Below are 54,647 nucleotides of genomic sequence, written 5' to 3' on the forward strand. Positions count from 1 at the left end.
CGGTACGGCCCGACCATCGCCGCCTACCGCGCCATCGGCGACGACCCGGACCGCATCGCCCAGCTGGACCGCGGCCTGGCCGACCTCGCCCGGGAGCACGACCGGGGTGGGGGCGACGGCCTCGTCATGGAGTGGGAGTTCCTGCTGGTCACCGCGACCCGCGGCACGGACGGCACGGGCGGCACGGACGCCTGAGCGCGGGCCGGGGAGCGCTGGATCCACTGCCCCCGGCCCGTGGCCTTCAGCCCTCGACGACCAGGTTGCTCGCCCTCAGCGCCTCCACCATCTCGGGCGGGGCGTCGGCCGTCGAGCCGGTCGCGTAGGGCGGCTCGGGCGCGTACTCCATGACCAGCTGGATCGACTCGGCGACCCGCGAGCCCGCGGTCACGCCGGCCAGGTGGAGCGCCAGGTCGATCCCGGCCGAGACCCCGGCCGACGTGGCGTACTTGCCGTCGACGACGATCCGCTCGTCACCGACGGGGGTCGCGCCGAACGCCTCCAGCATCTCGAGACAGATCCAGTGCGAGGTGGCCCGGCGGCCGGTGAGCAGGCCGGCCGCGGCGAGCAGCAGGGAGCCGGAGCAGACGGACGTGGTCCAGGTGGCGCCCGCGTCGATCTGACGGATCCAGTCCAGCGTGGGTCCGTCGTCGAGCAGCTCCGCGCAGCCGGGGCCGCCGGACACGAGGAGCACGTCCGCGTCGGTCACGTCGGAGTACCCGGCGTCCGCGGTGAGGGCGAGGCTGCCCATGTCGGTGCGCACGGGGCCAGGTCTGGCGGCGGTGAAGACGACCTCCGCGCCGGGGATGCGGGAGAGGACCTCGTAGGGCCCGACCGCGTCCAGCGCGGTGAAGTTGTCGTACAGCAGGACGGCGATCTTCATGCTCATCGGTTGCCTCCGTGAGGTGTGTTGGGCGAGTGCGACGGCCCGTCGGCCGGGGATGCGTCGGCTGGGGATGCGTAGGTGCCGGGTGCGTGGGCGGTGGACGTGCCCGTGGCGGGCGTCTCGGCCGTGGACGTCCCGACGGCAGGTGGCCGAACGGCAGGCGGCCCAGCGGCGGCTGCCGCGGTGGCCGGTGCGGCGCCTGTGGACGTGGACGTGACGGTGGCGGTGGCGTCTGCGGGCCCGCCGCCCGCCGGCTCCCGCACGGTGCGCGCGGCGGACGACGACGGCGTGCGCGCGGCGGACGACGGCCGGAAGCGGCGCCGGTACTCGGCGGGCGGCACGGACAGCGCGCGGACGAAGGCCCGCCGCATCGCCTCGGGGGTGCCGTATCCGCAGGTCCGGGCTATCCGCTCCACGCCGTCCTCCGTGTCCTCCAGCCGGCGGCGCGCGGTCTCCAGCCGGGCGGCGTCCACGTACCGTCCGGGTGTCACGCCGACCTCGGCGGCGAAGGCCCGCGCGAAGTGGCGCGGCGACAGGGCCGCGCGGCGGGCCAGCGCCTCGACGCTCAGGTCGTCGTCGGGGTGGTCGGCGATCCAGTTCTGCACCTCTCGCAGCGGTTGCCGCTCCGCGAGCTGCGCGGCGAGCTGGGTGCTGAACTGGGCCTGGTCGCCCGGCCGTCGGAGGAACACCACCAGGTGGCGGGCCAGCAGCAGCGCGACGTCCCGGCCGAGGTCCTCCTCGACCAGCGCGAGGGCGAGGTCGATGCCGGCGGTGACTCCGGCCGAGGTGGCGACGTTCCCGTCCCGTACGAAGATCGGCTCCGTGGCCACCTCGGTGTCCGGGAAGCGGCGCGCGAGGGCGTCGCAGTACGCCCAATGGGTGGTGGCCCGCCGCCCGGCCAGCAGGCCGGCCTCGGCCAGCAGGAACGCGCCGGTGCAGACGGACACGATCCGCTCCGCTCCGGCCGCCAGGTCCCGGATCCGGCGAACCACCGCCGGGTCCGGTGCGGCGGTCCCCGCGCCGCCGGGCACCACCAGCGTGTGCGGGGGCTCGACGCCGTCCAGGTCGGCGTCCGGCAGCAGGCGCAGCCCGCTCGACGTCCGCACCGGTCCGCCGCCGGGCCCGGCGGTGGACACCCGGTAGGCGTCCGGCCGCCCGGCGGCCTCACCGGCCCCGGCGAAGACCTCCAGGGGCCCGGTGACGTCCAGACTCTGGACTCCGTCGTAGAGCACGACGAGCACGCTGCGCTGTCTCATGCCTCCGAGCGTGGCAGTGGCCCGTCATGGCGGCAACGACGGGTTTCCCACCTTTCCTGCCACGCGACGCAGCACCGTGCCGCACCGTGCCGCGCGCTCCCCCGGGCGGGACTCACACCCCCGCGAGCAGCGCGACCGCGGGAGCCCCGGGCAGGACCTGCTGGTCAGCGCCAGCCGAGGGCCGGGGCGACGTGGGTGAGGACGGCGTCCAGGACGTGGGCGTTGTAGTCGACGCCCAGCTGGTTCGGGACGGTCAGCAGCAGCGTGTCGGCGGCGGCGATCGCCTCGTCCTTCGCCAGCTGTTCGGCCAGGACGTCCGGCTCGGCGGCGTAGGAGCGGCCGAAGACGGCCCGCGTCGTGGGGTCGATGTTGCCGAAGTGGTCCTCGGAGTCGGTCTCCCTGCCGAAGTAGGCCCGGTCGCGGTCGTCGACCAGCGGGAAGACCGAGCGGCTCACCGAGACGCGCGGCTCACGCGCGTGCCCGGCCTCCTTCCACGCCTCGCGGTACGCCTCGATCTGCTTGCGCTGCTGGACGTGCAGCGGCTCGCCGCTCTCGTCGTCCTTGAGCGTGGAGCTCTGGAGGTTCATGCCCAGCTCGGCGGCCCACACGGCGGTGGCGTTGGATCCGGAGCCCCACCAGATGCGCTCCCGCAGGCCCTCGGAGTGCGGCTCCAGGCGCAGCAGGCCGGGCGGGTTGGGGAACATGGGGCGCGGGTTCGGGCGGGCGAAGCCCTTGCCCTTGAGCACCTCGAGCAGGACCTCGGTGTGGTTGCGCGCCATGTCGGCGTCGTTGCCGTCCTCCGGCGGCTGATATCCGAAGTAGCGCCAGCCGTCGATCACCTGTTCCGGTGAACCGCGGCTGAGGCCGAGCTGGAGTCGGCCGCCGGATATCAGGTCGGCGGCGCCGGCGTCCTCGGCCATGTACATGGGGTTCTCGTAGCGCATGTCGATCACGCCGGTGCCGATCTCGATCCGGCTGGTGCGCGCACCGATCGCCGCGAGCAGCGGGAACGGGGAGGCGTACTGCTGGGCGAAGTGGTGCACGCGGAAGTACGCGCCGTCCACGCCCACCTCCTCGGCGGCCACGGCGAGATCGATCGCCTGGAGCAGTGCGTCGGAGGCGGTCCGGGTCCGCGAGTGCGGAGTGTCCGACCAGTGACCGAAGGAGAGGAAGCCGATCTTCTTCATATGTTCTTCAACGCCTCCGGGCCGGGTTCATTCCGTCCCGGAGCAGCGGCGATGATGGCGGGGCCGGGGCGGGAGCGGACCGCCCCGAGGAGTCGAGGGCGGGAAGGGGAGGCGGGGAGCCATGCCGGAGGAGTTCCACCCGGTGCCGGACCTGTGGGCGTATCTGCCCGGGACCTGGCGCACCGGGCGCACCGTGCGCGACCTGGCCACCGGGGACGAGGGGCGGTTCCGTGGGACGACCGTGTTCGAGCCGTCGCCCGGGCCGGAGGGCGGGCTGGTGCAGCGGGAGGACGGCGACTTCGTGTGGCAGGGCGTCTCCCGTCCGGCCGGTCGCACGCTGCGGCTGCTGCCCGGGAGGCTGCTGCCCGGGAGCGGGGCCGCCTCGGCGGACGTGCGGTTCGCCGACGGGCGGGAGTTCCACGCGCTGGACCTGTCGACGGGACGGTTCGTCGCCCCGCACCCCTGTGCCGCCGACCTGTACGAGGGCGAGTTCACGGTGCTGGACGAGGACCGGTGGCGCACGGTGTGGCGGGTGCGCGGGCCGGCCAAGGACCTGGTTCTCACCACCGAGTACGCGCGTGAGGCGGCGGGGGCCCCGCACACCCCGGAAACGGCGGAACGCCGCGAGGGCGTCGCCGGTCAGGCACGCACCGGCGGGGCGTAGGGGACGTCCAGGCGGAGGGTCCAGCGGCCGGGGCGGCCCAGGACGGTGATCGCGGAGAGCGGGCGGACGTCGACGTTCCAGTAGACGGACGGCGGCGCCTTCAGGGCGTAGATCAGCGCCGCCCGGATCACCCCGGGTTCCGCGACGGCGATGATGGCGGCCCCGTCGTCCGCGGGCCGGGTGTCGAGCCAGCCGCCGACCCGGGTGATGAAGGCGTGCAACGACTCCCCGCCGTGCGGCGCGGAGCGCGGGTCGGCCAGCCAGGCGTCGACGGCCTGCGGCTCGCGGGCCATCGCCTCGGCGAGCGTCATGCCGCGCCACCGCCCCATGTCGCAGTCGCGAAGTGCGGGCTGCACCAGCGGGACGTAGCCCAGCAGGTCTCCGGTGGCCCGGCTGCGCGGGGTGGGCGAGCAGTAGCGCAGGTCGGCGGCGGCCAGCGGCGCCAGGCCGGGGACGACGCGCTGGATCCCCTCCCAGCCCTCCCGGTCCAGTGGGCTGTCGTCGTCGAATCGCTCGGCGATCGGGCGGGTGCTGCTCGCGGCTGCAACGAAGGTGACCCGAACATGCATGCGGTGATGGTCGACCCGCGGGGAGGGCGGGTCAAGAGGGCCGACACCGGCGGGTAACACGCCCGGTAACCCCTGCGTGCGCCCAAGTGCTCAGTGGAGCTGCAGCGCCATCCAGTCGTCCGGCCGTGCGAGAGGCTCGAAGCCGAGGCGGGCGTAGACGTCGTGGGCGTCGTGGGTGGCGAGCATGATGCGGCGCAGCCCGAGGCCGCTCAGCTCCTCGCGCACCCTGGCCACCAGGGCACTGCCCAGGCCCTTGCCCCGCACCTGAGGGTCGACGTAGACGTCGCAGAGCCAGGCGAAGGTGGCCCGGTCGGTGACCGCGCGGGCGTAGGCGGCCTGCGCCCCGGTGACGACGTCGTACATCCCGAAGTTCATCGAGCCGGCCATCGCCGCGTCCTGCTTCTCCCGGGAGCGCCCGAGCGCCCAGTAGGCGTCGGTGGACAGCCAGTGGTGCACGCGGTCGGCGTCCACACGCGCCGGGTCGGCGGAGAACTCGTATCCCTGCGGCAGGGGCGGGAGGGACGGCTGGGCCGGCGGAAGCGTCATGACGGGAGGCTTCCACGGGCCGTCGCGACGCCGCAACGCGATATGCGGCGCGGGGCGCGCGGGCCCGAGGTCCGGCCCTCGCGCCCGGAACCCGCGCCCGGCCCCCGCGCCCGGAACCCGCACGCCGCTCCCGCCCGGCCCGCTGCCCCTGCCGGACGGGCGTGCCGCTCGTAGACTCGGACGAGGGGGCTCCCGGAAACGTATCGCTGGACGAGACGACGACTGGACGAGGAGGCCCGCCGATGTACGCACGTGTGGGAGACCGGCTGCTGACGCACGGCAGGGTGGTCGGAGCGGCCGACCGGACGGCAGAGGTGATCGAGGTGCTCGGCCCGGGCGGTTCCCCGCCCTACCGGGTGCGGTTCGACGACGGCAACGAGGCGATGGTCTGGCCCGGCCCGGACACCGAGGTGAAGCACCTGACCACCGGTCCGGGCGTCACCACCAGCGGCAGTCACCGCCTGTAGCGGGGCGCGAACGCGGCGGCGGGAACACCCGGCCGCCGCGACGTGCCCGCGCGCTCAGCCGCCGTAGTGGTCCTTGACCACCCGGGCCATGGCGCCGCTCGGGTCGGCCGCGACCTCCTTGGCGGAGAAGAAGACGTGTCCCCCCACCTCGGGCAGCGCCGCCGCGAGCTCGAGGTGCCGGGACAGCTCGCGCACGTTCTGCCAGGCGGCGGCCTGCTTCGGGTCGCCCGCCTTGTAGAGCGCCTCACCGAGGTACAGGGCGGTGCCGGTGCCGCGTGCGGTGTCCGCCCACCACTCGGCGAGCACCGCGTAGTCCGCGGCGCTCTGTCCGATGTGCCAGTACAGCTGCGGCACCACGTAGTCGATCCAGCCGCCGCGCACCCACTTGCGGGTGTCCGCGTACAGGTCGTCGTACGTCTGCACGCCGCCGCGGGTGTCGGAGCCGCGCCGGTCGGTGGAGGCGTTGCGCCAGACGCCGAACGGGCTGATCCCGAACCGCGTTCCCGGGCGGGCGGCGCGGATCCGCTGGGCGGTCTCCTTCACCAGCAGGTCGACGTTGTTGCGCCGCCAGGCGGCCCGGGAGGAGAACGCGGCCCCGTGCGCCTTGTAGGCGGCCGCGTCGCCGAAGGTCTGTCCCGCCACCGGGTACGGGTAGAAGTAGTCGTCGAAGTGCACGGCGTCGACCGGGTACCGCTCCACCGCGTCGAGGACGGCGTCCTGCACGAAGGCGCGAACCTCCGGCAGCCCCGGGTTGTAGTACAGCTTGCCGCCGTACGGCACCACCCAGCCCGGGTGCTTTCGCGCGGGGTGCCCGGCCACCAGGCGGGACGGCTGGGTGTGCGCGGCCACCCGGTACGGGTTGAACCAGGCGTGCAGTTCCAGCCCCCGGGCGTGCGCCTCCGTCACGGCGGTGCCCAGCGGGTCCCAGCCGGGGTTCTTGCCCTGGGTGCCGGTGAGGTAGGCGGACCAGGGCTCGTGCCGGGACGGCCAGAGGGCGTCCGCGGTGGGCCTGACCTGGAAGATCACGGTGTTCAGCCGCCGTCGCACCGCGGCATCGAGGTGGCGCAGCAGTTCGTCGCGCTGGCGGGCGGCGCTCAGCCCGGGGCGTGAGGGCCAGTCCCTGTTCCCCACGGTGGCCAGCCACATCCCGCGCATCGCCCCGGCCGGCGCCCCGCCGCCGCCACCCGCGCCCGCCGGGGCCGTCACGGCCGAGCCGCCGGCCGTCGGCGCCGCGGCGCCCGTGGCCAGCAGGGCGGGCAGCGCCGTGACGGCGGCGGTGGCGAACGTCCTGCGGGAGAGTCCTGCCATCGGATGAGACCCCTCACGTTTCGCGGCCGCCCGGCCACGGGCAGTACCGCTGGGACAGCGGTCACCCAGCATGCCCCACCCGAACGATCGATCGTCGGAGCCGCGAAGGTAACGTGCTCGATCGGAGCAGGCGCCGACCGACGGCAACCTGTCCGACCCGATGATCACGAAAGGGACGATGTGAGCGACATCGAACGCGTGGGAGTGGTGGGCTCCGGCCAGATGGGAGCCGGTATCGCCGAGGTCTGCGCCCGCGCCGGTCTGGACGTGAAGGTCGCCGAGGCCACCGGTGAGGCCCTGGAGTTCGGACGCACCCGGGTGCTCACCTCTCTCCAGCGGGCGGTGGAGCGCGGCAAGCTCACCGAGGAGGAGCGCGCGGCCACCGAGGCGCGCCTGGACTTCACCACGGACCTCGGCGAGTTCCACGACCGTGACCTCGTCATCGAGGCCGTTGTGGAGAACGAGCAGGTCAAGACGGAGATCTTCCAGGTCCTCGACCAGGTGGTCACCCGCCCGGACGCTATCCTGGCCTCCAACACCTCCTCCATCCCGGTGGTGAAGCTCGCGGTCGCCACCTCTCGGCCCGACCAGGTGGTGGGCATCCACTTCTTCAACCCGGCGCCGGTGCAGCAGCTCGTCGAGCTGATCCCCGCGCTGACCACCTCCGAGGGCACTCTCGGCCGCGCGCAGCTGTTCGCCGAGAAGGCGCTCGGCAAGCACTCCATCCGCGCCCAGGACCGCTCCGGTTTCGTGGTCAACGCGCTGCTGATCCCCTACCTCCTGTCGGCGATCCGGATGTTCGAGTCCGGCATCGCCAGCCGTGAGGACATCGACAACGGCATGGAGATGGGCTGCGCCCACCCGATGGGCCCCCTCAAGCTGGCCGACCTGATCGGCCTGGACACGGTGGCCTCGGTCGCCTACTCCATGTACGAGGAGTACAAGGAGCCCCTGTACGCCGCTCCCCCGCTGCTCCAGCGGATGGTCGACGCGGGGCGCCTGGGCCGCAAGACGGGCTCGGGCTTCTACACGTACGGCTGATCACGCAACCACGGGCCCTGAGCTGGGAGTTCAGCTCAGGGCCCATGGTCGTGCCCATCACGCGGGCGACGATCGGAGCACGGGTTCGCCAATGCCCCCGCGCTCCTCCCTGTCGACGGAGCCGCGGCGGCGGTTCAGGAGCGCGGGCCGTTCGGCGTTCCGGGAACGGGTGGAGAGCTGCTCGGACCGCTGCTTGAGGTTGTGCAGCCAGTGGTCCAGCGAGGCGTCGAGAGCCCCCTGCAGGTACTCGACGTCGGCGTCGACGGGCTCGCCGGTCCAGGATTCCTCGGTGTGGACGTGGACTCCGTCCGCGGCCTGGGTGAAGGTCCACACGTGGACCGCGGTGATGCCCTGCGCCGGCCCTCCCCAGACGATGCGGCGCTGGGGCTGCACCTGCTTCACCGTCGAGGTGATGCCTTCCAGCCCTTCGGTCGACCAGACCCACGAGGAGCCCGGGCGCAGCGCTCCGGGGGTCTGCTTGACCGAGGAGCTGACATTCGGCTGCCAGTCCGGCCAGTTCTCGACGTCGGTCTGGATGCGCCACACCTTCTCCAGCGGAGCGTGGATGACGATGTCGTCCCGGGTGATGACGGGGGCCGTCTCATCGATGCCGATCGGCGCGGGCCCTGCGTTGGCGAAGGCCAGGGGCAGCGCGGCGAGAAGTGCGGTGGTGGTGGTGAGCATGACGATTCCTTCGAGTGGCTCGGAAGATGAACACGGACAGGGCTAATGAGTGTGATTGTTCACTCACTTGCGCCGCAGCATCAGCGAATACGCACTGCACCTCTGCGGCACGCCTGGACAGGGGCGAGGGTTGAGCGCTCCACTCCGCCTGTCCGGCGATATGTGAGTAGTCAACCACTCTTACGTTGGGTCGTCAATCGCAGGGCCACTCCGGCCACTCGCCCAGGGGCAGCACGTGGCCACGTGACGCAGGTCTCGGGAACTCCGCCCGGCAGATCGACAGCTGAGGGAGGTGACCACAACCTTGCGCGCGCGCATTCGAGCGGGGGACCCACAAGCCTTCGCCGAACTCTTCGACACCTATGCGAAGACCGTCTACAACCACGCTTACCGGCTGACTGCCGACTGGGGTTCGGCCGGGACATCGTGTCGGCGACGTTCATGGAGGCATGGCGCGGCCGTCTGCGCCTCGACGCGGAGGGCGGCAGTGTGCGCCCGTGGCTGCTCGGCATCGCCACCAACCTCGTTCGCGCCGAGTCACGGAGCAACCGCCGGTACAGGGCCGCTGCCGCAGCCACCGCAGCGGCCCACGCCGCCGGCCCTGAGGGCGTGGCGGTGGTGTCCGATCACGCGGACGAAGTCGCGGGTCGCATGGACGACCGCCGGCGCCTGGCCGCCACCGCGGCCGCGCTCGCCGGCCTGCGGCGCCCCGAGCGTGAGGTGCTCAGCCTGTGCCTGTGGCAGGGCCTGGACTACGTCGCCGCGGCGAAGGCCCTGGGCGTCCCCGTCGGCACGGTCCGGTCCCGGCTCTCCCGGGCCCGCAAGAAGCTCAAGAAGCTCGCCGACGCACAACTCCTGCAAGAAATCCGGGAACCCCGGCCGGCGAACCGTCAGACAAGAGGGGACCGCACGATCGCGGCCCGGTCCGCACAGGAAGGAAACCGGTGAACATGCGCCAGCCACGTCCGGGAACGGCCCGCCACACGCCTGACGAATGGCCCGGAGGGGAACACCTGCTCTCCCGCGACGAAGCCGACCTCCCCGCAGGCCGTCATGCCTTTCACAAGGAAGCGCTCATGACCTTCATCCAGCAGGAGACCCAGGAAGCGGCGGCCCCCACGCCCGCTCCCCCTGTCACCGCACCCGCCCGCCGCCGGGTCCTGCGGCCCCTGTTCGTCCTGCCCGCCGCCGCGTGCTCGCTCGCCCTCCTGGCCGCGGGCGTCCTCACGCTCGGCAGCGGGGACACCGACGAGGCGGTGGCCGGGCCCCCGCTCACCACGGCGGTCGGCACCGGGACCAGCTCCGGCGTTCCCCAGCTCCTGGACAGGATCTCCCTGGCCGCGAACGAGGCGCCGCAGCCGAAGGTCGGCGCGGGCCAGTACGTGTACATCGAGAGCAAGGTCGGCACCACCTACGAGAAGACGGTCGGCGACAGGACGACCCTCGCCAGCGACGGCATCCACCGCCGTCAGGTCTGGAACTCCACCGACGGCGCCGAGGGCTGGCTCATCGACCCGGCCGTCACCCCGTCCGGCGGCGAGAGGCTCGACCGCACCAACGAGAAGGGGACTCAGGAACCCGCCTACCTCAACGCGCCCACCTACGACTATCTCGCCACCCTTCCGACCGACCCCGACGCCCTCCTGGAGAAGATCTACAAGGAGACGAAGGGCATGGGCAACAGCCCCGATCAGCAGGCCTTCACCACCATCGGCGACCTGCTGCACGAGTCCCTGCCCCCGGCCCGGCTGAACACCGCCCTGTACAAGGCCGCCGCGGACATCCCCGGCGTGGTGCAGGTCAAGGACGCCGTCGACGCGGCCGGCCGTCACGGCATCGCCGTCGCCCGCCTCGACGAGACCTCCGGCACCCGCACGGAATGGGTCTTCGACCCCGACACGTACACCTACCTGGGCGAGCGCACCGTTCAGGTCCGCCCCGACGGCGGCGACTCCGGTCTGATCGAGCCCGGCACGGTTCTGTACACCCAGGCCGTCATCGTCCGCCAGGCCGTCGACGCGCTGAAGGAAGTTCCCTCCTCGGGCGCGTGAGAACGGCAGAGGTGCCTCGTGACGCCCTTGGGTGTCACGAGGCACCTCCGCGACGGCCTTCGCGTCGCCCGGTACCGCTGCGGAGAGGGTGGCGTGGCGCTCCAGCACCTCACCCTGCGACGGTTCAGTGACTGTCGTCGTCCGCGGAGGGGGAGATCACGACCTTGCCCACGACGGTGCCGGACTCCGCGTGCCGCATCGCGGCGGCTGCCTGCCGCAGCGGGTAGACGCTGTCGATCCGCGCCTGGATCGTCCCGTCCCGCAGCAGTCCGAACACCTCCGTGAGGTCCTCCTCGAGGTCGGCCCGGTACTTCTGCGGGTTCCGCGCCTTGCCGGCCCACAGGTTGAAGAAGTGGGCGTTGCGCCCGTTGGGCAGGACGTTCCAGAGCGCCAGCCTGGCCACGAGCCTGAGCACCGTGAGCGTGCCGTCGCCCGACGCGTCGCGGGTGGAGGCGCTGCCGTACGAGACGAGCGTGCCGCCGCGCGCGAGCATGCGCCAGGAGTCCTTGATGCCCTTGCCTCCGACGTGGTCGAAGACCGCCGCGACCCCCTGCGGGGCCAGTTCGCGGACCCGGGCGGGCACGTCGTCCCGGTAGTCGACGGGGAGCGCCCCCAGCGCGGCGACGGCCCCCTGGTTGCGTGCCGACGCGGTGCCGATGACCCGCACTCCCCTGGCCCGGGCGAGCTGCACCAGGACGCTGCCGACGCCGCCGTTGGCGCCGTGGACGACGACGGTGTCGCCCGCACGGACCCGCGCCACGCGGAACAGCATCCGCCAGGCAGTCGCGCCGTTCGTCACCAGCGTCTCCGCCTCCGCGGCGTCGACGCCGTCCGGCACCGGTACGAGATCGGCGGCGTCCAGCAGGACGTGGTCCGCCCAGCCGCCCGTCTTGGTGAGGGCGGCGACCCGCTGCCCCACAGCCGGCCCCGGCTTCCCACTTCCGGCCGGCGCGCCGAGCTCCTCCACCACGCCGACGAGGTCGTAACCAGGGACGAAGGGAAACGCCGGCATGTCGTAGTACTTGCCCCGCCTCATCTGCTGCTCGGCGAAGCTCACACCACTGGCCTCCACGCGGACCAGGGCCTGTCCGGGCCCCGGCTGGGGACGCTCACGCAGGCGGACTTCGAGACTCTCGGGCTCTCCGACGGTAGGGAGAACGATTTCAGTGATCTGCACGGTTGCTCCGGAGGATTGTGTAGGTGCGGTTGATTGGTGGTGCGGTATGCGGCCCGTGAAAGATTGGTCAATCACTCACTCCGCGGGCCAGGGGCTCCAGACCGGAGGGCGGCGAGCGCTCGGTTCGCCCCACACCCGCGCCAGGAAGAATGGTCCATCACTCACTTATCGACTCGAACGAACACCCCCAAGGGGCACACGCTCGTGGAAGCGGTGGAGTGAAGGACCTCGCAGGTCAGTAGTGGACGATGCCCGCGGTCAGGGTGCGCGTCCAGGGGGCGTCGATGGACGAGGCGTCGAGGGAGACGATCAGGTGACACAGCATGCCGGCGGCGAAGAACCGCTGGACCTGCTCCTCGTCGCCGCCCGACGCACTGCGGACGTACTCGACCGTGCGGGCGTACCCGGTGCGTACCGCCTCTTTGATCGCGGGCTCGGAAACAGCCGCCGCCTGGGCGTGCAGCTGCACCAGGAGAAGGTCGTTGTCGCTGATCAGCTGGGCGTAGGCATCCCCCATGGAGTCGAGCACCGCCTGCGGCTCACTGCTGGTCACCTTGACCGCCCCTGCCTCCAGAGCCGCACGGACCCGGGTGAAGCAGTGCTCGACGACCGCGGTGAACAGCACCTCCTTGTTGGGGAAGAGCCGGTAGACGTACGCCTGCGAGATGCCGGCCGCCTTGGCGACCTCCGAGGTCGTCGTGCCGAAGTATCCGCGCGCCGCGAACGCTCCGATGGCGGTGCGCAGCACCGTTTCCCGGCGCTCCTCGGCGGAGGACAGCCGACGTGGTTGCTTCTGCATGTGAGTACTCAATCACTCACTAATGCTCTCGTCAAGGCGCGCCCTCGAGGGGCCCTCCATGGGTCCGGTCCGGTCCGGTCCGGTGAGAAAACGGGCGGGACGACGGGTGAATCTCGCGAGGGGGTGGGATCGGCCGTGCGAACACGGCATACATCCCCTCAGCCCCGCCCACCCGTGGGCGAGCCGCCGTGGCCCCGCCAGGGAACCGGCTGCGCACCTGGGTACCTCGCCCCTGCTGACAACAAGGACCTCCATGCAAGCCATCACTGTGCAGGACCGTGACGCGGGTCCCGCGGGGATGTCCCTGACGGACATCCCCTACCCCCACGCGGCGGAGAACGACGTCATCGTGCGGGTGCACGCCGCGGGCTTCACCCCCGGCGAGCTGGACTGGCCCGCGACGTGGACCGATCGCGCCGGCCGCGACCGGACGCCCAGCGTGCCCGGGCACGAGCTGTCCGGAGTGGTCGCGGAGCTGGGGTACGGGACCACCGGCCTGAGCATCGGGCAGCGGGTGTTCGGCCTGGCCGACTGGACCCGCGACGGCACGCTCGCCGAGTACACGGCAGTCGAGGCCCGCAATCTCGCGCCGTTGCCGGCGGACGTCGACCACACCGTGGCCGCCGCGCTCCCGATCTCCGGGCTGACCGCCTGGCAGGCCCTGTTCGACCACGGCCGCCTCACCACCGGCCAGACCGTCCTGATCCACGGAGCCGCGGGCAGCGTCGGGTCGATCGCGGTCCAGCTCGCCCGCGAGGCCGGCGCCCGCGTCGTCGGCACCGGTCGAGCCTCCCACCGGGACAGGGCACTCGCCCTCGGCGTCGACGTCTTCCTGGACCTGGAGGCCGAGAAGCTGGAGGACGCGGGCGAGGCCGACGTCGTGTTCGACGTCATCGGCGGCGACGTCCTCGACCGCTCGGCCGCCCTGGTACGCCCCGGCGGCACGCTCGTCTCCATCGCCATGCCGCCCAGGGTCCAGCCGGAAGGCGGGCGGGCGGTCTTCTTCGTCGTCGAATCCGACCGCGCCCGGCTCACCGATCTCGCCCAGCGGGTGAGGGACGGCCGGCTCGACGTGGCCGTCGGCGCCGTCAGGCCCCTCGCCGAGGCGGCCGCCGCCTTCGCGCCGGGCGGCGCGCCGTCCGGCGGCAGGACGATCATCCGCGTCACGGAGGGATGAGCAGGCGCCCTCGCGAACCGGGTCACGGGGCCTCCGAGGAGGGCACGCTGAGCGCCTTGTCGGAAGCTTGCCCCCGGGGGGCCGGGGTCACGGATCGACGAGGACTGCCAGGCAGCGGAAGTCGCCGCCGGGGCCGCCGAGTTGCGCGTACGAGCGCCAGGTGAGCGGATGGACGCCTCGCAGGACGCGGGTGTTGGGGGCGTAGCCGCCCTCGGCCCAGCGGAGGGTGCCGGCCAGTGTCCGCCCGTCGTGGAGTCTGAACTCGTGGTCCCTGGTGCGGGGGCGGCCCTCAGGCTGGGGAAGCCACAGGGCCGGCTCGTTGGTGATGAGCAGGGCGAGGCCGTTCTGATCCTCGCGGCGGCAGAAGCGTTCCAGCCGCTCGATGTCGAAAACGAAATCGCGCCGGGCCAGGTCCGGCGCCCCCTGGTGGCGGAGGTCGAACTCCTCGGGCGGGGAGCCCGCCTCACCGGCCCACCGGCGGGTGACGTACTTGAACTCCACAGCGGTCCGGGCCGTAGGTCCCAGGCACAGCAGGTCCAGGTACTCCGCCCGGAGCCCGGGGCGGCGTACCGGCACCTCCAGGCGTGCCCGCACGTCCGGAGCGACGGCGGTCAACGCCTGGGCGAAGGCGTGCTGGAGGTCGGCCTCGGAGTGGAAGACGGGCCGTGCCGCCCGTAGCTCCGCGAGGACGTCGTCCAACCGGGCCGCGCCGGCGATCACCCACTGCGGCGGAGGTGTCGGTGTGGTCAGGTGGCTCATGGAAGCCGGGTCCTCTCGTCGGGACGCACTAGGTGTCGTCTTCAGCTCGCGGAGGCCGCGGAGGCTCCTCGGCGGCGAGGTTCCAGATGCGTTCCGTGGGCACCGGCATGGCGGCAGGAACGTGGCCGGTGTCGAGGCAGGCCTCGGGGATCACGCGGTGGGCGCGGAAGAGGGCGCCCCAGAGGTGCTGTTCGTGCCAGAGCAGGGCGTGGTTCCCGTTGTCCCGGGGCTGCTCGGCCGCGCGCATCGCCTCCTTCCAGGCGGCCCACAGGGCGGCATGTTCCTCCGCGGCTCCGGGGTGGCAGGGCCAGCACGGCGGGATGCCGTACTCGCCCACCGGCTGGTACCGGGCCCGTAACCAGTCGACCCAGTCGGCGAGTTCCGACCACTGCGACAGGGTGGCACGGGCGGTCCAGGGCTCGGGCGGCGGCTTCTCCCCCGCCCCGGACACCTTGCGGGAGACGTATCCCACGACGCCGTCCTGGAGGTCCGTGAGCGCCTGCTCCAGTACCTCCATCCTGTGGTCGTGCTTGTCCGACAGCACGATGACGAGATCGGCCAGCTCGTCGAGCTGCGCCGCGAGGCCCTCGACCGTCACCTCGTCCACGCGTCCTCCCCGGATGATCGCGGGCCCCTTCCGCGTCGGCGGGCCGTCGGTGCGGCGCCGCACTGGAGTTCTAGCGAAGCGATGAGAGACAGGGGGCGTCTGTTACCCACCGGGGCACAAGGCGTGACGGACGGGACACCGGTGTGACGCGACGGAGATCGACGGCAGGCCCACCGGCGGCAGCCCGCCTCCAGCGCGAAGCCGGACCCTGCCGTTCGAGTGGTCGGGGCCGGGGGCGGCGGGCATGGCGATGAGTTCCGCGGGGACCGCGGGTCGAAGGTGGGACGACGGTTCGACGGAGGATCCCACCTGGGCGGTCCCCGCGTCCGGCCGCATCCGAGGAGGACGACATGACCGCCACCTACACCTTCGACGTCTTCGTGAGCCTGGACGGCTTCGGGGCCGCCGGCGGCGACTGGACCGGCTACTGGGGCAAGCAGGGGCCTGAGCTGCTGGAACACCGTCTCGGGCTGTACGGGGCGGAGCAGCGGATGGTGCTGGGGGCGAACACCTACCGGCTGTTCGCCCGGATGCTGGCGGAGAGCACGGAGGACTCCGACGTGCGCGACCCGTGGGTGACGAGGATGCGGAACCTGCCCCTGACGGTGGTGTCGACGACGCTGGAAGCGCCCCTCGACTGGCCGGACGCCACCGTGGCGAGCGGCGACGCGGTCGAGGTGGTGGGCCGGCTGAAGGAGGAGTCGGACGTGCCCCTGCGCTCGCACGGCAGCCTGTCGATGAACCGGTCGCTGATGGCGGCCGGGCTGGTGGACCGGCTCCAGGTGACGCTCTTCCCCGTCGTCACGGGCCGGACGGGGCTGGACCCGGTCTTCGCGGGCGCCGAGGACTTCGACCTGGAGCTGCTGGAGAGCCGGACCCTGGACGGGCGCGTCCAGGAGCTGGTCTACCGGCCCACCCTGCACTGACCTGCCCGGCTGCCGGCGTACGAGGACGGTGCCCCTTCTCGCTCCGAGCTGCGGCGGGGTCTTCCCGTGGGACGCGGACGGCCACGTCCGATTCCGCTCGACCTGGCGTGTTTCTGCCCAACTCGGTTCATCTTCTTGCGACTTGTACCGAGCCTGCGTAAAACGGACGTCTTTCGATGCTCGCCGGCGTCATGATGTGAGCCCTCGTAGGGGGAGATCACGGGGAGATCGTGGGGGGACGCATGGGGTTCACGGAGGAGCTCGGGGCGGGGGATCCGGAGCGGGTCGGGCCGTACCGGCTGGTGCGACGGCTCGGGGCCGGCGGGATGGGGCGGGTGTACCTGGCACGGTCCAAGGGCGGCAGAGCGGTGGCCGTGAAGGTGGTGCGCCCCGAGCTGGCCGAGGACCGTGAGTTCCGGCAGCGGTTCGCCCGCGAGGTCGCGGCCGCGAGGCGTGTGAACGGGGTGTTCACCGCAGGCATGGTGGACGCGGATCCGGATGCGGACCCGCCGTGGCTGGCGACCGCCTACGTGCCGGGCGTCTCGCTGGACACCGCCGTCGCCCTGCACGGGGCGTGGGAGGCCTCCCGGGTGACGACTCTGGCGGTCGGGCTGGCCGAGGCGCTGGAGGCGATCCACGCCTCGGGTCTCGTCCACCGTGATCTCAAGCCGTCGAACGTGCTGCTGGCCGCCGACGGCCCCCGGGTCATCGACTTCGGCATCTCCACGGCGGCCGAGGCGAGCGTGATCACCCGGACCGGGGTGGTGATCGGGACACCCGGATTCATGTCCCCGGAACAGCTGACCGGCGAACCCGTCACGGCCGCCGGCGATGTCTTCGCGCTGGGCGCCGTCCTCGCGTTCGCGGCCTCCGGCGCCGGGCCCTTCGGCACGGGTTCGGCGCAGGGGCTGATGTACCGGGTCGTGCACGCCGAACCGGATCTGACCGCGGTGCCGGACGCGGTGCGCGGGCTGGTCGGCAGGTGCCTGGCCAAGCAGCCGCAGGACCGGCCGGGCGTCGGCGAGCTGCTCGCCGAGCTGACGGATGCGACGGACGCGGCGGGCGAGGCGCGGACGGAGCTGTTGTTCACCGACGCGGCGTGGCTTCCGCCGGCGGTGGCCGCGACGGTGCGGCAGGTGCGGGACGGGACCGCCGCGGCCGCGGGAGCCGCCGGGCAGCACGACGCGGGGGACGCGCCGTCGCCGCCGACCCGGCAGGCGCCCACCGTCACCGCGCCGGCCCGGCCCACTCCCCCGCCCGCGTACCCGCCCACCGCGCCGCCCACCGATCCGCCCGCGTCCAGCACGCCCACCGCGCCGCCCGCGTACACGCCCACCGCCGTCGAGCCAGGGGCGGCGGACGGCGGCGCGGGCGCCGTGGGGTCCGGGGGCGGCGCGGGCGCCGTGGGGTCCGGGGGGATGCCTCCGGGGAGGCCGCCGGGCTCCTCCGGCAGGCGTCGTGCCGCGGTGATCGTCCCGCTCGTCGTGGCGGTCCTGGCGGCGGGACTGGTGGCCTGGAAGGCGGACGCCCTCTTCGGCGGGGCCTTCGGGACGGACTCCGGCGCCTCCGCCCCGCCCTCCGACACCTGGGACGACGGGCGGCCCGAGGCCGGGCCGACCCCTTCGGACACCCCGTCACCGTCCCCGTCCGACACCGCGTACGACGCCTCCTCCAGCACCGGCCCTCCCGCGGACGCCCCTTCCGATCCGTCGCCGTCGCCGTCCGAGGCGGTGACGGACCTGTCGGGGCGGTGGAACGGCAGTTACGTCTGCAACCAGGGCGTCACCGGCCTGGTCCTCACCGTCGAGCAGTACCAGGACGGCAGCGTCACGGGGGTGTTCGCGTTCTACCCGGCGCCTTCCAACCCCACGGTGCCGCGCGGGTCGTTCGCCGTGGCGGGGACCTTCGAGAGCGGGGTGCTCACACTGCGGGCGACCAACTGGATCGAGCAGCCGCCGGGTTACCTCACGGTCGAACTCCAGGCCGCGTACGACCCGTCGACCCCCGGCCATCTGGACGGGCGGGTCTACGGGGCGAACTGCACGACCTTCTCGGCGGACCGCTCCTGATCACCGATCCCGCGCGGCCGCCACCCTCACTTCCGGGGCCCGGCGCCACCCTGCTCGGCCGCCGCGACGGTGTCGCGGATGCGGCCCAGGAGGGTGCGCAGGGCGGTGCGGTCCTCGGGGGAGAGGGCGCCGGTGGCGGTGCGCAGGGCCTCGCGGTCCATCGCCTCGGCCTCCTGGTGGCAGGCGCGGCCCGCGTCGGTGAGCGCGAGCAGGTGGGCGCGGCGGTCGGTGGGGTGCGGGAGGCGGACGACCAGGCCGTCGCGTTCCAGGGCGTCGACCAGGCTGGTGGCCGTGCGGGCGGCGACGCCGAGCATGTCGCTGAGGTCGCGCATGCGCATCGGCTCGGCGGCGTGGGCGAGGAAACGCAGAGCGCGCAACTGGGCGACGGTGGTGCCCTTCTCGGACAGCCTGCTGTCGACGAAGAGCCGCAGACGGTGGGTCGTCGCGAACAGCTCGTCGATCAGCGGGTCACTGCTGCCCGGGACGTTCCTCACCTTGGTGCTCCTGTGCTCGTTGCGGTCGGCGGCTCTCGCCCCCGTTCCTATCGCACCCGCGGGGCGGGAACGTGCGCGGTGGCCCGGATCGGTCCGTGCCGACCGGAACGGGGGTGCTGAGCCTACACATACTGAGTATACTCAGCACATGCCCGTTCGCCCGCTGCGCCTCGACCAGCGCATAGTCGTCCCTGTCGTCTGTGTGGTCACCGCGTTCATGTCCATCGTGGACGGAGCCGGCACCACCGTCGCCCTGCCCTCCATCGGCCGTGACTTCGGACTCGCCACCGCGGGTCTCGACGCCGTCGTCGTGGTCTACCCCGTCTGCGTCGGCCTCGCCGTGCCCCTGTCGGCCTGGCTCGGTGACCGCTTCGGCGGGCGCCGCACCGTCCTGACGGCCTTCGCCGTCTTCACCGTCGCCTCCGGACTCTGCGGCGTGGCCGGGTCACTGGGCGAACTCGTCCTGTGGCGCGCCCTCCAGGGTTTCGCCGCCGGCATCCTGCTGCCGGTCACCGCGGCCCTGCTGTACCGCACCTTCAGCCTGTCCGAGCAGGTGAAGGTCTCCCGCTACATGATCATCCCGCAGCAGGTGGCGCCCGCCCTGGCCCCGATGGGCGCGGGCTGGCTGGTGGACAACATGACCTGGCGCTGGGTGTTCTACGCCAACCTGCCGATCGGCATCGCCGTCCTCGTCTTCGGCCTCCTCTTCCTCGAGGAGCACCGCGACCACGTCCCCGGGCGGCTGGACGTGCCCGGTCTGGTGCTGACCGCCTTCGGCACCGCCGGGCTGATGTTCGGCGTCAGCGAGGGCGCCGAGATGGGCTGGAGCAGCGTGCCGGTCGTGGCCGGCCTGGTCGGCGGCGCGGTGCTGCTGGCGGCGGCCGTGGCGGTGGAGCTGCGGGTGCCCGAACCCGCGCTGCGGGTGCGGCTGTTCACCGACCGCCTGTTCCGGGACACCAACGTGATCGCGTTCCTCGGCTTCACCGCGTTCATGGGCGCGATGTTCGTCGGACCGCTGTTCCTTCAGCAGGGTCTGGGCCTGAGTGCCTGGGAGTCCGGTTCCAGCACCTTCGCCGAGGCGTTCGGCGTACTGCTCACCATGCAGCTCGTCACGCCGCTCTACGCCCGGATCGGTCCGCGCAAGCTCGTCGGGTTCGGGCTGCTCGGCGTCGCGCTGGTGCTGGTGGCCTTCTCCCGGCTGGACGCGGACTCCTCGCTGTGGACGTTCCGCGGGCTGATGTTCCTGCTGGGCGCGGCGATGGGCGGGGTGTTCATGCCCACCACGGTGGCCTCGTTCACCGGCATCGGGAAGGCGGACGTCTCCCACGCGGCGACCCTGAACACGGTGGTCCGGCAGGCCGCCGGCGCGACCGCCCCGGCGGTGGCGACCGTGGTGCTGGCCTCGGCCGCGGTGGTCGGCACAGGGGCCGACGCCCATCCGCCGGTCTCCGCGTTCCAGCAGGCGTACCTGGTGCTGGCGGTGGTCTCCGCGCTCGCCGCCGTCTTCGCCTTCACGATGCCGGACCGTGCCGCGCGGATCGCCGCCTCGGACCGGACCGTCGCCGCGCGGCGGGAGACCGTGGACGCCTGAGCGGGCCGCCGCGGCCTCCGCCGCGGTACCCCGTGCCGCCGTGCCGCCGCGGAGCAACCGACCGGAGCCGCCCAGGACACCGTCACCGCCCCCACCTCCGCGACCGGGCACCCGACCGAAGTCACCGAGCAACCGGCCGGAGCCGCCGAGGGCCCGCGACCGCCGATGCGGTCGCGGGCCCTCGGCGCACGTTCCGGGAGGTCATCACCGTGCGGCCCCGGGGCCGGGCGCCGCTCACAGCTTGCGCACCCGCAGCACCCCGGTCAGCAGCGGGAGGATGAACTCGCCGTGGGCGGTCTCCGGGCGGCCGGTGAGGAAGGCGTGGATGCGGTCGAGGAGCGCCTGCCGTTCCTCGACCGGCATGACGAGGACTCCGGCGCGGGTCCCGAGGGTCGCGACGAGGGAGTCCGCGGTGCGGGTCTGTCCGTGCGGGAAGAGGTCCTGTTCCGGCGAGCCGAAGCGGGCGGGGCCGCCGTCGGCGGGCAGGTGCATGGAGGCGGTCCGGGCACGCCAGCTGTCGGGGGTGTCGCGCGGGCCGATGGCCGCGGGGCCGCTGACGCGGGCGAGCTCGGCGACCCAGTCGACCGCGTCGTCCATGGTGTTCCACAGGCCGGCCAGCACTCCGCCGGGGGCGAGGACCCGGGTGATCTCGGGGCCGGCGACGGCCATGTCGAACCAGTGCATGGCGTTGCCGGCCACCACGGCGTCCACCGAGCCGTCCGGCAGCGGGATCGACTCGGCGCTGCCGGACAGCGCCCGAACGCCCGGCAGGGCGCGGCGCAGTTCGGCCAGCATCTTCGGGTCGGGCTCGACCGCGACCACGTCGGCGCCCAGCGCGGACAGGGTGGCGGTGAGCTTGCCGGTGCCGGCTCCGAGATCGAGTACCCGCGCTCCGGGCGCGGCGTCGAGGGCCCAGCGGACGGCGGCGTGGGCGTAGTCCGGGCGGTGCTCGGCGTAGGCGGTGGCGGCGGCGCCGAAGGAGGTGGCGTGCGGTGACGTCCGGTCATGGCTCATCCGGGCACGCTATCGACGGACCGGTCGGTTGACCACACCGCCGCACCGGGGCCGTCGGGGGCCTGAACGACCGGGCGAGGCACAGGAGTTCGAGGGTCTCTCCCCTGGCGGCCCGTGGACGGTCGCGTCAGTCGGCGAGCCTGGCCAGGGTCCACAGGACCATCAGGTCCAGGACCATCACGGCGAGGCACCAGACCGGGTAATAGGGGATGAACATGAACTGGGTCACCAGGCTGATACCGGCCAGCGCCAGTCCGGCGGAGCGTCCCCAGGGGACCCGGCGGAGCAGGGCGATGCCGACGACCAGCAGGGCGACGCCGACGACCAGGTGGATCCATCCCCAGGACGTGAGGTCGAAGCGGTACTCGTACGCGCGGGGTGAGCCGAAGAGGCGGTCCCGGGCGATGCCGGTGATGCCCTGGAGGATGCTCAGCACACCGCTGAGCACCAGGCCGATGCCGGCGAACTGCCCCGGGGTGGACGGCCGGATGCCGTCGTCGGGCGCTGCCCTGTGGTGTCGCTCCTCGCCGGGGATGCCCGCCATGGCTGTCACCTTTCGTCGGGGTGCGGAGGCGGAGTCGTCGTCCGCCACCTTCACAGCCTGGGCCCGGCGCGGACGGGGGGCGAACGCACCGGCCCGTCCGGGTGACGGCCCGTCGGCCGCGCGGGGCGTCCCTGCCGCGCGGGGCGTCCCTGCCGCCACCGACGGTCCGGTCACCGCGCGGCCCGCGGCTCAGATCGCCTCGGCCTCGGTGACCGCCTCGGCGGCCCGGCGGGCGATCTCCTCCGGTGGCGGCGAGGCGTCCAGGGTGGCGCCGCGCTCGTCGGGCTGGAGCGGTTCGAGGACGGCGAGCTGGGAGTCGAGCAGGGTCTCCGGCATGAAGTGCCCGGTGCGGCCGTGGAGCCGGGACGCGAGGAGCCCGGGCTCGGCGGTGAGGTGGAGGAAGAGGGCGGACGGGCAGGAGGAGCGCAGCGCGTCGCGGTAGCGCCGGCGCAGGGCCGAGCAGGCCACCACTCCCCCGCTGCCGTCGGCGTCGTGGTCGTCCAGCCAGCGCCCCACCGTCTCCAGCCAGGAGCGGCGGTCGTGATCGTCGAGGGGGACGCCGGAGGACATCTTGCGGATGTTGGCGGGCGGGTGGAAGTCGTCCGCCTCGGCGAAGGGCAGTCCGAGCCGCTCGGCGAGCAGCCGGGCGACCGTTGACTTGCCCGCCCCGGAGACCCCGATGACCACCACGCACGGGCGCCGGTCGCCGGGGCGGGGGCGCTCCTCGCCGGGCGGGGTCACCGCGGGAGCACCGCGTCCTGGTGGAGGAGGTCCTCCCGTCGCTCGGGGGTGTGGCGGCGCGGCGGCCCGTCGGAGCCGGCCGGGTACTCCTCCAGCGGCACCAGTCCCCGCTCCCAGGCGGACAGCACCGGCTCGACGACCCGCCAGGACTCCTCGGCCTCGTCGCCGCGGATGGAGAGCGCGGGGTCGCCGCGCAGCACGTCCAGCAGCAGCTGGCCGTAGGCGGGCAGGGCGGGCGGGTCCATCCGGGCGCTGAGCGAGACCTGGGTCAGCTTCTCCACCTGGGAGCCGACGACGTTGAGGTCCAGGCTCAGGCTCTCCGGGTCGAGACCGAAGCGCAGGACGTTGGGCCGGACGTCCTCGTCCTGCCCGAACGGCAGGTGCGGGACGGGCCGGAAGCGCACCGCGACCTCCATCCGGTCGCGGCCCAGGCCCTTGCCGGTGCGCAACCGGAACCTGGTCCCGGCCCAGCGCCAGCTGTCGAGTTCCAGCTCGACCTCGGCGAAGGTCTCGGTGCGGCGTCCGGCGTCCACCCCGTCCTCGTCGGTGTAGGCGGGCACGTCGTGGTCGGCGATGCGCCCGGCGGCGTAGCGGGCCCGGCGGGTGCGGTGGACGACGTCGGCGTCGGTCAGGCGGCGCACCGAGCGCAGCACGTCGACCTTCCGGTCGCGCAGGTCCCGTTCGCCGAGGGTCAGCGGCGGTTCCATGGCGACCAGGCAGAGGATCTGCAGCAGGTGGTTCTGGATCATGTCCTTGAGCGCGCCGACGTGGTCGTAGTAGCCGGCCCGGCCCTCCAGGGCGAGGGTCTCGTCCCAGACGATGTCCACCTCGGCGATGTGGGTGCTGTTCCAGATCGGTTCCATGACCCGGTTGGCGAGCCGGCTGCCGAGCAGGTTCTGCACGGTGGTCATGGCCAGGAAGTGGTCGACGCGGAACACCGCCTGCTCGGGCAGCACGTCGGCGAGCAGCCGGTTGAGCTCCTCGGCGTCCCCCAGGCTCTCGCCGAACGGCTTCTCCGTCACGATGCGGCTGCCCCGGGGCAGTCCGGCCTCGTGCAGGGCGGTCACGGTGGCGGCGAAGAGTCCGGGCGGCAGGGCCAGGTAGACGGCCACCGGGTCGCTCCCGGCGACGAGGGCGGCCACCTCGGCGGGGTCGGTGACGTCGGCCTTGCGGTAGTCGCAGGCGGCCGTGACGGCGCGCACGGCGTCGTCGGGCAGGCCGGCGCCGTGGCGTTCGAACTGGGCGGCGGCCCATTGCCGGTACCGTTCGCCGTCCCAGTCCTCCCGGCTTCCGGCGGTCAGGGTGAACCGGTCGTCGATGTGTCCGGCGGCGTACAGGGCGGCCAGGGCCGGCAGGAGGTAACGCCCGGTCAGGTCGCCGGTGCCGCCGAAGACGACGAGTCGTCGGATGTTCATCGCGTGCCGCCCTTCCCGCGTGCCGTGCGCCGTACGGAGTCGGCGCCGGTGGCGCGGACACCGGTGCGGCCGATCGCCTGGGGGAAGTTGCCCATGATTGCTCCGGTCCTCGGGTCGGCCGCGCGGGCGCCCCTCCAGGTCCCCGCCCGGGCTTGTGCTCCTCACCCTCACCGAGGCCGCGACGGGCCGCAATCGGGCTCCGCGGTGATTGGTGCGTTCAGGGCATCTCGCGGGGTGGATCCTGCGCGCGGTGCGCCGGGTCGGCTCCTAGGCTGATCATCATGACGACCACAGGCGCGCAGAGAGCTTTCATCGGTTCGTTCACGACGAGCGGCGGGCGGGGGATCGTGCAGGTCACCGTCGATCCCGGCACCGGGGCGCTGACCCCGACGGACGCCGTCGCCACCGTGCCCAACCCGTCGTACCTGGCCCTCGGGCGGGGATCGGGCGGGCCGGTCCTGTACTGCGTGTCGGAGACGGCCGAGGGGGCGGTGGCCGCCTACGACGTCTCCGGGCCCGCGCCGGAGCCGATCGGCCGTCCGGTGCCGGTGGGAGGGGCCGATCCGACGCACCTGGCCGTGGCCGGCGGCCACCTGGTGACGGCCAACTACAGTTCCGGCAGCGTCACGGCGCTCCCGCTGGCCGCGGACGGCGCCCCGGGCGCCCCGAGCGGGCTGCTGGGCAACAAGGGGTCCGGCCCGGACGCCGACCGGCAGGAAGGTCCGCACGCCCACCAGGTGGTGGTGCCCGAGGCGTCGGGCCGCTGGGTGCTGAGCGTGGACCTGGGCACCGACGAGGTGCGGGTGTGCGAGCTGGACGCGGCCTCCGGGGAGCTGCGGCTGCACGGGGCGCTGGAGCTGCCGCCCGGGACCGGCCCGCGCCATCTGGTCGTCCACCCGCGCGGCACGCACGTGTACGTGCTCGGCGAGCTGCGCCCGGTGGTCACCGTCTGCCGGTGGGACGCCGCGGCCGGGGAGCTGCGGGCGGTCGGCGAGTACCCGCTCTTCCCGGACGGCACGGACGCGCACGTCCAGCCCTCCGCCCCGGTGATCTCCCTCGACGGGCGGCGGCTGTGGGCCGCGGTGCGCGGCACGGACACCGTCGTGGTCCTCTCGGTGTCGCAGGACGGGGAGCGCCTGGAGGTCCTCACCTCCGTCCCGTGCGGCGGGAGCTGGCCGCGCGACCTGGTGCTGCACCCGTCCGGCGACCGGCTGTACGCGGCCAACGAGCGGTCGGGGGACGTGACCTGGTTCGACCTCGACGAGGACGGCGTGCCGCGGCGGGCCGGCTCGCTCGAGGTGCCCGCGGCCTCCAGCGTCCTGTTCGTCTGAGCACACTCCGCCCGCGAGGAGGCGCCCGGACGGCCGCAACCCGGCGGCCTCACCCCGGGCGCCGTCACTCCGGCCGGCCCACACCAGGGCGGCGCCACCTCGGCAGGGTCGTCCCGGCGGCGTCACTCCGGCGGGCGCGCCCGAACGGCGCACACCCGAACGGCGCAGGACCCGGCCCCGGGCGGAGACGGTCCGCCCGGGGCCGGGTGCGTGCGGCACCGGGTGCGTGCGGCGTCCGATGGGCCCGGCCGCTCAGTAGCGCAGCAGGGCCGCCACGCCGTCCGTGGCGGAGACAGGGGGCAGCAGCTCGGTGAAGTTCGCGCCGCTCAGCGCGGCCGCGCGCAGCAGCAGCGTGCCGGCGGGAGCGCTGAACAGGGCGGAGGCGTCGCCGAGTTCGGCGGGGTCGGTGCCCAGGAGCTGGGGGTCGGTCCGGGAGGCGTAGAGGTCCGGGTCGCCCGAGCGGTCGGCGGAGAGCAGCAGGGTCTCCACCCGCCCCTCGGACAGCGCCTGCTGGACGGCGGGGATGCCCTGGAGGGCGCGTCCGCCCGCCGTCTCGGCCTCCAGCCGGTCCAGCACCTCGCGGTGGGCGGCTTCCATGGCCTCGCGGATCGCCTCGTCGGCGCTCGCCCGCAGGCCCTCCCGGGCGGAGTCGTCGGTGCGGCCTCCCTCGACGTAGACGATCCTCCCGTGCGGCGGCTGGTCGGTCAGGTGCTCGCGCAGCAGCCCGATCGCCTTGGGGTCGCCGGCGACCAGCACGACGGCGGCGTTCACGTCGGCGGCCGCCTCGCGGACGCCGTCCGCGGCCTGCGCGGTGTTCTCCGACCACACCTGGACCGATCGCCGGTGGTAGGACTTCTGGGCCTCCTTGCCCGCCTTGACGCGGGTGATGTGGAGGGTGCTGCCGTTGAAGGTGCGCCGGTAGGACTCCTCGTGCGCGGCGGCCGGGTAGGCGTACACGTCGCCGCCCTCGCGGTCCACGGCGACCACCACGTGGGGCAGCTGGTGGTCGCGGTCGACGGCGAGGCCCAGCGGGTCGGCGACGGGGAGCACCAGGGCGCTGTCGGAGGCGGGGGGTTCGGCCAGGGTGAAGGCGCCCAGGACCCTGCCGCCCGAGGCGAAAAGGGCCTCCCCCTGTGGACCCGGCACGTCGGCGACGCCGCCGACCACCTCGTCGAGGGCGGCGAGCGTCTCCTCGTCCGCGCCCTGCTCGGCCAGTGACCGGCGCGCCGCGCGCCAGCGCAGTTCGATCTGTTTCTCGGCGTCGTGGGACGAACGGGTGGTGTCCAGGTGCACGGAGGCCACCGGGCCGTCCGCCTCGTACAGGGGCTGAAGAAACTCGAGGTCCATGGCGTTCAGGCCGGGCGGCCTACCCCTTTCACTGGTGCGCGACGATCAGCGTTGTGGTGCCTGTCGAATGTACTGTTTGTCACGATATGGCGCGCCTTCAGTGGCGCCCGGCGCCGACGGAGGAGGAACCATGACCGACCAGCGGGAGCAGGGGGAGCCGGGCCGCGTGGTGGTCGGGGTGGACGGGTCGGACCCGTCCAGGGCCGCGTTGCGGTGGGCGGTCCGGTACGCGGAGCGCACCGGGGGGACGATGGAGGCGCTGAACGCCTGGGACTTCCCGCATTTCCACGGCAGCCTGGGGTGGCTGCCCCCGCCCAGCAGCGACGAGGCGGCCCTGCGGACGCGCGCGCTCGAGGAACTCGAGGAGGCGGTGCGGGAGACGGTGGGCGCGCGGCCGCCGGTGGGCATCCTCAGCGAGGTGCGGTACGGCACGGCCGCGGGCGTGCTGATCGACGCGTCCAGGGGGGCCGAACTGCTGGTGGTGGGGGCGCGCGGACTCGGCGGCTTCTCCGGGCTGCTGCTGGGGTCGGTGTCCCAGCACTGCGTGCAGCACGCCGCCTGCCCGGTGCTGGTCATCCGCCACACCGACGCCGATGGCGACGCCGCCGGCCACAATGCGTGACGGCGTTTCACACTCCGTGTGAGCGAGGGGTGTGCATATGCCAGACGCACACTCTCCCGGGCTTCCCGTCGGCGTTGTTGACTGCTGGTACGACCATCGGCCGGCCGAGGCCGGGGGTCGGTGAGGGAAGGAGCGAACGGTGAACGCCACCCCCGAACAGCCGGTGGTGCCCAAGGAGGTCGCCGAGCTGCGCCGCCGTTGCGACGTGGCGCAGGCACGCGTCGACGGCGGGCTGGCCCTGCTCGGCCACCGCGCCGAGGAGACGGCGAAGGAACTGGACGCCCTCGCCGAGCGGGTGACCGCGCTGGAACGCAACCGCTGGCCCCTGCGGGCGGTGGCCACGCTCGCCTCCGTGGGGGCGCTGGCCGTGACCGTCTGGCAGGCCATGGGCAACTGAGCCCCTTGCGGAGAACCGAGCCCCCACGGGCGGCTCGACCGTGCGCACCACTCGCACGGTCGCACGTCGCACCGCGTCCCCCGGGCCGCACGCACGCATGATGGTGCGGGTGATCAGCGTCCTCTTCGCCGTGCTCACCGCGCTCAGCAACGGCACGTCAACGGTGCTCCAGCGCCAGGCCGCCCGGCGGATCCCCGACGACCAGACGATGCGGCTGTCCCTCTTCGGGCGGCTGCTGCGGCAGAAGGTGTGGCTGGCCGGCATCGCCATGGTGATCGTGGCCGCGGTCTGCCAGGCGGTGGCCCTGGCCACCGGGCCGATCGCCCTGGTCCAGCCGATCTTCGTGATCGAGCTCCCGGCGACCCTGCTGATCGCGGGCCTGATCACCCGCACCCGGGTGCGGGGCCGCCTGTGGGCCGGGGTGGCCGCGGTGACGGGCGGGCTGGCGCTCGCCCTCGCCTCCGCCGACCCGGTCGGCGGCCACGACGGGGTCGACGGGGAGACCTGGGTGCTCGCGCTGCTGGCGACGGCAGCCTTCGAGACCGCGCTGATCGTCGCCGCGCGGGCCACCCGCGGCGACGCCCGCGGCGCGCTGCTGGGCCTGGCGGCGGCCTGCGCGTACTCGCTGACCGCGGCGCTGATGAAGGACGCGATGGCACGGCTTGACGCCGGCGGCGTGGGCGCGCTGCTGACGGCGTGGCAGCTCTACGCCACGGCCGCCGTGGGTGTGGGCGCGCTGTTCCTGCTGCAGAACGCCCTCCAGGCCGGCTCGCTGGTCGCGGTGCAGCCGCAGCTCACCCTCGGCGACGCGCTGATCAGCGTCTGCTTCGGGGTGACGCTGTTCGGCGAGCACGTGCGCACCGGCTGGTGGCTGCTGCCGCAGCTGGCCGGACTGACCCTGATCGCCCTCGGCTGCGTCGTCCTGGCCCGCTCGCCGCTGGCCGCGGGAGAAGGGGCGGGGGAAGGCGCGGGAGAGGGCGCGGAGGGCGCCCCCTCCCCCGCCCCCTAGGCCTGAGGTCGGCCCGTCGCCGGGTCAGGCCGCCGGGTCCTGTCCCAGCCGCAGGTGGTGCAGGAGCAGCAGCGCGGCCGCCATGCCGGAGGCCGGCACCTCGCCCCGCGCGATCAGGTCGGGGACGACCTTCAGCGGCACCCACTCCCGCCGCTCCGACTCGAAGTCGTCCACCGGATGCCCGGCGAACTCCCCGCGGTCCGCCCAGTACACGTGGTGCCGCGCGTCCGTGAGCCCGTTGCTCGGCTCGACGCTCATCAGGTGCCGTAGCGGCCCCGGCCGCCAGCCGGTCTCCTCCTCCAGCTCGCGCGCCGCCGCCGCCGCGAGGTCCTCCCCGTCCTCCACCACCCCGGCGGCCAGCTCCCACCCCCAGCTGTCGGTGATGAACCGGTGACGCCACAGCAGCAGCGCCTCGTCGGCCTCGTTGACGATCGTGGCCACGGCGACGGGCCGCATGCGGATCAGGTAGTGGTCCAGGCGCCGCCCGTCGGGCAGCCGCACGTCGGCCAGGTTGACGTCGAACCAGCGGTTTCCGTACACCGGTTGCTCATTCAGTTTCACCCACTGCATGTTTCTGCCACCTTTCGACGGTTCTCGACGAATGAGTGGCAATATCGCAGCCGTACGGGGGCCGGCAGCAGGGCCCATGGGGAGCGGAACGGCTCGCGGAACGGCTCGTGCGGGCCTACTGGAGCGGCACGCGCAGCGCCGCGTCGATGAGTTCGGCCGCCTCGCGGGTGCTCGCGCAGTCGCTGCGCAGCAGGTGTTCGCGCACCGTGCGCAGCCGGTCCCGCAGCCGCTGGGACTCCACGCCGCGGGCCAGCCGGGCCATCTCCGCGGCGGTGACGGCCGCCTTGTCCACGTCCCCGCGGCGCAGTTCGACCTGGCTGAGCATGGCCAGCCGGTGCACCCGGCCGCGGTCGTGCGCCGGAGTGCCGACGGCGGCCTCGGCGTGCGCGCCGGCGGCGGTCAGGTCGCCGAGGCTCAGCAGGGCTTCCGCCACCTGCACGTTGACCAGGCCTGGCTGGACGTAACCCGTCTCGTCGGGTTCGTGGCCGCGGTGGATGCGCTCGGCGGCCTCCTCGGCCCGCCGGATGCGGGCGAGCGACTCCGCGCCGTCGCCGAGGTGCGCGTACGCCTTGGCCTGCATGGCGTACAGGTCGGAGGCGAGGGCCGGGGTGATGTCCCGCCCGGCCGTGCGTAACGCCGCCTCCGCGAACGCGACGGCCTGGCGGAACTCCCGCATGAACAGCGCCTGGTTGACGAGCAGGGCGATGACGTAGGCGCCCAGCCCCCGGTCCCCGCTGGCCTTCGCCAGTCGCAGCGCCTGGTGGAAGTACCGCTGGGCGAGGCCCTGGACGTCGGAGTCGTAGGCGCAGATCCCGGCCACGGCCACCAACGCGCCGGTGGCCCGGTGCAGTTGGCGTCCGGTGGAGTCGGGGTAGCTGCCCCGCAGCAGCGGCGCCGCCTCGTTGTTGAGGAAGCCGACCACCCGGGCGCGGGTCGCCACCCCGCCGGCCTTGCGGTACATGTGCTCGTAGTGGGTCCGCGCCGCCCGCAGCGTCTCGATGTCGTCCGGGGACACCCGGAGGCTGCCGCCGCGGGAGACGTCGGCGTCCTCCGGCGGGTTCTCCCACTCCCACACCGGCATCACGGCCGGCGTCCCGGTGACGGCGGGCGCGCCGAGGACGTGCGGCCGCTGGAGTTCGTCGGAGCGCCACAGCGCGGTGGCGCGGTCCACGAAGCCGGACAGCGAACCGGCGTGCGGCGAGGCGGGCGCGCCGGGGACGCCGAGGCCGATGTCGTCCAGGGTGACCGGGCGGCGCAGCCGGGCGGAGAGCACCTCGCAGATCAGGTCGGGCACCTGGCCGCGGGGCCGCTGCCCCTTCAGCCACCGGGCCACGGCGGTGTGTTCGTAGCGCAGGGGCAGACCGCGGGCCTGCCCCGCGGCGTTCACCCGGGCGGCCAGACCGGCGTGCGAGACGCCCGCCTCGTCGAGGAGCGCGTCCAGCAGGGTGTTGGGCTGTCTCGGGGTCATGTGGGGTCCCCTCCGGTGCCTCGGTTCCGTCAGGGTAGTGGGTCCCGGTTCACACGGGGTGCGAACGGAACGCCACATGAGGGCCGGTACGCGTGCTTACGCCACGCCGGGCCGGCACGGTTGCCTGGTCGCTCGGCGGGCCGCCGTCTCCCCCCTCACGCCACCGACGCCGGCCCGCCGTCCACCCTTCCCCGGCACGCGGGCGGGCCCGCCCTCCTTCCCCCGTACGGGAGCGGGCCCGCCCTCCGGTGAGGAGGACGGGCCCGCGTCCGGGTGGAGACCCGGTACCTCTGGGGGTCACGCCCCGCGCAGCACCGCGCCGAAACGCTCGGCGGCCGTGGCGACCGCGGCGTCGCGCGCGGCCGAGGCCTCGTCCGCGGTCAGCGTCCGGTCGGCGGCGCGGAAGCGCAGCGCGTAGGCGAGGGACTTGCGTCCGTCGCCCAGCTGCTCCTCGTTGCGGTAGACGTCGAACAGCCGGATGTCCTCCAGCAGTTCGCCCGCCCCCTCGCGCAGCGCGGTCTCGACCTCGGCGGCCGGGACGGCCTGGTCGACGACGAGCGCCACGTCCTGGGTGGCGACCGGCATGGCGGAGATCCGCGGCGCGTGCAGCAGACCGGCCGAGGCGCGCTCCAGCGCGTCCAGGTCGATCTCCATGGCCGAGGTCCGGGCCGGCAGGCCCAGCGTCTTGAGCACGCCGGGGTGCAGCTCGCCGGCGTGGCCGATCACCCGCTCCTCGCCGTCGAGCACGACCAGCAGCTCGGCGCAGCGGCCCGGGTGCCACGGCTCGTACTGGCCCTTGCGGACGATCAGCTCGGTCCCCGCCTCACGGGCGAGGATCCGGGCCGCCTCGACGGCGTCGGCCCAGTCGGACGGGCGTCCCTTGCCCCACCAGCCGGCCTGCTCGCGGGCGCCGGCCAGGACGACCGCGGCGTGCTTGGGCTGGTCGGGCAGCGCGGCCTGGAGGGTCGCGAGGTCCTCGTCGGCGGGACGGCCGTGCACCGGCAGGATGCCGGCGACGCTCCGCTCGGCCTTCGGGTGGAAGACCAGGCCCGCCTCGAAGAGCGCGAGGTCGTGCGATCCGCGGCCGTCGTTGCGCCGCAGCGCGCCGAGCAGGCCCGGCAGCAGCGTGGTGCGCAGCGCCGGCTCCTCGTCGGAGAGCGGGTTGGCGAGGGTCACCAGGGTGCGCCGCGGGTCGTCGGCGGGGATGTTCAGCTGGTCGAGGACCGCGGTGCCCATGAACGGGTAGTTGAGCGCCTCGACGTAGCCGGCGGCGGCCAGCGCGCGGCCGATCCGGCGGTGCAGCCGCTGGCGGGGGGTGAGCCCGCGTCCGGCCGGGGGCCGGGGCAGCGTGGAGGGCAGGTTCTCGTAGCCCTCGAGCCGGATGACCTCCTCGGCGAGGTCGTTCGGGTCGGTCAGGTCGGGCCGCCAGGACGGCACGGACACGACCAGCTCGTCCTGCCCGTAGACGTCGCAGCCGATCTCCTGGAGGCGGCGCACCACCGTCTCGCGGCCGTACGCCATGCCCGCCACCTTGTCGGGGTGGTCGGCGGGGATGGTGATGGTGGCCGGCGCGGAGGGCGCGGCGACCTCGGTGACGCCGGCGTCGGCGGTGCCGCCGGCCAGCAGCACCAGCAGGTCGACGGTGCGCTGCGCGGCGGCGGCCGCGGCCAGCGGGTCGACGCCCCGCTCGAAGCGGCGGGAGGCCTCGCTGGACAGCTTGTGCCGGCGCGCTGTGCGGGCGATGGCGATCGGGTCGAAGTGCGCGGCCTCGATGACCACCTCGGTGGTGTGGCTCTCCAGGCCGTCGCCGATCTCGGTGTGGGCGCCGCCCATGACGCCGGCCAGGCCGATCGGCCCGCGGTCGTCGACGATGACCAGGTCCTCGGGGTCGAGGGTGCGGGTCACGTCGTCGAGCGTGGTGAGCTTCTCGCCCTTCTCGGCGCGGCGCACGCCGATCGCGCCCTGGACGCGGGTGCGGTCGTAGGCGTGCAGCGGCTGGCCGAGTTCCAGCATCACGTAGTTGGTGATGTCGACGGCCAGCGAGATCGGGCGCATGCCGGCCTTCTGGAGGCGGCGCTTGAGCCAGATCGGGGACCGGGTCTCCGGCTCGATGCCGGTGACGGTGCGGGCGGTGAACCGGTCGCAGCCGCGCGGGTCGGTGATCTGGACGGGGTAGCCGAACGCGTTGGGCGCGGGCACGTCGAGCAGCGCCGGGTCGCGCAGCGGCAGACCGTAGGCGGTGGCGGTCTCGCGGGCGACGCCGCGCATCGACAGGCAGTAGCCCCGGTCGGGGGTGACGGCGATGTCGAGGACCTCGTCGACCAGCTCGAGCAGCTCGATCGCGTCGGTGCCCACCTCGTGCTCCGGCGGCAGCACGATGATGCCGTGCGTGCCGTCGTCGCCCATGCCGAGCTCGTCGGTGGAGCAGATCATGCCGTGGGAGGTCTTGCCGTAGGTCTTGCGGGCGGCGATGTGGAAGCCGCCGGGCAGGGTGGCGCCGGGCAGGACCACGACGACCTTGTCGCCCACGGAGAAGTTCCGGGCGCCGCAGACGATCTCCTGCGGCTCACCGGTGCCGTTGGCCTGGCCGACGTCGACGGTGCAGAAGCGGATGGGCTTCTTGAAGCCCTCCAGCTCCTCGATGGTCAGCACCTGGCCGACGACGAGAGGGCCCTTGAGGTCGGCGCCGAGCTGCTCGACGGTCTCGACCTCCAGACCGGCCGAAATGAGCTTGGCCTGGACGTCGCGCCCGGTCTCCGTCGCCGGCAGGTCGACGTACTCCCGCAGCCAAGAAAGCGGGACCCGCATCAGATCTCCATCCCGAACGGCCGGGTGAACCGGACGTCACCCTCGACCATGTCTCGCATGTCTTCGACGTTGTGGCGGAACATCAGCATCCGCTCGATGCCGAACCCGAAGGCGAAGCCGCTGTACTTCTCCGGGTCGACGCCGCAGGCGGTGAGCACCCGCGGGTTGACCATGCCGCAGCCGCCGAGCTCGATCCAGCCCTCGCTGGAGCAGGTGCGGCAGGGCCGGTCGGGGTTGCCGATGGACTCGCCCTTGCAGACGTAGCAGAGCATGTCCATCTCGGCGGACGGCTCGGTGAACGGGAAGAAGTTCGGCCGCAGCCGGGTCTTCATGTCCGCGCCGAACAGCGCCTGCACCATGTGGTCCAGGGTGCCCTTGAGGTCGGCCATGGTCAGGCCCTCGTCGACGGCGAGGAGCTCGATCTGGTGGAAGACCGGGGTGTGCGTGGCGTCCAGCTCGTCGGTCCGGTAGACGCGGCCGGGGCAGACCACGTAGACCGGCGCCTCACGCTCGAGCAGGGTGCGCGCCTGCACCGGCGAGGTGTGGGTGCGCAGCACGACACCGCTGTCGGAGCCGGTCTCGGGGCCGTCGACGAAGAAGGTGTCCTGCATCTGCCGGGCCGGGTGGTCCGGGCCGAAGTTCAGGGCGTCGAAGTTGAACCACTCCGCCTCGACCTCGGGGCCCTCGGCGATCTCGTAGCCCATCGAGACGAAGACGTCCGCGACGCGCTCCATCATGGTGGTCAGCGGGTGGCGGGCGCCGGCCGGGACGCGGTCGTAGGGGAGGGTGACGTCCACCGACTCCTCGACCAGCACACGGGCGTCGCGCTCGGCCTCCAGCTCCGTCTGACGGACGGCGAGGGCCTTGTTGACGGCGCCGCGGGCCTGGCCCACGCGCTTGCCCGCCTCGGCCTTGGCCTGCGGGGGCAGGGCGCCGATCTCGCGGTTGGCGAGCGCCAGCGGCGAGGCGCCGCCGGCGTGGGCGGTCTTCGCCTCCTGGAGGGCCTCGAGCGAGTCGGCGGCGGCGAAGGCGGCGAGCGCCTCGTCCCGCATGCGCTCGATGTTTTCCGGTTTCAACGCCTCGACCTCTACCGGGTCGTACGACTTATTCGGTGCCGACATCTCTTCCCGTGCTCTTCCGATTGGCTGGCTGGAGTGGCCCCGCCGGGACGGCCTGTCCTGGGCCGCCGTCCGGGTGGTGGGACGACGTGTCCCGGGAACGGGGACACAAAGGTGCCAGGGGCCGAGTCTAACGGGGCGGGTATGCGCTGATGCGCCCGTGGGCCGCGGTCCGGCGTCGGTGACCTCAGGAGGTGGTCCCTCAGAGGAGGTACGCCGGGGTGCCCACGGGCAGGGTAAATCGGAACTGGGCGCCGCCGGAGGCGGCCCGCCCGACCGTGATGACCCCGGAGTGGGCCTCGACGATGCCCTTGACGATGTAGAGCCCGAGGCCGGTGCCGCCGCGCTTGCTGCCCCGCCAGAAGCGGGTGAAGACGCGGTTCATGGACTCCTCCGGGATACCGGGGCCCTCGTCGCTCACCGTGACCGACGTGACGGCCTCCTCCCCTTCACGGGGCGAGGCCTGGGCCGTGACGTCGATGGTGACAGTCCCGCCGCCGTGGCGCACGGCGTTTTCCAGCAGGTTGCCGAGCACCTGGTCGATCTTGTCGGGGTCGGCCCACAGGCCGGGCAGCGGCCGCTCGACGCGCAGCAGGAACCGGTCGGGGCTCTGGCCTGCGGCGACGTAGGCCTGGATGTGGCGGTCGACGGCGGCGGCGATGTCGACGGGCTGGCGGCGCAGCTCGAGGCGGCCGGAGTCGATGCGGGAGATGTCGAGGAGCTCGGCGATCAGCCGGGTGACGCGGTCGGCGTCCGCGTCGACGGTCTCCAGCATCAGCCGCTTCTGGTCGTCGGTGAAGCGCTCCCACTTGGCCAGCAGGGTGGCCGTGAACCCCTTGACGGAGGTGAGCGGCGAGCGCAGCTCGTGGGCGACGGTGGCGATCAGCTCGGCGTGGCTGCGCTCGGTGCGGCGGCGGGCCTCGGTGTCGCGCAGGCACACCACCACCCGGCGGACCGGGCCGGTGGGGCGCTCACGGACGTAGCGGGCGGAGACCAGGACCTCGCGGCCGCCGGGCAGCAGCAGGTTGCGCTCGGGCTGGCGGGTGCGGATGGTCAGTCCGTCGTAGGGGTCGGTCAGCCGCCACCAGCGGCGGCCTTCCAGGTCCTCCAGCGGGAGGGCCCGCTCCAGGGACAGTCCGAGGGCCTCGTCGGCCGGGGTGGCGGTGATGCGCTCGGCGGCCGCGTTGAAGCAGACCACCCGGCCGCGTTCGTCGGCGACCACCAGACCGTCGGGGAGCTCGTCGGGGCCCACCGCGGGCGGGTCCGGCGCGTCCTCGCGCGGGGGCCGCGCGCCCGGCGCGGTGCCGGACGGCGTGCCCGTTGGTGTCCTGGTGCCGACGCTCATCCCCGTACCCGCCTCTGTCTGTTGGGAGGGCCCCCGAGGCAGTCACCCTACTAGCTGTCGGTGACGGAGCGGCACCCTCCGGAGGCGCGCTGTGCACGGGCGGACGCGTAGAGGCACACCGCGGCGGCCGTGGCGAGGTTGAGGCTCTCGGCCTTCCCGTGGATCGGGACGCGCACCACGGCGTCCGCGAGGGCGCGGGTCTCCTCGGGCAGGCCCCATGCCTCGTTGCCGAAGACCCAGGCGGTGGGCCCGCCCATGGAGCCGGTGTCCAGCTCGTGGTCGAGGTCGTGGGTGCCGGCGCCGTCGGCGGCCAGCACGCCCACCCCGGCCTCCTTGAGCCCGGCGACGGCCCGCTCCACGGGCACGCCCACCGCCACCGGCAGGTGGAAGTGGGAGCCGACGGAGGCGCGGACGGCCTTCGGGTTGTAGAGGTCCACGGAGGCGTCGGTGAGCACCACGGCCTCGGCGCCCGCCGCGTCGGCGCAGCGCAGCACGGTGCCCGCGTTGCCGGGGTCGCGGACGTTGGCGAGGACGGCGACCAGCTTCGGGCGGGCGCGGAGGATCTCCTCGAACGGGGTGTCCAGGAAACGGCAGACGCCGACCAGGCCCTGCGGGGTGACGGTGGTCGAGATGTCGGCGATCACCTGCTCGTCCGCCAGGTGGACCCGGGCGCCGGCCGCGCGGGCCTCGCCGACGATGCCCGGGTAGCGGTCGGCCGCCTCGGGCGTGGTGAACAGCTCCACCAGGGTGGCAGCGCCGTCCTCCCCGCGGTGCGCCGCCGCCTCGCGGACCGCCTGCGGCCCCTCGGCGAGGAAGAGCCGCTCCTTGCTCCGGAAGTTCCGCTTCGCCAGCCGCCGGGCTGCGGCGACACGAGGGGAACGCGGGGAGATCAGCTCGGGGGCTGCGGAGGGCATGGGCTCACCTTCGGAAGAAGCGGGAACGGAGGGACCTCGGGGCCGGCCGCCTGTCCCCGGACGGGGCGGAGCGGGGCGGGGACGCGCGGGCGCGGCGTCAAGGCCCACGGCGCGAGGCCGGGTGGTCCGGGGCCGGGCTCGACGGGATCGGTGACCGCCGGAGCCGTTGGTTGCCGGGGACCCGGTGGAGCCGCTGTCGCCAGGACCGGTGGTCGCCGGAGCCAGGTGTCGCGGAGGCCGGCGGTCACCGGAGCCGGTGTCGCTGCGGCCAGGTGTCACGGAGGCCGGGTGCGCTGGTGGGGCCGGACGAGGCGCGCGGCCGGACGGCGGGATCCGCCGGGGGCGGAAGCCGTCCGGGAGGCCGGGCCGGGGGCCGGGGCCCACACACGTCCGGACCCGCAGGCCGTCAGGCCTGCGGGTCCGGGGTGTCACAGCCGGTGTCCACCGGCAGACGTCACGCGGCCTTCGGCGCGTTCACGTCCGCGGGGAGCGCCTTCTGGGCGACCTCGATCAGGGCCGCGAAGGCGGTGGCGTCGTTGACGGCGAGCTCCGCGAGGATCTTGCGGTCCACCTCGACGTTGGCGGCCTTCAGACCCTGGATGAAGCGGTTGTAGGTCATGCCGTTGGCGCGGGCAGCGGCGTTGATGCGCTGGATCCACAGCTGACGGAAGTCACCCTTGCGCTTCTTGCGGTCGTTGTAGTTGTAGACCAGCGAGTGGGTGACCTGCTCCTTGGCCTTGCGGTACAGGCGCGAACGCTGACCGCGGTAGCCGGAGGCCTGCTCGAGGATCGCCCGGCGCTTCTTGTGGGCGTTGACTGCCCGCTTGACGCGTGCCACTTTTTAACTCCTTGTAGCGGGGCCGCGGTGGTTGGTCACACGGCCCGGAAACGACTTGGGTCCCGGTCTGACTGACGTCCGGCGGCCGGGCCGCCGGGGCGTCACTTGCCGAGAAGCTTCTTGATCTTCTTGGCGTCGCCCGGGGCCATCTCGGCGTTGCCGGTCAGGCGACGCGTCAGACGGGACGACTTGTGCTCGAGCAGGTGGCGCTTGCCGGCGCGCTCGCGGAGCACCTTGCCGGAGCCGGTGATCTTGAAGCGCTTGCTGGCACCGCTGTGCGACTTGTTCTTCGGCATAGCGCCGTTCTCTCCTCGTCGGTGGCGCTCCGGTGCCCGGTTCGGCTGCCTGTCGGCGGCCAGGCCGGGCACTGTACGGAGCGTCGCTCTGTTGTGCTGGACAATCCCGGACGTGCGTCCAGGAGGATCAGGCGTCGGTCGAGGCCTCTGCCTGGTCGTCGGCGGGAGCCTCGGCCTGGTCGTCGGCGGAAGCCTCGGCCTCGGCGGCGTTCTGCGACTTGCCGGGGTTGGCCTTCGCGTCCGCCTTGCGGGCCGCCTGGGCCTCGCGGGCCTCGGCCATCGCCTCGGTCTTCTTCTTGTGCGGACCGAGGACCATGATCATGTTGCGGCCGTCCTGCTTCGGGTTCGACTCGACGAACCCGAGGTCGGCCACATCCTCCGCCAGACGCTGCAGCAGTCGGTAGCCCAGCTCGGGGCGGGACTGCTCACGACCGCGGAACATGATCGTGATCTTGACCTTGTCACCCTGCTTGAGGAACCGGACGACGTGACCCTTTTTGGTGTCGTAGTCGTGCGGGTCGATCTTCGGCCGGAGCTTCATCTCCTTGATGACCGTGTGCGCCTGGTTCTTGCGCGCCTCACGGGCCTTCATGGCCGACTCGTACTTGAACTTCCCGTAGTCCATGAGCTTGCACACGGGCGGACGGGCGTTCGCCGCGACCTCGACCAGGTCCAGGTCGTACTCCTGCGCAAGCTCCAGGGCCTTGGCAAGCGGGACAATCCCGACCTGCTCGCCGCTGGGACCGACAAGTCGCACCTCGGGAACGCGAATCCGGTCGTTGATGCGGGGCTCGGCGCTGATGGATCCTCCTCGGTAGCACCTCGCGGCAGCCTGGTGTGACAGCCGCGGACGTCTGTGTCTTCGTGGGACCTAACCGCGCCGGGACACGAAAAATGCCCCGCACGGTCTCACAGGCGGGGCTCCTCGAACTGCTACCGGAGCACCGCCGCGATCGTCGCGGGGCGCGCATTCGGCGAAACGACGTCCTGGAAGGACGGCTCTCGCTGACCGGTGACCCGCCGCCCCGTGGGCAGCCAGGTGGGAGTTCGAAGGACTCCACTTGTGGGCCGGGTCCGTGGTCTCACGACACACGTGTCCGGCCGGTCGTGGACACAAGATTAGCAGGTCGCCGGGCGCGCCGCCAACGCGGTGCCGCACGCGCGGCGGCGGTGGTCCCGCGCGAGGACGGGGCCGGGCCTGCGCCTATCGTGTGGGGCATGAGTGAGAGTTCTGAGACGCCCGACTTCGACGCCATGACCCGTGACATCGCGGAGGTCCCCGCCGTCGAGGTCATCGTGACGGTCGCCGTGAACCTGATGAGCGCCGCCGCGGTCAACCTCGGCCTCACCGACGAGGGTGACAAGTACAAGGACCTCGACGAGGCCCGCAAGCTGATCCACGCGCTGGCCGGCCTGCTGGACGCGAGCGCCACCGAGATCAGCTCCTTCCACGCCGCCCCGCTGAAGGACGGCCTGAAGTCGCTTCAGCTCGCCTTCCGCGAGGCGTCCACCGTCGCGGACGAGCCGGGGCAGGGCCCGGGCGAGAAGTACACGGGCCCCGTCTGGGGCTGACGCCGACACCGGCGCGGCGCGCCCGGCGCGGCGCGCCCGGGCACGTACAGCTCAGCGCACGTACAGGGGCTCGCCCGGCAGCGAGGTCCCGGCCGGCACCACCGCCAGGTCGAGACCGCGCAGCAGGCGGGCCCTCAGCGTCTCGTCCTCCGCGAGCCGTCCCGCCAGCGAGCGGACCACGGCCGGGGCGGCCTCCGGGTCGTCCAGCACCAGCGCGAGCATCCCGTCCCGCTCCCCCGGCAGCAGGTAGGCCAGCCCCACCGCGGGCTCGGCGGCGACCGTCGCGCGGACCGCGTCCGCGACGGCCGGGTCGGCCGACGGGTCGAGGGCGGTGCGGCCCTCGGCCAGCGCCAGCAGCGCCGGGCGGTTCAGCTCGTAGGCCACCGGTCCGGCCAGGTCCAGCACGATGGTGTCCGCCTTCTCGTGCGCGGCGGCGCGCAGCGCCTGTCCCAGCGGGACGGCGACGGGGCGGGCGGCCGGGTCCCACAGGGCCAGCGCCTCGGTGGAGGTGAAGGCGGGCAGCGCGGTGCGGTCGCCGGCCTTCAGGGTCGGCACGGCCATGTCGCTGGTCTTCTCCCGGCGCAGGCCGTTCTCGTCCACCTCGACCTCGCCGAGGACGGCGACCACGGGGACGAGGAGGCGGGCGTCCTTCAGCGCCTCCAGCACGGGGCCGTGCGCGGTGCGGTCCTTCGACCAGGCCTCCAGGGCGGCGGCGAGGCGGGGGTCCGCGGAGCCGTCGTCGTCGGCGAACCCGGGGTCGGGGATGTTCTTGTTCACGCCCCGACCCTATCGCCGCGGCCGGGAGCGCCCTGCGGCGAGGCACGGGGCCGGGCCGGGCACGGGATCGGCGGCGGCCGGGGGCCTGGGGCCTGGTGGCGTCGGCGGCGGACGCGGGGCCTCGTGGCGTCGGCGTCGGACGCGGGACCTGGTCGCGTCAGCGGCGGACGCGGGGGCGGACCAGGAGGGCGGCGGCCAGGAGCAGGACGATGCCCGCGCCCGCGGCGGGGAACGCCCAGTCCGGGCCGTCGGACTCGCCGACCGCGTCGCCCGGCCCGTCCCCGAAGTACCGGTCGGCGTACTGGGCGGCCACCCGCCGCTCCTCCGGCTCGCTCTTCTCCGCCGCCTGGAGCGCGCCGACGGGGTTCACCAGGCCGTGGCCCCGGGAGTCGTCGCGTCCGCCCTTCGGGGAGTCCTGGGCGGTGTCCTCGATCAGCCGCTTGACCTGGGCGGGCGTGAGCTCGGGGTGCTCCGACTTCAGCAGCGCCGCCGCCCCCGACACCCACGCGGCCGCCGCGCTGGTGCCCCAGCCCTCGTAGTACTGCCCGTCCGGGTCGGCCGTCACCACGTCCACGCCGGGCGCGCTGACCGTGGCGTACCACCGCCGGGTGGAGAAGTCGGCCCGCCTGCCGTCGCGGTCCACCGCCGTCACCGCGATGACGCCGGGGTAGGCCGCCGGGTAGGACACCCGGTTGCCGGACTCGCCGCCGTTGCCGGCCGAGGCCACCACGACGACCCCCTTGGCCAGCGCGTACTGCACGGCCTCGTCCTGCTCGGGTTCGGGGTGGGCGGACTTGGAGTCGTCGCCCAGCGAGAGGTTGATGACGTCCGCGCCGTGGTCGACGGCCCACCGGATGCCCTCGGCCAGCGCGTTCGCGCGGGTCCGCCGGGCCTTGGACAGCTGCGGGTCGCTCTCCTCGAGGATGACCCGCACCGGCATGATCCGGGCCTCCGGGGCGAGACCCATCACGCCGTCGCCGTGGTTCCAGCCGTGGCCGTGACCGGCGATGATGCCCGCCATGGCGGTGCCGTGGCCCGCCCAGGCGTCGTCACCCGGCCCGGCGCCGAAGCCGACCAGGTCCTTGCCGGTCAGTACGTTGCCCGCCAGGTCCTCGTGGTCCGCGTCGACCCCGGTGTCCAGCACGGCGACGGTGACGCCCGCACCGCGCGTGGTCCGCCAGGCCTGCTCCGCGCGCAGCTCGCGCAGCGCCCACTGCCCGTCCCGGATCAGGTCGGCGTGCGCCACGGTCGCCGGCTGCAGCACCAGGACCGCGCCCAGCACGGCGCCCAGGCCGGCCACCCGTCGGCCGGGACCGGCCGCGCGGCGGCGCGGGGCGGCCCGGCGCGGATCCGGGGCGTCCTCAAAGGCCGGCGCCCGGCCGCCGGTCGTGCCGGGGCCGTGCGGGGTGCGGGGGGTGTGGGTCACGACGGGGTCTCCCGGGGCGGGGCGACGGCCTTGCGGAGGTCCCGGGCGAACAGGCCGGCCAGCCGGCCCGCGTCGTGGCCGAGCCCGGCCTGCGCGGGGGCCGCGTCCACGGAGCCCTGAAGCGCGTCCGGGGCCGGCACCGGCTCGCTCACCTCACGGCCGTCGGCCCAGCCGGAGACGGCGTAGACCACGACAGGCGCCTCGGTGAGCACGTCGATCGCCCACGAGGCCCGCTGCTCGTCGCCGAACCCCTCGGCGAGGGTGCCCTCGGCCGCGTACGGGCGGGGCAGCCGGTCGGCGCTGCGGTCCAGCCGGCCCTTGGCCACCTTGGTGCGCAGCGCGCGCATCCGGTCGGCGTCGCCCTCGGTGAAGAGCAGGCCGACGGTGACCAGGTGGCTTCGGGTGGCGTCGGTGTAGGTGGCGCGCAGCAGGCGCTCGCAGCCGACCGCGGCCAGTGTCCTGCGCAGCGCGGGGTCGAAGGCGCCGGAGCAGTCGCCGTCGGGGGCGACCGCGACGCGCTTCCAGGTGCGGTCGGCGCCGCCGGGGCCGAGGTCCCGGCCCTTGACGGAGGGCGGGAAGAGCTCGTCCACCGGGGTGGTGCGCCACATCTCGCGGGCCTCGGCGTAGGAGTCCGCGCCGCCGTCGGCCCCGCCGGTGATCCCCGCGGTGACGCCGGCGGCCAGCAGCCCGGTGCCCAGCAGCCCGCAGGCCAGCGCCGCGCCCAGCCGCCCGCGCGGGCGTGCCGGAGGAGCGGGGGCGGGGGCGGCGCCGGGCGCCGGGGAGCCGAAGGGCGCGGCCGAGGAGGCGGAGTCGGTGACCGGGCCGGCGTTCGGCGGTCCCCACGGCGGCCGCTCGGGCGTCGCGCGCCGGACCGGGCCGGACGGCACGGGGCGCAGGCGGACGGTGGTCTCCTGGGCGGTCTGCCGTGACCCCACGGCCGGGGGCGTGTCGGGGAACCGCGCGGTCGCCGGGGGCGGAGGCGGCGTCCCGGACCCGGTGGCCTGCTCGGTCTCGCCGTGCTGCGGGGAGCGGGGCGTGGCGGAGGGCGGCGGGTCGTGCGGCGGCCGGACCGGCGGCGCCGGACGGCGCGCTTCCGTGCTCATCTCCACCCCCGCCTCGTGCCTGGTGTGCGCGTCACTCTACGGCCAGACGCCGCGGGCACGGGAACCGGTTCTCGCGGTCGCGGCATCTGCCCGGATCGTCCCCCTACCCTGGCGTGCCCATGCCTGGCACGCTGCGACCATGACTGCCCGAGCCGCCGACCGGGCCCGGTACGACCGGGCCACCGCCCATCTCGACGCGCCGCTGGCCGTCGTCGACCTGGAGGCCTTCGACGCCAACGCCGACGACCTGGTCCGCCGGGCCGGCGGCAAACCCGTGCGGGTGGCCAGCAAGTCGGTCCGCTGCCGGCCGCTGCTGGAGCGTGTGCTGGCGCGGCCGGGGTTCGCCGGGATCATGTCGTTCACCCTGCCGGAGTCCCTGTGGCTGGCCCGCGGCGGCTTCGGCGACGTGCTCTGCGCCTATCCGTCCGCGGACCGCTCGGCCTTCGCCGAGCTGTGCGCCGACCCCAAGCTCGCCGCCGCGGTGACGGTCATGGTCGACGATCCGGCGCAGCTGCGGCTGATCGAGGAGGCGCGCGGGGAGGGCCGGGAGACGGTCCGGGTCTGTGTGGAGCTGGACACCTCGCTGCGGCTGCTGGGCGGGCGGATCCGGGTGGGCGCCCGCCGCTCTCCGCTGCACGCCCCGGAGCAGGTGGCCGAGATGGCGCGCGCGGTGGCCGCCCGGCCGGGGTTCCGGCTGGTCGGCGTGATGGCGTACGAGGGTCACGTCGCCGGGGTGGGCGACGCGGTGGCCGGCAAGCCGCTGAAGTCGCGCGCGGTGCGGCTGATGCAGGCGGCCGCGCGGCGCGAGCTGGCGGCGCGGCGGGCGGCGGCGGTCCGGGCGGTGCGTGAGGTCGCGCCGCACCTGGAGTTCGTCAACGGCGGCGGCACGGGGAGCGTGCAGCACACGGTGGCGGAGGAGGCGGTCACCGAGGTGGCCGCGGGCTCGGGGCTGTTCGTGCCGCGGCTCTTCGACCACTACACGTCCTTCCACGCCCGCCCGGCCGCGCTGTTCGCCCAGCCGGTGGTGCGGCGGCCGGGCGTGGGCGCGGTGACGGTGCTGGGCGGCGGCTACCCGGCGTCCGGCGCGCCCGGCCCGGACCGGCTCCCGCAGCCGTACCTGCCGGAGGGGCTGCGGTACGACGCGATGGAGGGCGCCGGCGAGGTGCAGACGCCGTTGCTGGGGGCGGCCGCGGACGACCTGCTGGTCGGCGACCGGGTGTGGTTCCGTCACGCCAAGGCGGGCGAGCTGTGCGAACGCTTCGACACCCTGCACCTGGTGGAGGGCGACCGGGTCGTCGCCGCGGCCCCCACCTACCGGGGCGAGGGCATGACCTTCCTCTGAGGTGAGGCATCATGCGAGGTGAGCCCCGAATTCGCTGCTCCAGCAGCGAATTCGGGGCTCACCTCCGAGCAACACGGACGGTACTCAGTGGGGCTGGTCGGGGATGACGGTGCCGTCGTCGCGGCGGACCGGGGCTTCGCCGCCGTCGGGCAGGGTGAAGGCCGTGGTGGAGCAGGGGTAGGGGGCGCGCGGCGGGGCGAGCGGCTGGAGGAACATCGGCTGGACCAGCCACCTGCCGTCGGCGTCGTCGAGCGCCCGGCACATGATCTCCGGCTTGTGCCGGTCGAGCACCACCCGCAGCCCGGTGGCGTCGCCCACGAAGGTGACGTCGGTGTCCGCGTCGCCCGCGCCGAGCGCGGGACGGCGCGCGGGCCGCTGCCGTTCCCAGGCGGCCGCGCCCCGCACCCCGTAGATCCGCTCGTTGATCCAGCAGCGTTTGCCCTCGATGTACGGGATCGCCTCGCCCCGGTTGACGCCCACCCCCCCACAGCCCGCGGCGTCCATGGTGATCCGCCCCCGCGCGTCCGTGACGGCGCGGATGGCGGCGGTGTGCCTGGCGTCCACGCCGAGGGCCCCTGACCAGACCTCGGTGACGGGCTCGAACCCGGCGGAGACCACGTGGACCGCGAACCCGGCCTGCCGCAGGGCGGCCACGAGTTCGCGCTGCTGGTCGTAGTAGCGGACCCAGCCGGGAACGGAGCGGGTGCCCAGCCGGACCGTGGAGCCGACGGGCGCGGCCAGCGCCTCCTTCCGTGCCGCCGCGGCCACCTCGCGGACCTCCTGCTCGGTGAGTCCGGCGAACAGCCGGGGCACCCAGGCGTACTGGGGGACGGTGCGGCGGTGGTTCCAGGACCCGGCGAAGGCGGGCTCGCCGGCGGCGGTGCGCCCGGTCTCGCGGATCAGGGAGATCTCGTCGGCGCAGGCAGGCATCGCGGAGGTGGGCATCGCGCCGCCGGCCGGCTTGCGTCCGCAGGCCGCCCGCAGGGCGCCTTCGGCGGCGGGGGTGAGCCACGGGCTGGTGTCGGACCAGTCGGCGGGCCGCCGCAGCCGGTCGTGGCGCAGTGCCCAGGAGAGGGTGGCGTCGGTGACGTCGTTCTTGACGAGGGTGTTGTCCCAGTCGAAGACGGCGACCGGGCGCGCCCCGCGCCGGCCGGTGGCGCACGGCCCCACGGTGTCGATCAGCCGTTGCAGCCGCTCCCGGTTGCCGCCGGCCCAGTCCCCGGCGAGGCGGGGGCAGTCGGCGGCCGGGGCCGTCCGCGGGGCGGCGGCCGGCGCCGGGGCCGCCGCGGCCACCAGGGCGATGGCCGCGGCGAGGGTCCGGGCGGCACGGAGGAACGGGCGTCGTCGCTTCAGGTGTCCCATATGCCCGGGACCGTACACCTCCGTCCGCTACAGCGGCGTGACGTACGCGCCCGAAATGCCGCCGTCGACGAGGAAGTCGGTGGCGTTGACGAAGGAGGAGTCGTCGCTGGCGAGGAAGGCCACGGCGGCGGCGATCTCCTCGGCCTCCGCGAACCGGCCGGCCGGGATGTGCACGAGCCGGCGCGCGGCCCGCTCGGGGTCCTTGGCGAACAGCTCCCGCAGCAGCGGGGTGTTGACGGGGCCGGGGCACAGGGCGTTGACGCGGATGCCCTCGCGGGCGAACTGCACACCGAGCTCACGGGACATGGCGAGCACGCCGCCCTTGGAGGCGGTGTAGGAGATCTGCGAGGTGGCCGCGCCCATCCGGGCCACGAAGGACGCCGTGTTGATGATCGAGCCCTTGCCCTGCCGCCGCATGTACGGGATGGCGGCCTTGCAGCACAGGAACACCGAGGTCAGGTTGACCTCCTGGACCCGCTTCCACGCCTCCAGTCCGGTGTCCAGGATGGAGTCGTCGTCGGGCGGCGAGATGCCGGCGTTGTTGAAGGCCACGTCCACCGACCCGTAGGTCTCGAAGGCGGTGCGGAACAGCGCCTCCACCTGCTCCGGGTCGGTGACGTCCACCTGCACGAACAGCCCTCCCACCTCGTCCGCGGCGGCCTTGCCGGTGGTCTCGTCGACGTCGCCGCACACCACGTGCGCGCCCTCCGCGGCGAGACGGCGGACGGTCGCCAGGCCGATGCCGCTGCCCGCCCCGGTGACGACGGCGGTACGGCCCACGAGGCGGCGGCAGACGGGCTGCTCAAGGGTGTCGGTCATCGGTCGGACCCTTCCGTGCTGATGAAGACGTTCTTGGTCTCGGTGAAGGCGGCCAGGGCGTCCGGGCCGAGCTCCCGGCCGATCCCGGAGGAGCCGAAGCCGCCGAACGGCGTCCAGTACCGCACGCTGGAATGCGAGTTGACCGACAGGTTGCCGGCCCGCACGGCCCGGGAGACCCGCAGGGCGCGGCCCACGTCGCGGGTCCACAGGGAGCCCGAGAGCCCGTACTCGGTGTCGTTGGCGAGCCGGACGGCGTCCGCCTCGTCCTCGAAGGGCAGCACCACGGCCACCGGCCCGAAGATCTCCTCGCGGGCCGCCGGGGCGTGCGGTGCGACGCCGGTGAGCACGGTCGGCGGGAACCAGAAACCGGGGCCGTCGGGGGCCTCGCCGCGGACCGCGGGCGCGGCGCCCCGGTCCACGGCGTCGTCCACCAGGGTGCGCACCCTCTCCAGCTGGGTGCGGGAGATCAGCGGTCCCATCTGCGTCCCCTCGTCCGCGGGGTCGCCCACCCGGACGGACGCGACGGCGGGCTCCAGCAGCTCCAGGAAGCGGTCGTACACCGGGCGCTGCACCAGGATCCGGGTGCGGGCGCAGCAGTCCTGCCCCGCGTTGTCGAGGAACGACATCGGGGCGGCGGCCGCGGCGGCCTCCAGGTCGGCGTCGGCGAAGACGATGTTGGGGCTCTTGCCGCCGAGTTCCAGGGTGACCCGCTTCACCTGGTCGGAGCAGAGGGTCATCACGCGTTTGCCGACACGGGTGGAGCCGGTGAAGACGATCTTGGCGACGCCGGGGTGGCGGACCAGCGCCTCGCCCGCGACGTCGCCGCGCCCCGGGAGCACCTGGAGCAGGTGCTCGGGAAGCCCTGCCTCCAGAGCCAGTTCGGCCAGCCGCAGCGCGGTGAGCGGGGTGGTCTCGGCGGGCTTGAGGACCACCGCGTTGCCCGCCGCGAGCGCCGGGGCGAACCCCCAGGCGGCGATGGGCATCGGGAAGTTCCACGGCACGATCACGCCCACCACGCCGAGCGGTTCGAGGAAGGTGACGTCGACGCCGCCGGCCACCGGGATCTGGCGGCCGTTCAGCCGTTCCACGCCGCCGGCCGCGTAGTCCAGCAGGTCACGGACGTTGCCGGCCTCCCAGCGCGCGTTGCCGGCGGTGTGCCCGGCCTGGCGGATCTCCGTGCGGGCCAGTTCCTCGACGTGCTCGTCGACGACGGCGGCGAACCGCCGCAGCAGGCGGGCGCGTTCGCCGGGGGCCAGGGCCGCCCACGCGGTCTGCGCGCGGGCGGCCCGGCGGACGGCCGTGTCGACGTCCTCCTCGGTGGCTCCCGGGACGGTGGCGATCACCTTGGCCGTGGCCGGGTCGAGCACGTCGAGGTCGTACGGGTTGCTCATGCCGTTCCGTTCTCCACGGTGGGTCTCAGAGCCGTTCGAAGGAGCGGCGCAGCTCCCAGTCGGTGACCGCGGCGTCGTAGGCGGCGACCTCGACGCGGGCCATGTTCAGGTAGTGGTCGACCACCTCGTCGCCGAAGGCGGTGCGGGCGATGTCGCTGTGCTCCCACAGGTCGGCGGCGTCCCGCAGGGTTCCGGGCACCCGGTCGTAGCCGGCCGCGTAGGCGTTCCCGGCGCAGGCGTCGGGGAGTTCGAGCTTCTGGTCGATGCCGTGCAGGCCGGCAGCGATCAGGCCGGCCAGGGCGAGGTAGGGGTTGACGTCGCCGCCGGGCAGCCGGTTCTCGAACCGCAGGGACTGCCCGTGGCCCACGACGCGCAGCGCGCAGGTGCGGTTGTCGTGGCCCCAGGCGACGGCGGTCGGCGCGAACGAGCCGGGCTGGAACCGCTTGTAGGAGTTGATGTTCGGCGCGTACAGCAGGGTGAACTCCCGCAGCGCGGCGAGCTGTCCGGCCAGGAAGTACCGCATGGTCTCCGACATGCCGTCCTCGCCGTCGCCGGACATCACGCTGCGGCCGTCGGTGTCCCACAGCGAGAGGTGGACGTGGCAGGAGTTGCCCTCGCGTTCGTTGTACTTGGCCATGAAGGTCAGCGAGAGGCCCTCCTGCGCGGCGATCTCCTTGGCCCCGGTCTTGTACAGGGCGTGCTGGTCGCAGGTGGTGAGCGCCTCGTCGTAGCGGAACGCGATCTCGTGCTGTCCGGGGTTGCACTCGCCCTTGGCGGACTCCACGACCATCCCGGCGGCGGCCATCTCGTTGCGGATGCGGCGCAGCAGCGGTTCCATCCGGCCGGTGCCGAGCACCGAGTAGTCGACGTTGTACTGGTTGGCCGGGGTGAGGCCGCGGTAACCGGCGTCCCAGGCCTGCTCGTAGGTGTCCTTGAAGACGATGAACTCCAGCTCGGTGCCCGCCTTGGCGGTCAGCCCGTGGGCGGCCAGCCGGTCCAGCTGGCGGCGCAGGATCTGCCGGGGCGACTCGGCGACGGGGCTGCCGTCGGACCAGGCGAGGTCGGCGGTGAGCAGGGCGGTGCCGGGGTGCCAGGGGATCCGCCGCAGGGTGCTGACGTCGGGGTACATGGCGAAGTCGCCGTAGCCCTGCTCCCAGGAGGACATCGCGTAGCCGTCGACGGTGTTCATCTCGGTGTCGACGGCCAGCAGGTAGTTGCAGCCCTCGGTGCCGTGGTCGAGCACCTCGTCGAGGAAGAAGCGGGCGGCGAACCGCTTGCCCTGAAGCCTTCCCTGCATGTCGGTGAAGGCGAGCACGACGGTGTCGATCTCTCCGGCGGTCACCAGGGCCTTGAGTTCGTCGACGCCGAGGTGGGGTGTGCGGTCGGCCATGGGACGGTCCTCCTTCAGGCTCACGCACAGGCTGTTCGGCCTGCCGGAGCCTTAACGTACGGTTCGGGGCGTTCACCGGGGAAGAGGGCGCGACGGGGGTTCCCGGGGCGTCCCCCACCCCCTGGGGCTCCGTTTCCCTCGGGTTGAAAACCTGAACGGTACCCACAAGGGTGTGCGGCAGGACCGTGGGAGGAGTGCCGCATGACCGGACGTCCGCTGATCGGGGTCAGCACCTACCTGGAGGCGGGGGTGCGGTGGGGTGCGTGGGAACTGGACGCGGCCCTGCTGCCGTCCGGCTACCACCGGCTGGTGCAGCGGGCCGGGGGCATCGCGGCGCTGTTGCCGCCGGACGCGCCCGAGCGGGCGGCGGAGACGGTGGCCCGGCTCGACGGCCTGCTGATCGCGGGCGGCCCGGACGTCGACCCCGCGCGCTACGGCGCGCAGCGCGACCCCCGCACGGGACCGCCGGCGCCGGAGCGTGACGCGTGGGAGCTGGCGCTGATCCGGGCGGCGCTGGAGGCGCGGGTGCCGCTGCTGGGGGTCTGCCGCGGCATGCAGCTGCTGAACGTCGCGCTCGGGGGCACGTTGGTGCAGCACCTGGACGGGCACGCGGGGGCGCCTGGTGTGTTCGGGCGGCACGCGGTGGCTCCCGTCCCGGGCACCCGGTACGCGGAACTGGTCCCCGAGGTCACCTCGGTGCCCTCCTTCCACCACCAGGCGGTGGACCGGCTGGGGGCGGGGCTGGTGGTGGCGGCGCGGGCGGTGTCCGACGGGACGGTCGAGGCGGTCGAGCGGCCCGGGCCCGACCTGGTCCTCGGCGTCCAGTGGCACCCCGAGATGGCCACCGACCTCCGCCTCCTCCACGCCCTCACCCGCACCACCGCCCCGGCCCGCGCGTAACCGTCCCCGTGCGTGCGTCCAGGGGGCGATGGGGGTCCTCCCCCAGGGCCTCACATGGAGCAGCAGGCCCGCGAGGCAGGGGGTCAGACGCGGGTGAGGGCGAGGAGCTCGCGGGCGGGGCCCACGGGGCGGTGGCCGGTGGGCCAGACGGCGCGCAGGTCGCGCCCGAGCCGCAGGGACGCGTCGAGCCGCACCGGCACCAGCCGCCGCGCCGCCACCTCCTCCGCGACCGCCAGCTCGCTGACCACCGCCGGCCCCGCCCCGCCGACCGCCGCCGTCTTCACCGCCGTCGTCGAGGACAGCTCGATCAGCGGCCGGGTGAGCCCGCCGAGCGCGACCTCCAGCACCTGCCGCGTCCCCGACCCCTCCTCGCGGAGGATCAGCGGTGTGCGGGCGAGCTCCTCGGCCGTCACCGGCTGCCGCCGCCGCGCCCACGGGTGCCCGGGCGCGACGACCACCAGCAGCAGGTCGTGCGCGACCACCGCCGAGTCCAGCCCCTCCGGCACGGTGAGCCCTTCCACGAACCCCAGGTCGGCCTCGTCGGACCGCACCCGCCGCGCCACCTCCGCAGAGTTGCCGGCGTGCAGCGACACCGCCGTGCCGGGCCGCCGCTCGCTCAGCGCGATCAGCCACCCCGGCAGGAGGTACTCGGCGATCGTCATGCTGGCCGCGACCCGCAGCCGCGAGTCCCGCCGGTCCTTGAGCGCCTGTGTGCCCGCGTCGAACGCCGCCGCCGCCTCGACCACCTTGCGGGCCCAGTCCGCCACCAGTTGCCCGGTGTCGGTGAGCCGGGAGCCCCGCGGCGAGCGGTCCACCAGGGCCAGCCCGAGGTGGCGCTCCATCGACCGCACCCGGCTGCTGGCCGCCGGCTGCGAGACGCCCAGCTCGCGGGCCGCCCGGCCCAGGCTCCCCAGCCGCGCCACCGCCAGCAGCAGCTCCAGCGCCCCGAGGTCCGGCACCCGGTGGGCGAGGGACCCGGCCACGTGGGAGGCGTCGTGCCGGGTGTCGTGCTGGTCGTCGGGGCGGCTGCTCATAACCTCAGCTTATGTCCTCATAGGAACGAGCCCTCTGCCCGCCCCGGGGCCCGCGCCGGACGCTGGGGAACATGATCCGCGCAGTACGTCATCTCGGCCCCAACTGGTACGCAGCCGTCATGGGCACGGCCGTCCTCGGCACCGCCGGCGCGGGGCTTCCCGCACCGCTCGGCGGGCTGCGCGGGCTCTGGGCCGGCCTGTGGGCGCTCTCCTCGCTGATGCTGGCGGCGCTGCTGACCGCCCGCGCCCTGCACTGGCGGCATCACGGCGACCAGGCCCGCCGCCACCTGCTGGACGCCTCCGTGGCCCCGTTCTACGGGTGCCTGTCGATGGCGCTGCTGGCCGTGGGCGGCGGCGCGGTGACGGTCGGCCGGGACTGGATCGGACTGCCCGCCGCCGTCGCCCTGGACGCCGCGCTGTTCACCGCGGGCACGTTGACGGGCCTGGCGGCGGCCGTCGCCGTCCCGTACCTGATGGTGGTGCGCCACCGCCCCTCCCTCGCCGACGCCGCGCCCGCCTGGCTGCTGCCGCTGGTCGCGCCGATGGTCTCGGCGGCGCTGGGCCCGTTGCTGGTCCCCCACCTGCCGGAGGGCGCCGCCCGGCGGACGATGCTGGCGCTGTGCCTGGCGCTCTTCGGCCTGAGCCTGCTGGCGGTGCTGGTGACGCTGCCCGTGGTGTTCGCCCGGCTCCTCACCGGTGGGCCGCCGCCCCTGGCCCTCACCCCGACCCTGTTCCTGGTGCTGGGCCCGCTGGGGCAGTCGAGCACCGCCGCGGGGAACCTCGCTGCCGTCGCACCGGGCACGGTCCCCGCCCCGTACGCCGAGGTGGCGGGCGTGACGGCGGTGCTCTACGGCGTCCCGGTGACCGGCTTCGCCCTGCTGTGGCTGGCCCTCGCGGCCGCCCTGGTGGTGCGCGCGGTCCGCGCGGGCATGGGCTTCGCGATGACCTGGTGGGCGTTCACCTTCCCGGTGGGGACCTGCGTGACCGGCGCGACCGCGCTGGGTCACCGGACGGGCCTCGCCGTGTTCGACGCCCTGGCTGTGGCCCTGCTCGCGCTGCTGCTCGCCGCGTGGACCGCTGCGGCGTTCGGCACCGCGCGGGGCCTGCGCCGCGGCGACCTCCTGGCCGGCCCGGCGGCCGCCGGGCCGCTGCCCGCCAAGCCGCTGCCGGTCGCACCCGTCACCACTCCGGCGGAAGCCGCCACCACCGAAGCCGTCCCCACCGAAGCCGGCCCGTCGAAAGCCGCCGCCCCGTCGGCGACCGCCCCCGGGCGCACCCCGGCGACGGTCTGACCCCCGCCGCGGGACGAGGCACGGGCGGCGCGGATTCCGCCACCGCCCTCGGTCGTACCGCCCGCGGTCCTACCGCGCCCGGTCCTGCGTCGCCTCGATGTGCTCGGCCACCGCGACCACCACCACCCGCGTCCCCGGCTCGGTGGCCCGCCACCGGTGCCGGACCCCGCCGGTGAGGTAGAGCGTGTCGCCGCGCCCCAGCCGGTAGGCGCGGCCCTCGGCCTCGACCTCCACGGCGCCGTCGGCGACGTACATCAGCTCGTCGTTGCGGTGCTGGAACTCGCGCCCCGCGTCGTACTCCCCGCTGATCTCGGTGGCGTGCATCTGGTGGTGCCCGCGTACCAGCGTGCGGGTCCGCGTCTCCCCCACCGCCGGCACCGCGCTCTCGTCTCCGAAGCCCTCACCGCGCACCAGGTCGACGCTGCAGGCCGGGTCGGCGGCCGCCAGCAGTTCCACCGCAGTGGTCCGCAAAGCGTCGGCGACCTTGTCCAGGGACCGCCGGCTGGGCCGCGCCCGCTCGTTCTCGATCTGGCTGAGGAACGGCACGGACAGGCCGCTGCGTTCGGCCACCGCGGCGAGGGTGAGTTCGAGCGCGCGTCGGCGCCGCCGGACGGCCGCCCCCACCCGAAGGGGCTGTTCCTTGTGGTCGCCCATCGCTCCGGCTCCCTCCCTCGCTGCTGTCGGCGCGCGCCCGAGAAGACCCGCGCGTACTCCATGGTGCGGGAAGTCCTGTCGAAGACTTCCTTGACCCCCGGCCCTGCGGCCAAACAGAACTCGACGAACCGTCACCATCCGCGTCCGTCGCACGACGGACCGTACGAACGGGTCCGACCCCGGCTGCGAGGGCAGCCGGGGTCGGAGCGTAGCACTACGTGGCCGTCCGGATCCTCCCCGTGCACGAGGTGACGTCCGGACCGCCGGCCGTCACCCGCCGGAGGTCATCCGGCCGGGCACGTCCGGGTGTTCCTCGAGCCACGCCTCGACGGCCTGCGGCTCCTTCCCCTTGCCCCGGCGGACGATCTCCGCCTCCAGCGAGGCGAGCTCCTTCTCGGACATCCGGAAGCCCTTGATCCAGCCGGCGAGCCGCGGGTACCGCTCGGTGAAGTCCCCGGCGGCGATGGTGTGGATCTTGTTGCCCGCGCCCCACGCCTTCTTCGGGTCGGCGAGCTTGGTGAGCTCGTACTCGTCGTAGGCCCAGTGCGGCGACCACAGGGTGACCGCCACCGGCTTCTTCTCCGCGTACGCCCGCTTGAGTTCGGCGAGCATGGCGGGGGTGGAGCCGTCGACGACCTTGTACTCGTCCTCGAGCCCGTAGGCCGGCAGGACGTCCTTCTTCAGTAGGTTCATCTCGCCGGTGCCCGGCTCGATGCCGATGATCCGGCCGTCGAACTCCTCGGCGCGGCCGCGGAGGTCCGCCATGGAGTCGACGCCCTTGACGTAGGAGGGCACGGCGATCTCCAGGGAGGTCGGTTCGTACCAGCTGCCGAGGTCCGTCAGGTCGTCCTTGGTCTTCTCCCAGAAGTTGCTCTGGGCGTGCGGCAGCCAGGCGTCGAAGTTGAGGTCGACGTCCCCGCTCGCGAGGCCGGTGTAGACCGGGCCGACGTCCATCTGCTTGAGGTTCATCCGGTAGCCGCGCTCCTCCAGGACGTGCTTCCAGAGGTAGGTGACGGCGACGTCCTCCTCCCACGGGAACCAGGCGACCTCCAGCGGCTGCCGGGTCTCCGCGTCGCCCTTGCCGCCCTTCGCGCCCTTGGGGAGCGGGGCCCACTTGTCGACCAGCTCGGGGTGCTTCTTCAGCCACGCCTTGACGGCCTTGTCCTGGTTGCCCTTGCCCGCGGCGTTGATCTCCGCCTCGAGCCCGGTGAGCTGCTTCTCGGACATCGAGAAGTCGCGCAGCCAGCCGGCGACGACCGGGTTCTCCTGCGAGTACCCGTCCCGCGCCAGCGTGTGGATCTTGTCGCCGGAGCCCCAGGCGCCCTCGGGGTCCTTCAGCTTCTTCAGCTCGAAGTCGTTGTAGGCCCAGTGCGGCGACCAGAGGGTGACCGCGATCGGCTTCTTCGCCGCGTAGGCACGCTTGAGTTCGGCGAGCATGGCCGGGGTCGAGCTGTCGACCACCTTGTACTCGTCCTTCAGCCCGTAGGCGGGCAGCACCTTGTTCTTCAGCAGTTCCATCTCGCCCGCGCTGGGCTCGATGCCGGTGATCCTCC

At 73.9% G+C, this 54,647-nt stretch carries 52 protein-coding genes and 2 pseudogenes (2 of these 54 only partly in view); 18 read left to right on the forward strand and 36 right to left on the reverse strand.

Features of this window, described 5'->3' with window-relative positions; translation table 11 throughout:
* Positions 1–195: the final stretch of a class I SAM-dependent methyltransferase gene (locus ABT026_RS05445; protein WP_351112411.1), read on the forward strand. Its footprint begins 678 nt before the window's first position; the window shows 195 of its 873 coding nt (coding positions 679–873); its start codon lies beyond the left edge, outside the window; it ends in the stop codon at positions 193–195.
* A 46-nt stretch (positions 196–241) separates the two neighbouring features.
* On the opposite strand, the gene ABT026_RS05450 is transcribed toward ABT026_RS05445, so the two are convergent.
* The 3 genes and pseudogenes from ABT026_RS05450 to ABT026_RS05460 form a co-directional block, all read right to left on the reverse strand.
* Complete coding sequence (locus ABT026_RS05450; protein ID WP_351112769.1) at positions 242–880, reverse strand: DJ-1/PfpI family protein; 639 nt, start codon at positions 878–880, stop codon at positions 242–244.
* A 302-nt stretch (positions 881–1,182) separates the two neighbouring features.
* Positions 1,183–2,139 (reverse strand): annotated as a pseudogene (locus ABT026_RS05455) (GlxA family transcriptional regulator); the annotation flags it as partial.
* A 164-nt stretch (positions 2,140–2,303) separates the two neighbouring features.
* On the reverse strand, positions 2,304–3,326 hold the full coding sequence (locus ABT026_RS05460) for an LLM class flavin-dependent oxidoreductase (protein WP_351112413.1): 1,023 nt from the start codon (positions 3,324–3,326) through the stop codon (positions 2,304–2,306).
* Between the two features lie 121 nt (positions 3,327–3,447).
* Between ABT026_RS05460 and ABT026_RS05465 the strand changes: the two are divergent.
* Positions 3,448–3,906: pseudogene (locus tag ABT026_RS05465) on the forward strand (DUF6314 family protein); the annotation flags it as partial.
* 59 nt (positions 3,907–3,965) lie between these two features.
* Here ABT026_RS05465 and ABT026_RS05470 read toward each other — a convergent pair.
* Both ABT026_RS05470 and ABT026_RS05475 read right to left on the reverse strand, forming a co-directional pair.
* Positions 3,966–4,559, reverse strand: coding sequence for a histidine phosphatase family protein (locus ABT026_RS05470; RefSeq protein ID WP_351112417.1), 594 nt, complete (start codon positions 4,557–4,559; stop codon positions 3,966–3,968).
* Positions 4,560–4,649: 90 nt separating this feature from the next.
* Complete coding sequence (locus ABT026_RS05475; protein WP_351112419.1) at positions 4,650–5,105, reverse strand: GNAT family N-acetyltransferase; 456 nt, start codon at positions 5,103–5,105, stop codon at positions 4,650–4,652.
* Between the two features lie 242 nt (positions 5,106–5,347).
* Between ABT026_RS05475 and ABT026_RS05480 the strand changes: the two genes are divergently transcribed.
* Positions 5,348–5,572, forward strand: a complete 225-nt coding sequence (locus ABT026_RS05480) for a DUF1918 domain-containing protein (protein WP_351112421.1) — start codon at positions 5,348–5,350, stop codon at positions 5,570–5,572.
* Positions 5,573–5,626: 54 nt separating this feature from the next.
* On the opposite strand, the gene ABT026_RS05485 is transcribed toward ABT026_RS05480, so the two are convergent.
* Positions 5,627–6,880 (reverse strand): glycoside hydrolase family 10-like protein, encoded by a 1,254-nt coding sequence (locus tag ABT026_RS05485; RefSeq protein ID WP_351112423.1) that lies wholly within the window; start codon positions 6,878–6,880, stop codon positions 5,627–5,629.
* Positions 6,881–7,060: 180 nt separating this feature from the next.
* Here ABT026_RS05485 and ABT026_RS05490 point away from each other — a divergent pair, with 180 nt between their 5' ends.
* Positions 7,061–7,921: a 3-hydroxybutyryl-CoA dehydrogenase gene (locus ABT026_RS05490; protein ID WP_351112425.1), complete on the forward strand. Its 861-nt coding sequence runs from the start codon at positions 7,061–7,063 to the stop codon at positions 7,919–7,921.
* Between the two features lie 57 nt (positions 7,922–7,978).
* Here the strand turns inward: ABT026_RS05490 and ABT026_RS05495 are convergent, their stop codons facing one another.
* Positions 7,979–8,605 (reverse strand): SRPBCC family protein, encoded by a 627-nt coding sequence (locus ABT026_RS05495; protein WP_351112427.1) that lies wholly within the window; start codon positions 8,603–8,605, stop codon positions 7,979–7,981.
* Positions 8,606–8,650: 45 nt separating this feature from the next.
* Here ABT026_RS05495 and ABT026_RS05500 point away from each other — a divergent pair, with 45 nt between their 5' ends.
* A complete protein-coding gene (locus tag ABT026_RS05500; protein WP_351112429.1) occupies positions 8,651–9,553 on the forward strand; it encodes an RNA polymerase sigma factor in 903 nt (300 codons plus the stop codon).
* Between the two features lie 2 nt (positions 9,554–9,555).
* Positions 9,556–10,656, forward strand: coding sequence for a CU044_5270 family protein (locus tag ABT026_RS05505; protein ID WP_351112431.1), 1,101 nt, complete (start codon positions 9,556–9,558; stop codon positions 10,654–10,656).
* A gap of 124 nt (positions 10,657–10,780) precedes the next feature.
* On the opposite strand, the gene ABT026_RS05510 is transcribed toward ABT026_RS05505, so the two are convergent.
* Entirely contained in the window at positions 10,781–11,881 is a 1,101-nt protein-coding gene (locus ABT026_RS05510) for a medium chain dehydrogenase/reductase family protein (protein ID WP_502967906.1), read from the reverse strand.
* A 187-nt stretch (positions 11,882–12,068) separates the two neighbouring features.
* Positions 12,069–12,632: a TetR/AcrR family transcriptional regulator gene (locus tag ABT026_RS05515; protein ID WP_351112435.1), complete on the reverse strand. Its 564-nt coding sequence runs from the start codon at positions 12,630–12,632 to the stop codon at positions 12,069–12,071.
* A 253-nt stretch (positions 12,633–12,885) separates the two neighbouring features.
* On the opposite strand from ABT026_RS05515, the gene ABT026_RS05520 reads away from it, so the two are divergent.
* Complete coding sequence (locus tag ABT026_RS05520) at positions 12,886–13,809, forward strand: NADP-dependent oxidoreductase (RefSeq protein WP_351112437.1); 924 nt, start codon at positions 12,886–12,888, stop codon at positions 13,807–13,809.
* Positions 13,810–13,896: 87 nt separating this feature from the next.
* Here ABT026_RS05520 and ABT026_RS05525 read toward each other — a convergent pair whose 3' ends face one another.
* A complete protein-coding gene (locus ABT026_RS05525) occupies positions 13,897–14,568 on the reverse strand; it encodes a hypothetical protein (RefSeq protein ID WP_351112439.1) in 672 nt (223 codons plus the stop codon).
* 28 nt (positions 14,569–14,596) lie between these two features.
* Positions 14,597–15,175 carry a hypothetical protein gene (locus tag ABT026_RS05530; protein WP_351112441.1) on the reverse strand — a complete coding sequence of 193 codons (579 nt, stop codon included), beginning with the start codon at positions 15,173–15,175 and terminating at the stop codon, positions 14,597–14,599.
* A 350-nt stretch (positions 15,176–15,525) separates the two neighbouring features.
* Here ABT026_RS05530 and ABT026_RS05535 point away from each other — a divergent pair, with 350 nt between their 5' ends.
* Complete coding sequence (locus ABT026_RS05535) at positions 15,526–16,101, forward strand: dihydrofolate reductase family protein (RefSeq protein ID WP_351112443.1); 576 nt, start codon at positions 15,526–15,528, stop codon at positions 16,099–16,101.
* Between the two features lie 242 nt (positions 16,102–16,343).
* Positions 16,344–18,170: a serine/threonine-protein kinase gene (locus ABT026_RS05540; protein WP_351112445.1), complete on the forward strand. Its 1,827-nt coding sequence runs from the start codon at positions 16,344–16,346 to the stop codon at positions 18,168–18,170.
* A gap of 26 nt (positions 18,171–18,196) precedes the next feature.
* Here the strand turns inward: ABT026_RS05540 and ABT026_RS05545 are convergent, their stop codons facing one another.
* Entirely contained in the window at positions 18,197–18,664 is a 468-nt protein-coding gene (locus ABT026_RS05545; RefSeq protein WP_351112447.1) for a MarR family winged helix-turn-helix transcriptional regulator, read from the reverse strand.
* 148 nt (positions 18,665–18,812) lie between these two features.
* On the opposite strand from ABT026_RS05545, the gene ABT026_RS05550 reads away from it, so the two are divergent.
* Positions 18,813–20,255: a DHA2 family efflux MFS transporter permease subunit gene (locus ABT026_RS05550; protein WP_351112449.1), complete on the forward strand. Its 1,443-nt coding sequence runs from the start codon at positions 18,813–18,815 to the stop codon at positions 20,253–20,255.
* A 234-nt stretch (positions 20,256–20,489) separates the two neighbouring features.
* On the opposite strand, the gene ABT026_RS05555 is transcribed toward ABT026_RS05550, so the two are convergent.
* The 4 genes from ABT026_RS05555 to ABT026_RS05570 all read right to left on the reverse strand — a co-directional run bounded on the left by ABT026_RS05555 (position 20,490) and on the right by ABT026_RS05570 (position 23,969).
* Positions 20,490–21,269, reverse strand: a complete 780-nt coding sequence (locus ABT026_RS05555; protein ID WP_351112451.1) for a class I SAM-dependent methyltransferase — start codon at positions 21,267–21,269, stop codon at positions 20,490–20,492.
* A gap of 127 nt (positions 21,270–21,396) precedes the next feature.
* On the reverse strand, positions 21,397–21,813 hold the full coding sequence (locus ABT026_RS05560; protein WP_351112454.1) for a DUF7144 family membrane protein: 417 nt from the start codon (positions 21,811–21,813) through the stop codon (positions 21,397–21,399).
* A 189-nt stretch (positions 21,814–22,002) separates the two neighbouring features.
* Positions 22,003–22,554: a gluconokinase gene (locus tag ABT026_RS05565; RefSeq protein WP_351112456.1), complete on the reverse strand. Its 552-nt coding sequence runs from the start codon at positions 22,552–22,554 to the stop codon at positions 22,003–22,005.
* On the reverse strand, positions 22,551–23,969 hold the full coding sequence (locus tag ABT026_RS05570) for a glucose-6-phosphate dehydrogenase (protein WP_351112458.1): 1,419 nt from the start codon (positions 23,967–23,969) through the stop codon (positions 22,551–22,553). Before ABT026_RS05570 ends, ABT026_RS05565 begins: the two co-directional genes overlap by 4 nt.
* A gap of 281 nt (positions 23,970–24,250) precedes the next feature.
* Between ABT026_RS05570 and ABT026_RS05575 the strand changes: the two genes are divergently transcribed.
* Positions 24,251–25,300: a lactonase family protein gene (locus tag ABT026_RS05575; RefSeq protein WP_351112461.1), complete on the forward strand. Its 1,050-nt coding sequence runs from the start codon at positions 24,251–24,253 to the stop codon at positions 25,298–25,300.
* A 252-nt stretch (positions 25,301–25,552) separates the two neighbouring features.
* On the opposite strand, the gene ABT026_RS05580 is transcribed toward ABT026_RS05575, so the two are convergent.
* Positions 25,553–26,647 (reverse strand): baeRF2 domain-containing protein, encoded by a 1,095-nt coding sequence (locus ABT026_RS05580; RefSeq protein ID WP_351112463.1) that lies wholly within the window; start codon positions 26,645–26,647, stop codon positions 25,553–25,555.
* A 130-nt stretch (positions 26,648–26,777) separates the two neighbouring features.
* On the opposite strand from ABT026_RS05580, the gene ABT026_RS05585 reads away from it, so the two are divergent.
* The 3 genes from ABT026_RS05585 (at position 26,778) to ABT026_RS05595 (ending at position 28,675) form a co-directional block, all read left to right on the forward strand.
* Positions 26,778–27,269: a universal stress protein gene (locus tag ABT026_RS05585; protein WP_351112465.1), complete on the forward strand. Its 492-nt coding sequence runs from the start codon at positions 26,778–26,780 to the stop codon at positions 27,267–27,269.
* Positions 27,270–27,408: 139 nt separating this feature from the next.
* Entirely contained in the window at positions 27,409–27,666 is a 258-nt protein-coding gene (locus ABT026_RS05590; protein ID WP_351112467.1) for a hypothetical protein, read from the forward strand.
* Positions 27,667–27,775: 109 nt separating this feature from the next.
* Positions 27,776–28,675 (forward strand): DMT family transporter, encoded by a 900-nt coding sequence (locus ABT026_RS05595; protein ID WP_351112469.1) that lies wholly within the window; start codon positions 27,776–27,778, stop codon positions 28,673–28,675.
* Positions 28,676–28,699: 24 nt separating this feature from the next.
* Here ABT026_RS05595 and ABT026_RS05600 read toward each other — a convergent pair whose 3' ends face one another.
* The 9 genes from ABT026_RS05600 to infC form a co-directional block, all read right to left on the reverse strand.
* On the reverse strand, positions 28,700–29,245 hold the full coding sequence (locus ABT026_RS05600; RefSeq protein ID WP_351112471.1) for an NUDIX domain-containing protein: 546 nt from the start codon (positions 29,243–29,245) through the stop codon (positions 28,700–28,702).
* 115 nt (positions 29,246–29,360) lie between these two features.
* The gene (locus ABT026_RS05605; RefSeq protein ID WP_351112473.1) at positions 29,361–30,713 is read right to left on the reverse strand and encodes an NsdA family TPR-like regulatory protein; all 1,353 of its coding nucleotides are present in this window, start codon (positions 30,711–30,713) and stop codon (positions 29,361–29,363) included.
* Between the two features lie 297 nt (positions 30,714–31,010).
* Positions 31,011–33,521 (reverse strand): phenylalanine--tRNA ligase subunit beta, encoded by a 2,511-nt coding sequence (gene pheT / locus ABT026_RS05610; protein WP_351112475.1) that lies wholly within the window; start codon positions 33,519–33,521, stop codon positions 31,011–31,013.
* A complete protein-coding gene (gene pheS, locus ABT026_RS05615; RefSeq protein ID WP_351112476.1) occupies positions 33,521–34,642 on the reverse strand; it encodes a phenylalanine--tRNA ligase subunit alpha in 1,122 nt (373 codons plus the stop codon). Before pheS ends, pheT begins: the two co-directional genes overlap by 1 nt.
* A 199-nt stretch (positions 34,643–34,841) precedes the next feature.
* Complete coding sequence (locus tag ABT026_RS05620) at positions 34,842–35,984, reverse strand: sensor histidine kinase (RefSeq protein ID WP_351112478.1); 1,143 nt, start codon at positions 35,982–35,984, stop codon at positions 34,842–34,844.
* Between the two features lie 50 nt (positions 35,985–36,034).
* Positions 36,035–36,898, reverse strand: coding sequence for a TrmH family RNA methyltransferase (locus tag ABT026_RS05625; RefSeq protein ID WP_351112480.1), 864 nt, complete (start codon positions 36,896–36,898; stop codon positions 36,035–36,037).
* Between the two features lie 454 nt (positions 36,899–37,352).
* Positions 37,353–37,736, reverse strand: coding sequence for a 50S ribosomal protein L20 (gene rplT, locus ABT026_RS05630; RefSeq protein ID WP_151774738.1), 384 nt, complete (start codon positions 37,734–37,736; stop codon positions 37,353–37,355).
* A 101-nt stretch (positions 37,737–37,837) separates the two neighbouring features.
* Positions 37,838–38,032, reverse strand: coding sequence for a 50S ribosomal protein L35 (gene rpmI, locus ABT026_RS05635; RefSeq protein ID WP_003947156.1), 195 nt, complete (start codon positions 38,030–38,032; stop codon positions 37,838–37,840).
* A 127-nt stretch (positions 38,033–38,159) separates the two neighbouring features.
* The gene (gene infC / locus ABT026_RS05640) at positions 38,160–38,834 is read right to left on the reverse strand and encodes a translation initiation factor IF-3 (RefSeq protein WP_351112771.1); all 675 of its coding nucleotides are present in this window, start codon (positions 38,832–38,834) and stop codon (positions 38,160–38,162) included.
* 416 nt (positions 38,835–39,250) lie between these two features.
* Between infC and ABT026_RS05645 the strand changes: the two genes are divergently transcribed.
* Positions 39,251–39,604 (forward strand): DUF1844 domain-containing protein, encoded by a 354-nt coding sequence (locus ABT026_RS05645; RefSeq protein WP_351112483.1) that lies wholly within the window; start codon positions 39,251–39,253, stop codon positions 39,602–39,604.
* A 51-nt stretch (positions 39,605–39,655) separates the two neighbouring features.
* Here ABT026_RS05645 and ABT026_RS05650 read toward each other — a convergent pair whose 3' ends face one another.
* From ABT026_RS05650 to ABT026_RS05660, 3 genes are all read right to left on the reverse strand, one after another.
* The gene (locus tag ABT026_RS05650) at positions 39,656–40,381 is read right to left on the reverse strand and encodes an SseB family protein (protein ID WP_351112485.1); all 726 of its coding nucleotides are present in this window, start codon (positions 40,379–40,381) and stop codon (positions 39,656–39,658) included.
* A gap of 157 nt (positions 40,382–40,538) precedes the next feature.
* Positions 40,539–41,681: a type VII secretion-associated serine protease mycosin gene (mycP, locus tag ABT026_RS05655; protein ID WP_351112773.1), complete on the reverse strand. Its 1,143-nt coding sequence runs from the start codon at positions 41,679–41,681 to the stop codon at positions 40,539–40,541.
* Positions 41,682–41,803: 122 nt separating this feature from the next.
* Complete coding sequence (locus ABT026_RS05660; RefSeq protein WP_351112487.1) at positions 41,804–42,910, reverse strand: hypothetical protein; 1,107 nt, start codon at positions 42,908–42,910, stop codon at positions 41,804–41,806.
* A 139-nt stretch (positions 42,911–43,049) separates the two neighbouring features.
* Here ABT026_RS05660 and ABT026_RS05665 point away from each other — a divergent pair, with 139 nt between their 5' ends.
* The gene (locus tag ABT026_RS05665) at positions 43,050–44,252 is read left to right on the forward strand and encodes an amino acid deaminase/aldolase (protein WP_351112489.1); all 1,203 of its coding nucleotides are present in this window, start codon (positions 43,050–43,052) and stop codon (positions 44,250–44,252) included.
* An 84-nt stretch (positions 44,253–44,336) separates the two neighbouring features.
* Here ABT026_RS05665 and ABT026_RS05670 read toward each other — a convergent pair whose 3' ends face one another.
* Genes ABT026_RS05670 through ABT026_RS05685 form a run of 4 tightly spaced genes read right to left on the reverse strand, consistent with a single transcriptional unit; the run spans position 44,337 to position 49,214 of the window.
* Entirely contained in the window at positions 44,337–45,614 is a 1,278-nt protein-coding gene (locus tag ABT026_RS05670; RefSeq protein WP_351112491.1) for an HAD family hydrolase, read from the reverse strand.
* A gap of 27 nt (positions 45,615–45,641) precedes the next feature.
* Positions 45,642–46,433, reverse strand: coding sequence for a 3-oxoacyl-ACP reductase (locus tag ABT026_RS05675; RefSeq protein WP_351112493.1), 792 nt, complete (start codon positions 46,431–46,433; stop codon positions 45,642–45,644).
* A complete protein-coding gene (locus tag ABT026_RS05680; protein ID WP_351112495.1) occupies positions 46,430–47,824 on the reverse strand; it encodes an aldehyde dehydrogenase family protein in 1,395 nt (464 codons plus the stop codon). Before ABT026_RS05680 ends, ABT026_RS05675 begins: the two co-directional genes overlap by 4 nt.
* A gap of 25 nt (positions 47,825–47,849) precedes the next feature.
* A complete protein-coding gene (locus tag ABT026_RS05685) occupies positions 47,850–49,214 on the reverse strand; it encodes a glutamine synthetase family protein (RefSeq protein ID WP_351112497.1) in 1,365 nt (454 codons plus the stop codon).
* 201 nt (positions 49,215–49,415) lie between these two features.
* On the opposite strand from ABT026_RS05685, the gene ABT026_RS05690 reads away from it, so the two are divergent.
* Positions 49,416–50,114, forward strand: a complete 699-nt coding sequence (locus ABT026_RS05690; protein ID WP_351112499.1) for a gamma-glutamyl-gamma-aminobutyrate hydrolase family protein — start codon at positions 49,416–49,418, stop codon at positions 50,112–50,114.
* Positions 50,115–50,197: 83 nt separating this feature from the next.
* Here ABT026_RS05690 and ABT026_RS05695 read toward each other — a convergent pair whose 3' ends face one another.
* Positions 50,198–51,148 carry a LysR family transcriptional regulator gene (locus ABT026_RS05695; protein ID WP_351112502.1) on the reverse strand — a complete coding sequence of 317 codons (951 nt, stop codon included), beginning with the start codon at positions 51,146–51,148 and terminating at the stop codon, positions 50,198–50,200.
* Between the two features lie 71 nt (positions 51,149–51,219).
* Here ABT026_RS05695 and ABT026_RS05700 point away from each other — a divergent pair, with 71 nt between their 5' ends.
* Positions 51,220–52,440 (forward strand): TDT family transporter, encoded by a 1,221-nt coding sequence (locus ABT026_RS05700; protein ID WP_351112504.1) that lies wholly within the window; start codon positions 51,220–51,222, stop codon positions 52,438–52,440.
* A gap of 69 nt (positions 52,441–52,509) precedes the next feature.
* On the opposite strand, the gene ABT026_RS05705 is transcribed toward ABT026_RS05700, so the two are convergent.
* Both ABT026_RS05705 and ABT026_RS05710 read right to left on the reverse strand, forming a co-directional pair.
* Complete coding sequence (locus ABT026_RS05705; protein ID WP_351112506.1) at positions 52,510–53,094, reverse strand: helix-turn-helix domain-containing protein; 585 nt, start codon at positions 53,092–53,094, stop codon at positions 52,510–52,512.
* Positions 53,095–53,364: 270 nt separating this feature from the next.
* Positions 53,365–54,647, reverse strand: the end of a protein-coding gene (locus ABT026_RS05710; RefSeq protein WP_351112509.1) for an ABC transporter permease/substrate binding protein. It continues 1,348 nt past the right edge of the window; only the last 1,283 of its 2,631 coding nucleotides appear in the window; the start codon falls outside the window, past its right edge; it ends in the stop codon at positions 53,365–53,367.

Origin of the sequence: Streptomyces sp. NPDC002734, from assembly GCF_040295685.1 — a bacterium.
In the GTDB taxonomy this organism is placed as follows: domain Bacteria; phylum Actinomycetota; class Actinomycetes; order Streptomycetales; family Streptomycetaceae; genus Streptomyces.

What these genes read in the sequence shown, in the direction of transcription:
- ABT026_RS05450 (WP_351112769.1), bottom strand. Translation starts at nt 880, where the DNA reads ATGAAGATCGCCGTCCTGCTGTACGACAACTTCACCGCGCTGGACGCG.
- ABT026_RS05460 (WP_351112413.1), bottom strand. Translation starts at nt 3,326, where the DNA reads ATGAAGAAGATCGGCTTCCTCTCCTTCGGTCACTGGTCGGACACTCCG.
- ABT026_RS05470 (WP_351112417.1), bottom strand. Translation starts at nt 4,559, where the DNA reads ATGCATGTTCGGGTCACCTTCGTTGCAGCCGCGAGCAGCACCCGCCCG.
- ABT026_RS05475 (WP_351112419.1), bottom strand. Translation starts at nt 5,105, where the DNA reads ATGACGCTTCCGCCGGCCCAGCCGTCCCTCCCGCCCCTGCCGCAGGGA.
- ABT026_RS05480 (WP_351112421.1), top strand. Translation starts at nt 5,348, where the DNA reads ATGTACGCACGTGTGGGAGACCGGCTGCTGACGCACGGCAGGGTGGTC.
- ABT026_RS05485 (WP_351112423.1), bottom strand. Translation starts at nt 6,880, where the DNA reads ATGGCAGGACTCTCCCGCAGGACGTTCGCCACCGCCGCCGTCACGGCG.
- ABT026_RS05495 (WP_351112427.1), bottom strand. Translation starts at nt 8,605, where the DNA reads ATGCTCACCACCACCACCGCACTTCTCGCCGCGCTGCCCCTGGCCTTC.
- ABT026_RS05500 (WP_351112429.1), top strand. Translation starts at nt 8,651, where the DNA reads ATGAGTGTGATTGTTCACTCACTTGCGCCGCAGCATCAGCGAATACGC.
- ABT026_RS05505 (WP_351112431.1), top strand. Translation starts at nt 9,556, where the DNA reads ATGCGCCAGCCACGTCCGGGAACGGCCCGCCACACGCCTGACGAATGG.
- ABT026_RS05515 (WP_351112435.1), bottom strand. Translation starts at nt 12,632, where the DNA reads ATGCAGAAGCAACCACGTCGGCTGTCCTCCGCCGAGGAGCGCCGGGAA.
- ABT026_RS05520 (WP_351112437.1), top strand. Translation starts at nt 12,886, where the DNA reads ATGCAAGCCATCACTGTGCAGGACCGTGACGCGGGTCCCGCGGGGATG.
- ABT026_RS05525 (WP_351112439.1), bottom strand. Translation starts at nt 14,568, where the DNA reads ATGAGCCACCTGACCACACCGACACCTCCGCCGCAGTGGGTGATCGCC.
- ABT026_RS05535 (WP_351112443.1), top strand. Translation starts at nt 15,526, where the DNA reads ATGACCGCCACCTACACCTTCGACGTCTTCGTGAGCCTGGACGGCTTC.
- ABT026_RS05540 (WP_351112445.1), top strand. Translation starts at nt 16,344, where the DNA reads ATGGGGTTCACGGAGGAGCTCGGGGCGGGGGATCCGGAGCGGGTCGGG.
- ABT026_RS05550 (WP_351112449.1), top strand. Translation starts at nt 18,813, where the DNA reads ATGCCCGTTCGCCCGCTGCGCCTCGACCAGCGCATAGTCGTCCCTGTC.
- ABT026_RS05555 (WP_351112451.1), bottom strand. Translation starts at nt 21,269, where the DNA reads ATGAGCCATGACCGGACGTCACCGCACGCCACCTCCTTCGGCGCCGCC.
- ABT026_RS05560 (WP_351112454.1), bottom strand. Translation starts at nt 21,813, where the DNA reads ATGGCGGGCATCCCCGGCGAGGAGCGACACCACAGGGCAGCGCCCGAC.
- ABT026_RS05570 (WP_351112458.1), bottom strand. Translation starts at nt 23,969, where the DNA reads ATGAACATCCGACGACTCGTCGTCTTCGGCGGCACCGGCGACCTGACC.
- ABT026_RS05575 (WP_351112461.1), top strand. Translation starts at nt 24,251, where the DNA reads ATGACGACCACAGGCGCGCAGAGAGCTTTCATCGGTTCGTTCACGACG.
- ABT026_RS05580 (WP_351112463.1), bottom strand. Translation starts at nt 26,647, where the DNA reads ATGGACCTCGAGTTTCTTCAGCCCCTGTACGAGGCGGACGGCCCGGTG.
- ABT026_RS05585 (WP_351112465.1), top strand. Translation starts at nt 26,778, where the DNA reads ATGACCGACCAGCGGGAGCAGGGGGAGCCGGGCCGCGTGGTGGTCGGG.
- ABT026_RS05600 (WP_351112471.1), bottom strand. Translation starts at nt 29,245, where the DNA reads ATGCAGTGGGTGAAACTGAATGAGCAACCGGTGTACGGAAACCGCTGG.
- ABT026_RS05605 (WP_351112473.1), bottom strand. Translation starts at nt 30,713, where the DNA reads ATGACCCCGAGACAGCCCAACACCCTGCTGGACGCGCTCCTCGACGAG.
- pheT (WP_351112475.1), bottom strand. Translation starts at nt 33,521, where the DNA reads ATGCGGGTCCCGCTTTCTTGGCTGCGGGAGTACGTCGACCTGCCGGCG.
- pheS (WP_351112476.1), bottom strand. Translation starts at nt 34,642, where the DNA reads ATGTCGGCACCGAATAAGTCGTACGACCCGGTAGAGGTCGAGGCGTTG.
- ABT026_RS05620 (WP_351112478.1), bottom strand. Translation starts at nt 35,984, where the DNA reads ATGAGCGTCGGCACCAGGACACCAACGGGCACGCCGTCCGGCACCGCG.
- ABT026_RS05625 (WP_351112480.1), bottom strand. Translation starts at nt 36,898, where the DNA reads ATGCCCTCCGCAGCCCCCGAGCTGATCTCCCCGCGTTCCCCTCGTGTC.
- rpmI (WP_003947156.1), bottom strand. Translation starts at nt 38,032, where the DNA reads ATGCCGAAGAACAAGTCGCACAGCGGTGCCAGCAAGCGCTTCAAGATC.
- ABT026_RS05645 (WP_351112483.1), top strand. Translation starts at nt 39,251, where the DNA reads ATGAGTGAGAGTTCTGAGACGCCCGACTTCGACGCCATGACCCGTGAC.
- ABT026_RS05660 (WP_351112487.1), bottom strand. Translation starts at nt 42,910, where the DNA reads ATGAGCACGGAAGCGCGCCGTCCGGCGCCGCCGGTCCGGCCGCCGCAC.
- ABT026_RS05665 (WP_351112489.1), top strand. Translation starts at nt 43,050, where the DNA reads ATGACTGCCCGAGCCGCCGACCGGGCCCGGTACGACCGGGCCACCGCC.
- ABT026_RS05670 (WP_351112491.1), bottom strand. Translation starts at nt 45,614, where the DNA reads ATGGGACACCTGAAGCGACGACGCCCGTTCCTCCGTGCCGCCCGGACC.
- ABT026_RS05675 (WP_351112493.1), bottom strand. Translation starts at nt 46,433, where the DNA reads ATGACCGACACCCTTGAGCAGCCCGTCTGCCGCCGCCTCGTGGGCCGT.
- ABT026_RS05680 (WP_351112495.1), bottom strand. Translation starts at nt 47,824, where the DNA reads ATGAGCAACCCGTACGACCTCGACGTGCTCGACCCGGCCACGGCCAAG.
- ABT026_RS05685 (WP_351112497.1), bottom strand. Translation starts at nt 49,214, where the DNA reads ATGGCCGACCGCACACCCCACCTCGGCGTCGACGAACTCAAGGCCCTG.
- ABT026_RS05690 (WP_351112499.1), top strand. Translation starts at nt 49,416, where the DNA reads ATGACCGGACGTCCGCTGATCGGGGTCAGCACCTACCTGGAGGCGGGG.
- ABT026_RS05695 (WP_351112502.1), bottom strand. Translation starts at nt 51,148, where the DNA reads ATGAGCAGCCGCCCCGACGACCAGCACGACACCCGGCACGACGCCTCC.
- ABT026_RS05700 (WP_351112504.1), top strand. Translation starts at nt 51,220, where the DNA reads ATGATCCGCGCAGTACGTCATCTCGGCCCCAACTGGTACGCAGCCGTC.
- ABT026_RS05705 (WP_351112506.1), bottom strand. Translation starts at nt 53,094, where the DNA reads ATGGGCGACCACAAGGAACAGCCCCTTCGGGTGGGGGCGGCCGTCCGG.